Annotated in this window: 57 protein-coding genes and 5 tRNA genes (2 of these 62 cut by a window edge); 32 read left to right on the top strand and 30 right to left on the bottom strand. The window is 52.5% G+C overall.

Translation table 11 applies throughout. The annotated features are described in order from the left end of the window. The 4 genes from sucA to sucD all read left to right on the top strand — a co-directional run. A protein-coding gene (gene sucA / locus OGW16_RS12330; protein WP_043015623.1) for a 2-oxoglutarate dehydrogenase E1 component crosses the window boundary here: on the top strand, positions 1-305 show its 3' end. Its footprint begins 2,497 nt before the window's first position; the window shows 305 of its 2,802 coding nt (coding positions 2,498-2,802); its start codon lies off the left edge, out of view; its stop codon occupies positions 303-305. 14 nt (positions 306-319) lie between these two features. Beyond that, positions 320-1,543, top strand: a complete 1,224-nt coding sequence (odhB, locus tag OGW16_RS12325) for a 2-oxoglutarate dehydrogenase complex dihydrolipoyllysine-residue succinyltransferase (RefSeq protein WP_043015624.1) — start codon at positions 320-322, stop codon at positions 1,541-1,543. Positions 1,544-1,633: 90 nt separating this feature from the next. Further along, a complete protein-coding gene (gene sucC, locus OGW16_RS12320; protein ID WP_003022927.1) occupies positions 1,634-2,800 on the top strand; it encodes an ADP-forming succinate--CoA ligase subunit beta in 1,167 nt (388 codons plus the stop codon). Continuing rightward, on the top strand, positions 2,800-3,669 hold the full coding sequence (gene sucD, locus OGW16_RS12315; protein ID WP_003022929.1) for a succinate--CoA ligase subunit alpha: 870 nt from the start codon (positions 2,800-2,802) through the stop codon (positions 3,667-3,669). Before sucC ends, sucD begins: the two co-directional genes overlap by 1 nt. Positions 3,670-3,767: 98 nt before the next feature. On the opposite strand, the gene OGW16_RS12310 is transcribed toward sucD, so the two are convergent. Genes OGW16_RS12310 through otnK form a run of 8 tightly spaced genes read right to left on the bottom strand, consistent with a single transcriptional unit; the run spans position 3,768 to position 10,521 of the window. Next, positions 3,768-4,421, bottom strand: a complete 654-nt coding sequence (locus tag OGW16_RS12310) for an aspartate/glutamate racemase family protein (RefSeq protein WP_087053007.1) — start codon at positions 4,419-4,421, stop codon at positions 3,768-3,770. Further along, entirely contained in the window at positions 4,418-4,837 is a 420-nt protein-coding gene (locus OGW16_RS12305; RefSeq protein WP_080625540.1) for a GlcG/HbpS family heme-binding protein, read from the bottom strand. Before OGW16_RS12305 ends, OGW16_RS12310 begins: the two co-directional genes overlap by 4 nt. Before the next feature lie 5 nt (positions 4,838-4,842). Then, a complete protein-coding gene (locus tag OGW16_RS12300) occupies positions 4,843-6,189 on the bottom strand; it encodes a bile acid:sodium symporter family protein (protein ID WP_043015627.1) in 1,347 nt (448 codons plus the stop codon). A gap of 21 nt (positions 6,190-6,210) precedes the next feature. After that, a complete protein-coding gene (locus OGW16_RS12295; RefSeq protein WP_075144972.1) occupies positions 6,211-7,023 on the bottom strand; it encodes a beta-keto acid cleavage family enzyme in 813 nt (270 codons plus the stop codon). A 27-nt stretch (positions 7,024-7,050) separates the two neighbouring features. Beyond that, positions 7,051-7,827 carry a hydroxypyruvate isomerase family protein gene (locus OGW16_RS12290; protein ID WP_043015629.1) on the bottom strand — a complete coding sequence of 259 codons (777 nt, stop codon included), beginning with the start codon at positions 7,825-7,827 and terminating at the stop codon, positions 7,051-7,053. Continuing rightward, positions 7,808-8,617: a DeoR/GlpR family DNA-binding transcription regulator gene (locus OGW16_RS12285; protein WP_170928037.1), complete on the bottom strand. Its 810-nt coding sequence runs from the start codon at positions 8,615-8,617 to the stop codon at positions 7,808-7,810. The genes OGW16_RS12290 and OGW16_RS12285 overlap by 20 nt, the downstream gene beginning before the upstream one ends. 6 nt (positions 8,618-8,623) lie before the next feature. Next, entirely contained in the window at positions 8,624-9,268 is a 645-nt protein-coding gene (gene otnC, locus OGW16_RS12280; RefSeq protein ID WP_047412567.1) for a 3-oxo-tetronate 4-phosphate decarboxylase, read from the bottom strand. Further along, on the bottom strand, positions 9,265-10,521 hold the full coding sequence (gene otnK / locus OGW16_RS12275; protein ID WP_172862836.1) for a 3-oxo-tetronate kinase: 1,257 nt from the start codon (positions 10,519-10,521) through the stop codon (positions 9,265-9,267). The genes otnC and otnK overlap by 4 nt, the downstream gene beginning before the upstream one ends. Positions 10,522-10,892: 371 nt before the next feature. Here otnK and OGW16_RS12270 point away from each other — a divergent pair, with 371 nt between their 5' ends. Next, a complete protein-coding gene (locus tag OGW16_RS12270; RefSeq protein ID WP_286518488.1) occupies positions 10,893-11,786 on the top strand; it encodes a PocR ligand-binding domain-containing protein in 894 nt (297 codons plus the stop codon). On the opposite strand, the gene cobA is transcribed toward OGW16_RS12270, so the two are convergent. Then, a complete protein-coding gene (gene cobA, locus OGW16_RS12265; RefSeq protein ID WP_075144969.1) occupies positions 11,765-12,553 on the bottom strand; it encodes a uroporphyrinogen-III C-methyltransferase in 789 nt (262 codons plus the stop codon). The genes OGW16_RS12270 and cobA overlap by 22 nt on opposite strands. 405 nt (positions 12,554-12,958) lie before the next feature. Between cobA and OGW16_RS12260 the strand changes: the two genes are divergently transcribed. Then, positions 12,959-13,861: a LysR family transcriptional regulator gene (locus OGW16_RS12260; RefSeq protein ID WP_043015635.1), complete on the top strand. Its 903-nt coding sequence runs from the start codon at positions 12,959-12,961 to the stop codon at positions 13,859-13,861. A 73-nt stretch (positions 13,862-13,934) separates the two neighbouring features. On the opposite strand, the gene cobO is transcribed toward OGW16_RS12260, so the two are convergent. From cobO to glmS, 10 genes are all read right to left on the bottom strand, one after another. Continuing rightward, on the bottom strand, positions 13,935-14,537 hold the full coding sequence (gene cobO, locus OGW16_RS12255; RefSeq protein ID WP_043015636.1) for a cob(I)yrinic acid a,c-diamide adenosyltransferase: 603 nt from the start codon (positions 14,535-14,537) through the stop codon (positions 13,935-13,937). A 9-nt stretch (positions 14,538-14,546) separates the two neighbouring features. Beyond that, positions 14,547-16,199 (bottom strand): class I fumarate hydratase, encoded by a 1,653-nt coding sequence (locus OGW16_RS12250; RefSeq protein ID WP_100194111.1) that lies wholly within the window; start codon positions 16,197-16,199, stop codon positions 14,547-14,549. Positions 16,200-16,292: 93 nt separating this feature from the next. Next, entirely contained in the window at positions 16,293-17,294 is a 1,002-nt protein-coding gene (gene glsA / locus OGW16_RS12245; protein ID WP_075144968.1) for a glutaminase A, read from the bottom strand. A gap of 125 nt (positions 17,295-17,419) precedes the next feature. Next, the gene (locus OGW16_RS12240) at positions 17,420-18,724 is read right to left on the bottom strand and encodes a dicarboxylate/amino acid:cation symporter (RefSeq protein ID WP_016152302.1); all 1,305 of its coding nucleotides are present in this window, start codon (positions 18,722-18,724) and stop codon (positions 17,420-17,422) included. Positions 18,725-18,892: 168 nt separating this feature from the next. Further along, on the bottom strand, positions 18,893-19,210 hold the full coding sequence (locus OGW16_RS12235; RefSeq protein ID WP_043015639.1) for a DUF4387 domain-containing protein: 318 nt from the start codon (positions 19,208-19,210) through the stop codon (positions 18,893-18,895). After that, positions 19,207-20,577, bottom strand: coding sequence for an acyclic terpene utilization AtuA family protein (locus OGW16_RS12230; RefSeq protein ID WP_043015640.1), 1,371 nt, complete (start codon positions 20,575-20,577; stop codon positions 19,207-19,209). The genes OGW16_RS12235 and OGW16_RS12230 overlap by 4 nt, the downstream gene beginning before the upstream one ends. Before the next feature lie 3 nt (positions 20,578-20,580). After that, entirely contained in the window at positions 20,581-21,822 is a 1,242-nt protein-coding gene (locus OGW16_RS12225) for a methylaspartate ammonia-lyase (protein ID WP_043015641.1), read from the bottom strand. Continuing rightward, positions 21,822-23,267 (bottom strand): methylaspartate mutase subunit E, encoded by a 1,446-nt coding sequence (locus OGW16_RS12220; RefSeq protein WP_003022957.1) that lies wholly within the window; start codon positions 23,265-23,267, stop codon positions 21,822-21,824. The genes OGW16_RS12225 and OGW16_RS12220 overlap by 1 nt, the downstream gene beginning before the upstream one ends. Before the next feature lie 18 nt (positions 23,268-23,285). Continuing rightward, a complete protein-coding gene (gene glmL / locus OGW16_RS12215; protein ID WP_286518487.1) occupies positions 23,286-24,674 on the bottom strand; it encodes a methylaspartate mutase accessory protein GlmL in 1,389 nt (462 codons plus the stop codon). After that, positions 24,674-25,123, bottom strand: coding sequence for a methylaspartate mutase subunit S (glmS, locus tag OGW16_RS12210; RefSeq protein ID WP_003022963.1), 450 nt, complete (start codon positions 25,121-25,123; stop codon positions 24,674-24,676). The genes glmL and glmS overlap by 1 nt, the downstream gene beginning before the upstream one ends. 1,218 nt (positions 25,124-26,341) lie before the next feature. Here glmS and cydA point away from each other — a divergent pair. The 18 genes from cydA (at position 26,342) to pnuC (ending at position 38,302) form a co-directional block, all read left to right on the top strand. Beyond that, on the top strand, positions 26,342-27,910 hold the full coding sequence (cydA, locus tag OGW16_RS12205; protein WP_003022965.1) for a cytochrome ubiquinol oxidase subunit I: 1,569 nt from the start codon (positions 26,342-26,344) through the stop codon (positions 27,908-27,910). 15 nt (positions 27,911-27,925) lie between these two features. Next, positions 27,926-29,065, top strand: coding sequence for a cytochrome d ubiquinol oxidase subunit II (gene cydB, locus OGW16_RS12200; protein WP_043015643.1), 1,140 nt, complete (start codon positions 27,926-27,928; stop codon positions 29,063-29,065). A gap of 14 nt (positions 29,066-29,079) precedes the next feature. After that, entirely contained in the window at positions 29,080-29,193 is a 114-nt protein-coding gene (cydX, locus tag OGW16_RS12195; protein WP_003022970.1) for a cytochrome bd-I oxidase subunit CydX, read from the top strand. Next, complete coding sequence (gene ybgE / locus OGW16_RS12190; protein WP_043015644.1) at positions 29,193-29,486, top strand: cyd operon protein YbgE; 294 nt, start codon at positions 29,193-29,195, stop codon at positions 29,484-29,486. Before cydX ends, ybgE begins: the two co-directional genes overlap by 1 nt. A gap of 275 nt (positions 29,487-29,761) precedes the next feature. Beyond that, entirely contained in the window at positions 29,762-30,166 is a 405-nt protein-coding gene (gene ybgC, locus OGW16_RS12185) for a tol-pal system-associated acyl-CoA thioesterase (RefSeq protein WP_003831439.1), read from the top strand. Then, on the top strand, positions 30,163-30,855 hold the full coding sequence (tolQ, locus tag OGW16_RS12180; RefSeq protein WP_003022976.1) for a Tol-Pal system protein TolQ: 693 nt from the start codon (positions 30,163-30,165) through the stop codon (positions 30,853-30,855). The genes ybgC and tolQ overlap by 4 nt, the downstream gene beginning before the upstream one ends. 3 nt (positions 30,856-30,858) lie before the next feature. Next, positions 30,859-31,287, top strand: a complete 429-nt coding sequence (tolR, locus tag OGW16_RS12175) for a colicin uptake protein TolR (protein ID WP_003022978.1) — start codon at positions 30,859-30,861, stop codon at positions 31,285-31,287. Between the two features lie 64 nt (positions 31,288-31,351). Continuing rightward, on the top strand, positions 31,352-32,608 hold the full coding sequence (gene tolA, locus OGW16_RS12170; RefSeq protein ID WP_043015645.1) for a cell envelope integrity protein TolA: 1,257 nt from the start codon (positions 31,352-31,354) through the stop codon (positions 32,606-32,608). A 128-nt stretch (positions 32,609-32,736) separates the two neighbouring features. Further along, positions 32,737-34,029, top strand: coding sequence for a Tol-Pal system beta propeller repeat protein TolB (tolB, locus tag OGW16_RS12165; RefSeq protein ID WP_003022981.1), 1,293 nt, complete (start codon positions 32,737-32,739; stop codon positions 34,027-34,029). A 34-nt stretch (positions 34,030-34,063) separates the two neighbouring features. Next, on the top strand, positions 34,064-34,582 hold the full coding sequence (gene pal / locus OGW16_RS12160; protein ID WP_003022983.1) for a peptidoglycan-associated lipoprotein Pal: 519 nt from the start codon (positions 34,064-34,066) through the stop codon (positions 34,580-34,582). A gap of 9 nt (positions 34,583-34,591) precedes the next feature. Then, entirely contained in the window at positions 34,592-35,380 is a 789-nt protein-coding gene (cpoB, locus tag OGW16_RS12155; RefSeq protein WP_043015646.1) for a cell division protein CpoB, read from the top strand. Between the two features lie 165 nt (positions 35,381-35,545). Next, positions 35,546-35,621 (top strand) — tRNA-Lys (locus OGW16_RS12150). Positions 35,622-35,647: 26 nt separating this feature from the next. Beyond that, positions 35,648-35,723 (top strand) — tRNA-Val (locus OGW16_RS12145). Positions 35,724-35,726: 3 nt separating this feature from the next. Continuing rightward, a tRNA-Lys gene (locus OGW16_RS12140) sits at positions 35,727-35,802 on the top strand. Positions 35,803-35,949: 147 nt separating this feature from the next. After that, a tRNA-Lys gene (locus tag OGW16_RS12135) sits at positions 35,950-36,025 on the top strand. 132 nt (positions 36,026-36,157) lie between these two features. Beyond that, a tRNA-Lys gene (locus OGW16_RS12130) sits at positions 36,158-36,233 on the top strand. Between the two features lie 276 nt (positions 36,234-36,509). After that, on the top strand, positions 36,510-37,553 hold the full coding sequence (nadA, locus tag OGW16_RS12125) for a quinolinate synthase NadA (protein ID WP_043015647.1): 1,044 nt from the start codon (positions 36,510-36,512) through the stop codon (positions 37,551-37,553). 29 nt (positions 37,554-37,582) lie between these two features. Next, positions 37,583-38,302 (top strand): nicotinamide riboside transporter PnuC, encoded by a 720-nt coding sequence (gene pnuC, locus OGW16_RS12120; RefSeq protein WP_003831446.1) that lies wholly within the window; start codon positions 37,583-37,585, stop codon positions 38,300-38,302. Here the strand turns inward: pnuC and zitB are convergent. Both zitB and OGW16_RS12110 read right to left on the bottom strand, forming a co-directional pair. After that, positions 38,299-39,240, bottom strand: coding sequence for a CDF family zinc transporter ZitB (gene zitB, locus OGW16_RS12115; RefSeq protein ID WP_043015648.1), 942 nt, complete (start codon positions 39,238-39,240; stop codon positions 38,299-38,301). The genes pnuC and zitB overlap by 4 nt on opposite strands. Before the next feature lie 113 nt (positions 39,241-39,353). Further along, a complete protein-coding gene (locus OGW16_RS12110; protein ID WP_043015649.1) occupies positions 39,354-39,728 on the bottom strand; it encodes a YbgS-like family protein in 375 nt (124 codons plus the stop codon). Between the two features lie 317 nt (positions 39,729-40,045). On the opposite strand from OGW16_RS12110, the gene aroG reads away from it, so the two are divergent. Further along, positions 40,046-41,098, top strand: a complete 1,053-nt coding sequence (aroG, locus tag OGW16_RS12105; protein WP_047412543.1) for a 3-deoxy-7-phosphoheptulonate synthase AroG — start codon at positions 40,046-40,048, stop codon at positions 41,096-41,098. Between the two features lie 69 nt (positions 41,099-41,167). On the opposite strand, the gene gpmA is transcribed toward aroG, so the two are convergent. The 7 genes from gpmA to modE form a co-directional block, all read right to left on the bottom strand. Continuing rightward, the gene (gene gpmA / locus OGW16_RS12100) at positions 41,168-41,920 is read right to left on the bottom strand and encodes a 2,3-diphosphoglycerate-dependent phosphoglycerate mutase (RefSeq protein WP_003022999.1); all 753 of its coding nucleotides are present in this window, start codon (positions 41,918-41,920) and stop codon (positions 41,168-41,170) included. Positions 41,921-42,152: 232 nt separating this feature from the next. Then, positions 42,153-43,193: a galactose-1-epimerase gene (gene galM, locus OGW16_RS12095; protein WP_080625534.1), complete on the bottom strand. Its 1,041-nt coding sequence runs from the start codon at positions 43,191-43,193 to the stop codon at positions 42,153-42,155. Continuing rightward, positions 43,187-44,335, bottom strand: a complete 1,149-nt coding sequence (galK, locus tag OGW16_RS12090; protein WP_043015652.1) for a galactokinase — start codon at positions 44,333-44,335, stop codon at positions 43,187-43,189. Before galK ends, galM begins: the two co-directional genes overlap by 7 nt. A gap of 3 nt (positions 44,336-44,338) precedes the next feature. Beyond that, complete coding sequence (gene galT / locus OGW16_RS12085; protein ID WP_200007503.1) at positions 44,339-45,385, bottom strand: galactose-1-phosphate uridylyltransferase; 1,047 nt, start codon at positions 45,383-45,385, stop codon at positions 44,339-44,341. Positions 45,386-45,394: 9 nt separating this feature from the next. Beyond that, the gene (gene galE, locus OGW16_RS12080) at positions 45,395-46,411 is read right to left on the bottom strand and encodes a UDP-glucose 4-epimerase GalE (protein ID WP_047412537.1); all 1,017 of its coding nucleotides are present in this window, start codon (positions 46,409-46,411) and stop codon (positions 45,395-45,397) included. 217 nt (positions 46,412-46,628) lie between these two features. Further along, positions 46,629-48,101 (bottom strand): molybdate ABC transporter ATP-binding protein ModF, encoded by a 1,473-nt coding sequence (gene modF, locus OGW16_RS12075; RefSeq protein WP_286518486.1) that lies wholly within the window; start codon positions 48,099-48,101, stop codon positions 46,629-46,631. A 67-nt stretch (positions 48,102-48,168) separates the two neighbouring features. Continuing rightward, positions 48,169-48,957, bottom strand: coding sequence for a molybdenum-dependent transcriptional regulator (gene modE / locus OGW16_RS12070; protein WP_043015656.1), 789 nt, complete (start codon positions 48,955-48,957; stop codon positions 48,169-48,171). Between the two features lie 130 nt (positions 48,958-49,087). On the opposite strand from modE, the gene OGW16_RS12065 reads away from it, so the two are divergent. The 4 genes from OGW16_RS12065 to modC all read left to right on the top strand — a co-directional run bounded on the left by OGW16_RS12065 (position 49,088) and on the right by modC (position 51,960). Continuing rightward, positions 49,088-49,237 (top strand): AcrZ family multidrug efflux pump-associated protein, encoded by a 150-nt coding sequence (locus OGW16_RS12065; protein ID WP_003023026.1) that lies wholly within the window; start codon positions 49,088-49,090, stop codon positions 49,235-49,237. A gap of 199 nt (positions 49,238-49,436) precedes the next feature. After that, entirely contained in the window at positions 49,437-50,210 is a 774-nt protein-coding gene (gene modA / locus OGW16_RS12060) for a molybdate ABC transporter substrate-binding protein (RefSeq protein WP_032942749.1), read from the top strand. Continuing rightward, entirely contained in the window at positions 50,210-50,899 is a 690-nt protein-coding gene (gene modB / locus OGW16_RS12055) for a molybdate ABC transporter permease subunit (protein WP_032942750.1), read from the top strand. The genes modA and modB overlap by 1 nt, the downstream gene beginning before the upstream one ends. A 2-nt stretch (positions 50,900-50,901) precedes the next feature. Continuing rightward, positions 50,902-51,960: a molybdenum ABC transporter ATP-binding protein ModC gene (gene modC, locus OGW16_RS12050; RefSeq protein WP_047412530.1), complete on the top strand. Its 1,059-nt coding sequence runs from the start codon at positions 50,902-50,904 to the stop codon at positions 51,958-51,960. Here modC and OGW16_RS12045 read toward each other — a convergent pair whose 3' ends face one another. Continuing rightward, positions 51,961-52,779, bottom strand: coding sequence for a pyridoxal phosphatase (locus tag OGW16_RS12045; RefSeq protein ID WP_043015658.1), 819 nt, complete (start codon positions 52,777-52,779; stop codon positions 51,961-51,963). It abuts the gene before it with no gap. 165 nt (positions 52,780-52,944) lie between these two features. Here OGW16_RS12045 and pgl point away from each other — a divergent pair, with 165 nt between their 5' ends. Beyond that, on the top strand, positions 52,945-53,940 hold the full coding sequence (gene pgl, locus OGW16_RS12040) for a 6-phosphogluconolactonase (RefSeq protein ID WP_087051531.1): 996 nt from the start codon (positions 52,945-52,947) through the stop codon (positions 53,938-53,940). A gap of 82 nt (positions 53,941-54,022) precedes the next feature. On the opposite strand, the gene OGW16_RS12035 is transcribed toward pgl, so the two are convergent. Further along, entirely contained in the window at positions 54,023-55,306 is a 1,284-nt protein-coding gene (locus OGW16_RS12035; protein WP_043015660.1) for a putative acyl-CoA thioester hydrolase, read from the bottom strand. A gap of 224 nt (positions 55,307-55,530) precedes the next feature. On the opposite strand from OGW16_RS12035, the gene hutI reads away from it, so the two are divergent. After that, on the top strand, positions 55,531-56,754 hold the full coding sequence (gene hutI, locus OGW16_RS12030; protein ID WP_286518485.1) for an imidazolonepropionase: 1,224 nt from the start codon (positions 55,531-55,533) through the stop codon (positions 56,752-56,754). Next, a protein-coding gene (gene hutG, locus OGW16_RS12025; protein WP_286518484.1) for a formimidoylglutamase crosses the window boundary here: on the top strand, positions 56,751-57,135 show its beginning. The gene runs 557 nt beyond the window's last position; only the first 385 of its 942 coding nucleotides appear in the window; it begins with the start codon at positions 56,751-56,753; its stop codon lies off the right edge, out of view. Before hutI ends, hutG begins: the two co-directional genes overlap by 4 nt.

Genomic DNA, 57,135 nt, shown 5'->3' with positions numbered 1-57,135 from the left:
GCAAAAACGACCAAAAAGATGTCGCCATTGTGCGCATCGAACAGCTCTATCCGTTCCCGCATAAAGCGGTGCAGGAAGCGCTGAAACCGTTTGCTCATGTACATGATTTTGTCTGGTGCCAGGAAGAGCCGCTCAACCAGGGCGCATGGTACTGCAGCCAGCATCATTTCCGTGAAGTAATTCCATTTGGGTCAGCTCTGCGTTATGCAGGTCGCCCGGCCTCTGCCTCTCCGGCAGTAGGATATATGTCTGTTCACCAGAAGCAGCAGCAAGATCTGGTTAATGACGCGCTGAACGTCGATTAAATAAAGGATAAATAATGAGTAGCGTAGATATTCTTGTTCCCGACCTGCCTGAATCCGTAGCGGATGCAACGGTTGCAACCTGGCACAAAAAACCGGGCGATGCAGTACGTCGTGATGAAGTACTGGTAGAAATCGAAACTGACAAAGTGGTACTGGAAGTACCGGCATCAGCGGACGGTATTCTTGATGCGGTTCTGGAAGATGAAGGGACGACCGTCACTTCTCGCCAGATCCTCGGTCGCCTGCGTGAAGGCAACAGCACCGGTAAAGAGACCAGTGCCAAGTCTGAAGAAAAAGATTCTACCCCGGCGCAGCGCCAGCAGGCATCTCTTGCTGAGCAGAATAACGATGCCCTGAGCCCGGCGATCCGTCGCCTGCTGGGTGAGCATAACCTCGAAGCCAGCGCTATCAACGGCACCGGCGTTGGCGGTCGTATCACCCGTGAAGATGTTGAAAAACATCTGGCCAAAGCTCCGGCTGCGAAAGCAGAAGCAAAAGCACCGGCAGCAGCACCAGCCGCACAGCCTGCGCTGGGCGCTCGTGGTGAAAAACGTGTTCCGATGACCCGTCTGCGCAAACGCGTAGCCGAGCGTCTGCTGGAAGCGAAAAACTCCACCGCCATGCTGACCACGTTCAACGAAGTCAACATGAAGCCAATCATGGATCTGCGTAAGCAGTACGGCGACGCGTTCGAAAAACGCCACGGTATCCGTCTGGGCTTTATGTCTTTCTACGTGAAAGCGGTCGTTGAAGCGCTGAAACGCTATCCGGAAGTGAACGCGTCCATCGACGGCGATGACGTGGTTTACCACAACTACTTTGATGTCAGCATGGCGGTTTCCACGCCGCGTGGCCTGGTCACGCCGGTCCTGCGTGATGTGGATCTGCTGGGTATGGCTGATATCGAGAAAAATATCAAAGAACTGGCAGTTAAAGGTCGCGACGGCAAGCTGACGGTCGAAGATCTGACGGGCGGTAACTTCACCATCACTAACGGTGGCGTGTTCGGTTCCCTGATGTCTACGCCGATCATCAACCCACCGCAGAGCGCCATCCTGGGTATGCATGCCATCAAAGATCGTCCGATGGCCGTAGACGGCAAGGTTGAAATCCTGCCGATGATGTATCTGGCGCTGTCTTATGACCACCGTCTGATCGATGGTCGTGAGTCAGTGGGCTTCCTGGTAACCATTAAAGAGTTGCTGGAAGATCCAACGCGTCTGCTGCTGGACGTGTAGTTAATAAGAGTATCACCTGCCCCGTAGGTCTGGACGCTTATCAGGCCTACGGGTAAAAGATAACGATTACCTGAAGGATGGACAGAACACATGAACTTACATGAATATCAGGCAAAACAACTTTTTGCCCGCTATGGCTTACCGGCACCGGTGGGTTATGCCTGTACTACTCCGCGTGAAGCCGAAGAAGCTGCATCAAAAATTGGCGCAGGCCCGTGGGTAGTGAAATGTCAGGTTCACGCTGGTGGCCGTGGTAAAGCGGGCGGTGTGAAGGTGGTAAACAGCAAAGAAGACATTCGCGCTTTTGCTGAGCACTGGCTGGGTAAACGTCTGGTTACTTACCAGACAGACGCCCATGGTCAACCGGTAAATCAGATTCTGGTTGAAGCCGCGACCGACATTGGTAAAGAACTCTACCTCGGCGCAGTTGTTGACCGTAGCTCCCGTCGCGTGGTCTTCATGGCCTCCACCGAAGGCGGCGTGGAAATCGAAAAAGTGGCGGAAGAAACCCCGCACCTGATCCACAAAGTGGCGCTCGATCCGCTGGCAGGTCCGATGCCTTACCAGGGCCGTGAGCTGGCGTTCAAACTGGGCCTGGAAGGTAAGCAGGTTCAACAGTTCACCAAGATCTTCATGGGTCTGGCGACTATCTTCCTGGAGCGCGACCTGGCGCTGATCGAAATTAACCCGCTGGTGGTGACCAAACAGGGTGACCTGATCTGCCTCGACGGCAAACTGGGCGCTGACGGCAACGCGCTGTTCCGCCAGGCTGACCTGCGTGAAATGCGCGACCAGTCTCAGGAAGATCCCCGTGAAGCGCAGGCTGCACAGTGGGAACTGAACTACGTCGCACTGGACGGCAACATCGGTTGTATGGTTAACGGCGCGGGCCTGGCAATGGGCACCATGGACATCGTTAAGCTGCACGGCGGCGAACCGGCTAACTTCCTCGACGTGGGCGGCGGTGCGACCAAAGAGCGTGTAACTGAAGCGTTCAAAATTATTCTCTCTGACGACAATGTTAAAGCCGTACTGGTTAACATCTTCGGCGGTATCGTACGTTGCGACCTGATCGCTGACGGTATCATCGGCGCGGTAGCAGAAGTGGGCGTTAACGTTCCGGTCGTGGTCCGTCTGGAAGGTAACAACGCTGAACTCGGCGCGAAAAAACTGGCTGATAGCGGCCTGAATATTATTGCAGCGAAAAGTCTGACGGATGCAGCTCAGCAGGTTGTTGCCGCAGTGGAGGGGAAATAATGTCAGTTTTAATTAATAAAGATACCAAGGTTATCTGCCAGGGCTTCACCGGTAGCCAGGGGACATTCCACTCTGAACAAGCGATTGCTTACGGTACACAAATGGTCGGCGGTGTAACGCCTGGCAAAGGCGGCACCACGCACCTGGGGCTGCCGGTGTTTAACACCGTACGTGAAGCGGTAGAAGCGACCGGCGCCACCGCCACCGTTATCTACGTTCCGGCACCGTTCTGCAAAGACTCCATTCTGGAAGCGATTGATGCAGGCATCAAACTGATCATCACCATCACCGAAGGCATCCCGACGCTGGATATGCTGACCGTGAAAGTGAAGCTCGATGAAGCCGGCGTGCGCATGATCGGCCCGAACTGCCCAGGCGTTATCACCCCGGGCGAATGCAAAATCGGCATCATGCCGGGCCATATTCATAAGCCGGGTAAAGTGGGCATCGTTTCCCGTTCCGGTACGCTGACCTATGAAGCGGTTAAGCAGACCACCGACTACGGTTTCGGCCAGTCTACCTGTGTGGGCATCGGCGGCGACCCGATCCCTGGCTCTAACTTCATCGACATCCTGAAGCTGTTCCAGGAAGATCCGCAGACTGAAGCGATCGTCATGATCGGTGAGATCGGCGGCAGCGCGGAAGAAGAAGCGGCGGCTTATATCAAAGATCACGTGACCAAGCCGGTTGTGGGCTACATCGCTGGCGTTACCGCGCCGAAAGGCAAACGTATGGGACACGCGGGGGCAATCATCGCAGGTGGTAAAGGTACGGCGGATGAGAAATTTGCTGCGCTGGAAGCCGCAGGCGTGAAAACTGTTCGTAGCCTGGCCGATATTGGCGAAGCGCTGAAAACCGTTATTAAGTAAGAACTAAAAAAAACAGCCCTGACTCTCTGCATAGTCAAGGGCTGGTCCCGTTTCGACATGGTTGGCCATCTGATGATGGCCTTTTTTTTGCCCGTAACTCAGCTTTCCGCCAGCGCCTTCAGCCAGCGAATGCCGCTTTCCGGTGAGGTCATTACCGGTACCGGCGGGGCAGGGAGCTGCCGTAACACCCGCGCCATCGAGGCCTGCGCCAGCATCACGACATCCGCCTGGCTAAAGGCGCTCTGTAATCCTTCACTGACGATACGGTCATGGGTGTCCATATCTCCTGCTAACAGCGCATGGAAGGCGTCTTCCATTAATATCGGCGTGATAGTGCGCTGCTGACCGCTCTGTTGGACTTTGCGCTGCACGTAATCCAGCGTCGGCTTCAGCGTGGTGGCGACGGTAGCCAGCACGGCGATCCGCTCGCCTTTTTCAATCGCCTCTTCCACCATCGCGCAGTCAATGCGCGCGAGCTGGAGTGTGGTCATAAACTGGCATTGTTCCACCGCAGTACCAATTGAGGAACAGGCGGTAATAAAGATATCGCAGTCCGCCTTTTCAGCAATATGCACATAGTCGGCGATACGAGCGGCAATATCTGGCGTCACGCCCTGGGCCTTCATTACCTGCTTGATCATGGATTCTTCAACCAGGTGCATAACTTCCACGTCCGGCATAATGTCGGCGATCAGTTGTTGCATCATCGCAAGCGTGGCTGCACTGGTATGCAGCATGGCGACTTTTTTCATTGGGCAATCTCCTTGAGTAACGTTTCCGCGACGGCCAGCGCTGCATCATGATCTTCCTGTGCGGATAAACCGCCTACCGCGACGGCTCCGAGGCATTTCCCCTGGTGCAGAATCGGGATCCCGCCCGGCAGCGCTGTAAAACGCGGGTCGGCAAAATAGCTAATATCCAGTTGCTCTTTCTGCAGACGCTGTAAAAATGCCTGCGTTGTACAACCCAGGCGGCTACTGGTGCGCGCTTTACGCTGGGTTAACTCGATGGTTAACAGTTTGGCGTTATCCATCCGCGCAAAGCTAAGCAGTTCTCCATTGGTATCGCATACGGCCACGCTTAATGGGCGATCTGCGTAACATGTTTCGGCGAGCTCTAGCGCACAGGTTACGGCGCGCAGGGCGTGTCCCAGAGTGAGAGTTGTCATCGTGATTATCCTTTCGACAGATTTTCGCAAGCGGGTTGAACGGGATCTTTGGCTGCAGCTGCCTGCGCCTGTCTGGCGTCTTTTTTGCGCCAGTAGTTGGCGAGCAGCGAGCCGCTAACGTTGCCCAGCGGTGTCATCACCGCTGATGCGAGGCCAACGGTTGCCAGTTTGCCCATCGCCGCGGCAAGCCCGGACGCCATACCGCCGTTTTGCAGTCCGACTTCAAAGGCCACGGTACGGGCAGACTGCACGTCCATGCGGAAGATCCAGCGGCTCATCAGATAGCCAATCAGGAAACCACCGAGGTTGTGCATCAACATGGCGAAGCAGAGCAGGAAGCCGACCTGTACCAGGTTGTCGCGTCCGGCTGCGGCGGCGGTGGTGGTAAAGAAAATGATCCCCATCATTGAGATGGTTGGCATGACCTTCTTCACGCCCGCCACGCGGCCATACAGCCAGTTGTAGAACAATGCCCAGACGAGACCGCCTGCCACGAAGTTGAGGACTACCGCGTACATCTGCGCTTCGGCGCTGGCGTGACCAAACAGCGCGTCCCAGCCGCCGGCAATCATATACAGCAGCCAAAGTGCGCCGATCCCGGCAAGCACCTGCACAACACGGCGACCGCGTACGCCTGCATAGGTTTTCAGATAGTCATGCAGAATTGCCGCGCCGATGGGAATTAATACGATTTTCACCACGTCCATCACCATCGCGGTGAGCTGGATATCGATCATCGAACCCGCCAGCAGATTAACCCACAGCGGCGTCATCACCGTTGCCGCCAGCGTTGAGACGGCGGCGATTGACACCGCCAGCGCGAGGTTGGCGTTGGCGATGTAAACCATCACCGTCGACGAGAGACCGCTGGGGCAAGCGCCAATCAATAAAATGCCTACCGCGACTTCAGGCGGAAAATTGAATACCAGAGTGATGGTCAGGCCGAGCAGGGGCATGATCACGAAATGGCAGAAGGTACCGATAAACACGGCCCACGGCATTTTGGCGACATCAATAAAATCCTGGATCGTTAGCTTAGTGCCCATGCTGAACATGGTGGCCTGAATCACGAGGAACACGATCCATTTATGGGTGATATTGAAACCGCCCCAGACGATCAGATCCGTAGACCAGGTCATGGCGGCAACAAAACCGGCGATGATCCACAGCGTAAACTGATAGCTGCGTAAACCAGGCCAGTAGCCTGCACCGGCGGCGAATCCGGCGGTGAACATCACCAGCCCCGGCTGCCACAGGGCCGCGGACTGGATGAGTGCGCCGATAATCGCCAACGCCGCGCCCGCAACGCTGACGCCGAGTCCGGTTTTGTGAATAACAGTGGTCATAGTCATGTTGAAATGTCCTTGCTGTTGTTATTGCTGCCGGGGAGGAATAGATAACATGCGCCGCGCAATTTCCGGTGTGGCGACTTTTTTATCCATACTCTGAATGAGCGTAGCGAGTTTGGCGACCTGCTGATAATTATGCTGCGCTTTTTCTTCGGTGCTTAAATAATAACTATCTTCAAAGCCGATTCGCACTTCACTGGCCCCCATAGCGACGGCAGCAGCGATAATATCGAAATTCTTTCTGCCAAAATGGGTAATTCCCCATAAGGCGTCGCGTGGGATCATGCTACGCAAAGCAATTAATGCGTCAACGGTAGCAGGCGTACTGCCGCGGTGACCGAGAACGATATTAAAGAGCATGGGTTTTTGAAATTTTATTTTATCTTCAAGCATCAGGATGTTATTAATCATGCCGATTTCAAAAACTTCAAACTCTGGAATAATATGGCGTTCGGTTATTTGCCGGGAACAATATTCCACATCCGGAGCGGGATTAAAGTACACCGCATCACCAAGGTTGACGGAACCGACGTTCAGCGAAGCCATTTCCACGCCGGGGCAGTCCAGTGGCGCGCAGCGTTCGGCGATGGACATTGAAGAGACGCCGCCGGTAGAAGCCTGAATAATCAGGTCCGAATGGCGCATGACGCGGTCGATGGTTGCCTGAAAGTCGGTAGTATCTGGTGTCAGGCGTCCCTGTTTATCGCGAACGTGTAAATGCACGATGGACGCGCCATGTTCTACGCTGGCGAGTATTTCCTGCGCCAGTTCTTCGGGTATAACTCTGGGGCAATCCGCGGCAACAGGTGCCAGCGAAATAATAACAGTATCCGACATTTTTCCTCCGGTACAGAGATATTAAAATTATAGGTAAGGCGTCATCCAGTTTAATGAGTCGGGCCCTGATGTTGACGGTTGATATTCACAGCCAATCCAGTCCTGGTAATTCATTTTTCTTATAAAATCAAATAACCATGTTTCATTTAATTCCCCGGTTCCCGGTTCATGACGATAAGGAACAGAAGCGATTTGAAAATGTTTAATAAGGGTAAAATAGCGTTCGATATTTTTCGCCACGTTGCCATGAATTTTCTGACAGTGGTAAATATCAAACTGTAAGCCGATATTTTTCCTGGCAACTTCGTGAATAATTGACTCGGCCAGCGGAAAGCTGTCAATAAAATAACCGGGCATATCCTGCGAATTTAATGGTTCAATCAGTACATCGATTTCCGCGTCTGCCATCACATCGCAGGCGATGCGCAGCCGGTTCGTCAGGAGATCGCGCTGGGCGTGTAGCGTCAGGTCGTCGCAGCGCAAGCCGGCCATAACGTGAACCCGGCGACAGCCCAGCGCCGTGGCATAATCGCGCGCTACGTTCAGGCTATGGCGAAATTCTTTGTCTCGATCGGGCTGTGCGGCCAGCCCTCGTTCACCTTGCGCCCAGTTGCCAGCCGGGGCGTTCATCAGCACCACCGGCAGGGATGTTTCCCGCTGAGCGGCTCGCAAATGCTCCAGCGGGTGCTGCCAGAGAAACAGCCCTTCTACGCCGCGAAAACCGGCCGCCTGCGCCGCCGCAAATCGCGCCGCTATCGGTAAATCTGTAAACAACCAGTCTAGATTAGCCGCTAACTTCAGCATGGCGCGCACCCTCCCGGCCATCAACCAGATGCAGCTTAACGCCCTGACTGGCAATAGTTTGCTGAGCGTTTTCCGGTAACCGGTTATCAGAAATAATGTCGGTCAACTGCTGCAGACCGCAGATGTGAAACATGCCGTATTTACCAAACTTACTGCTGTCGCAGACCAACACCCGACGCCGGGAGACGGTGAGCACCGCTTCTTTGACCGAGGCTTTCCCTTCACTCGGTGTCGACATACCGCGTTCGGTATCCCATGACGAGGAGCTCAGAAACGCCACGTCAATATTAATGGTACGCAGAAAACTGGCGGCGCTTTTTCCAAGACATGAGCGGTTACGTTGATCCACCAGACCGCCGGTGTGATAGAGCGTAATGTGCGGCATATCCATCAAATAGTGGCTGATGGAAAAATCGTTGGTGACTACCGTCAGATTGAAACAGTGGCTGGCGGCGACCGCTTTCGCCACTTCAAACAACGACGTTCCGGCATCCAGATACAGCGTTTGTCCGGGCTCAATGAGCATTGCGGCAAGCTGGCCCATTTTGCGCTTCACGTCATGATTCAACTCGGCTTTTTCCCGCCATGGCAGTTCCGATTTCAACAGGTTGTTGAGCTTCACACCGCCGTTAATGGCGATAACTTTGCCTTCTTCTTCCAGCAATTGAATGTCGCGGCGCACGGTCATATGCGACACGCTCATCAAATCTGCCAGTTCATTAAATGAGGCGGCATTTTTTTCGTGCACGTAGCGGTAGATAAAATCACGTCGTTGCTCGGGGATCATCATCTCGCCTCACGCTTGTCGGGAATGTTCAAGTTCGGCCACCGCCTCTTCTGAGAGCGGAACATAGCCGAGCGGTTTTAACGTCAGCCAGATGCGGGCGCTGTCTTCCAGCTCCTCGGCGTTAAACACGGCCTCACGCAGCGAGCGACCGCTTACTACCGGCCCGTGATTGGCCAGCAGCGCTGCCGTATGGTCTGCTGCAATTTCACTCAGCGCGCTGGCAATACCTTCATGGCCTGGCTTGAAATAAGGCAGCAGCGGCAACTGCCCGACGCGCATCACGTAGTACGGCGTTAATGGCGGCAGACAGTTTTTCGGCGTGGTGCACGGCAGACAGGAGAGCGCGGTCAGCCATGGAGAATGCAGGTGCACGACCGCGCCGCAGGATGGGCGATGCCGATACCACGCCAGATGCATGGGCACCTCTTTTGAGGGTTTGTCACCGCTTAGATGAACGCCGTTGGCATCAAGCCGACTTAGCGTGGCCGGATTAAGCTCGCCCAGACAGGAGTTGGTCGGGGTCACCAGATAGCCGCCATCCGGCAGTTTGGCGCTGAGATTGCCGGAACCGCCGCTACTGTAGCCGCGCATAAACAGGGAACGGCCATAATGGACGAGTAGTTCGCGCAGTTGGTGTTCACTCACCGGATTCATAATGCGTACTCCTGGGCAGTAAAAAAGAAATCTTCGTCACCAAAGTTGCCTGACTTCAGCGCCAGCGCCAGACCGGAAGAAAAGACCCACGGCACGCCTGGCGCGATGGCTTTGCCAACGGAAAGACGCTTCACCTGCAAGGCTTCCACCACGGTGCCGGATGTTTCTCCGCCTGCGACAATAAAGGTGTTTACACCTGCAGCCTGTAGCCTGGCGCTCAGTAGGGCAAAAGCGTGTTCGATTGCCTGGCTGGCAGCCTGTTCGCCGTACTCCTGTTGAATGCGTGTGAGTACGTCTGGCGGTTGGGTGGCGTATATCATCGGCGCGAATGGGTCGTTGATATGCGTCATCGTCCAGGCACACAGTTCATCGGTGTAGCGTTCTGCACCAGACAGGCAGCGAGCGACATCGAGCACTCGAGATGCTGCCGCTGTCTTATAACGAGTAACCTGACGATTGCTCATCGCCGAGCAACTACCGGAGAACACCACCGTTTTGGCAGGCAGTGGAAAAGCGTCCGACGGCTGAGGTTGCTGACCTCTGGCGCAGGCGGCCAGCGCGCCGCCAAGCCCGGAGCCCCCGGCTAACAGAGGACTGGCATGGAGTGCTTGCGCCAGCGTGTTGAGATCTGCTTCATCCAGCGTATCGACGATAATGTGACGCATACCTTCAGCCTGAAGTTGGGCCAGAGCGTTAGTGACCGCTTCCACACCTTGATGCAGCGTCCTGAGGTTGATGCAGCCAACCGCGCCTGGCGTTTGCGCGCTCAGCAGGCGCGGCAGGCTGGCATCGGTCATGGGATTGAGCGGATGCTTTTCCATTCCGGACTCGTTAAGCAGTACGCCGTTTACAAAAAGATGGCCGTGCACCACCGTGCGCCCGTTTTGCGGCAGGGCGGGGCAGTGGACGATCACAGGAGTCTGCAGGTTGTTCATCAACGCATCGCTGACTGGTCCAATGTTGCCTGTTGGCGTGGAGTCAAACGTTGAACAATATTTAAAATAGATCTGGCGGACACCTGCCTTTTGTTTCAGCCAGCGGGCACAGGACAGAGACTGTGCGACGGCCTGCTCTGCGGGTAAAGAGCGGCTTTTTAGCGAGATGACGATAGCGTCAACCTCTTCATTCCAGCATTGAGCGGGATCAGGCATTCCGGGCAATAGCGCAACGCGCCACCCCTGCTGCGCCATAAAGCTTGCAATGTCCGTTGCGCCGGTGAAATCGTCGGCGATAACGCCTGTGGTGACGGCCATGGATCAACTCCGTTCAGATTGTTTGCTAATTGAACATATTATTCAGGAGGGCCTTTCACATTCACATGATGATTATCACAAATAAGCACATCATTGATTCACAGTAAAAATGAGTAATCTATTGAAAATAATAGAGATAGATGTTGAGTGTTGCGAAAAGAGTCTCACAAGAGAGTGTGAAGATTCGTTAATCTTTGAGAAAGTGAAGTCAGCGGTGTGCAACGGAGTATTATCGTGGTCGCATAATTCTCTTGCCAATTGATCATAATCATCTGCATAAATGAGATTATTTTTTGCGGTGAGCATCATTCTTTCTTGAGACTAAATTTTGCATATTAGCGGCTTAAATATTGTTAATGCCGGAGGATAACGTGCCGCTGAAAATCCAGGATGACTATTTACAACGTTTTTTCTCTATCGCAGAACTCTTCTCCCGTGCAACCGGGTTAGCTACGGTCGTCGTTGATATTAATGGTAAGGCGGTGTCTAAGTGTCATGATTTTAATTCGTTTTGCTCATTAATGCGTGCGGATGAACGCTATCGAGCGGGTTGCCAAAAATGCGACAAGTATTGTGCTTTTGAGGCATTAAAACAGCTTAAACCCAGAATACTCACCTGTCATGCGGGACTAAGCCTGTTCTCGATGCCATTAATTCGAGAGGGGCATCTTTACGGTTTTATTATCTGCGGGCAGGTGCGGGTAAAGTTTCAGGAATATAAAGCTATCGTTATTGATAATAAATTCTCATGGGTTGATAACCCCATGCTTAAAGCTAAGTGGGGCCAGTCTGCGGTAGTGGATAATAATGCGCTGGCGGCAGCAGCAAATTTGTTAAGTTTTATTGTTGATAATTTTGAGAAAGAACAGTTGATTACTGAGGAGATTTCAGTTCCGCCAACCCGTTACGCTCGTCATTATTTTACTGAACCTTCGCGTCACGAGAAAAAACTTATGGCGGCGCTGCGTTACATTGATGAAAATCTGTATGGTGAATTGTCTTTGGAGGCCGTCGCTGCTCATGTTTGCTTAAGCGCAAACTATTTCAGCCGGTTTTTCAAGAAACGCCAGGGCGTTAATTTTAAAACCTGGGTAAGTCAGAAAAGAATGCAAAAAGCGGGGGAGTTATTACACGATCCGGTTCATTCTATAGACAGTATTGCGCGGAAACTGCAATACGCACAAACCAGCTACTTTTGCCGCGTTTTTCGGGCGGCGCATCAAACGTCGCCCCAGTCTTTTCGTCACGCCAGACTTTCGCAGTAAAGGTTTTCTGGCAGTGTGATGGCTTCAGGTATAAAAGAGAGCCGATCGCTCAGGGTCACTACATCACCGATGACAATCAGCGCCGGTGGAAGGATGTTCGCTTCCTGAGCTTTACTCAGTAATGAACCGAGCGTACAGGTCAGGCGGCGTTGATTTTCTCGGGTCGCGGACATAATTAGCGCGGCGGGCGTGTCTGCTGATTTCCCACCCATCAACAGCTCTTCACAGATAAACGCCAGATTGGCGATACCCATGACGATGACCAACGTACCGTTAAGCTTCGCCAGTTGACGCCAGTCCTGCTGCTGATTGCCTTCCCGTGTATGACCCGTTACCACGTGAAAGCCGGAGGCAAAATCGCGATGTGTCACTGGGATCCCGGCATAGGTCAGGCCACCAATAGTAGAACTAATACCCGGTACGACTTCGAAAGGTATGCCAGTCTCAACCAGGTCCTCTACCTCTTCAGCCCCACGGCCAAAAACATAGGGATCACCACCTTTGAGGCGCACGATGTTGTGATGCGTGTGGGCATACTGGACCAGCAGGGCATTGATTTCATCCTGGGGAACACAATGGAAGCCTGGGTTTTTGCCGACATTCACGAGCAGGCAATCAGGTAATGCCCATTCCAAAATTTTAGGATTGACCAGCCGATCGTAAATAATGACGTCAGCCTGTTTAATGCACATCATCGCTTTGAGAGTCAGTAATGAAATATCACCGGGACCTGCTCCAACGAGCCAGACCTTTCCGAAAGTTTTCACAGTGTGTCCTTTATCACGTCTATCAAAAAGTGGCAGAAACTACATCAAGGAATGATTAAAAGCAGTCGTTTGCCCGTAAGTTATAACGTGAAATTATCCAGAATTATCGCATGGATAATATTGATTAATCTCGCAAAGTTTTTTCTGCAATAAACAAGATGACTTGAAAAATTATTAAGAACTTATTGGCACTATTTACTTAGGTTTAACCTTATTTAAATTGTGTTTATTGTTGTGCTTGAGTATTATTGGTTAATATTTATCCGCCATCAGTGTGAGTAAATCATGGATTGGATCAATGACATCAATGGATAAAATAAAATATAACTCTCGATGCTTATCTGGGTGTCTTGAATTATTTTTTATTTATTAAACTATTTTTGTACGCTGCATATGGAAGAGGTTATGAGAGGAAAAATACCCAAGACGGAGTTGCTGGTAACTTTTGAAGTGGTTGCGCGTCACGAAAGTTATACCCGGGCAGCCGAAGAGTTGGCTTTAACACAAAGTGCTGTTTTCCGCCAGGTGAATGCGCTGGAGGATTTTCTTAATACCGCGCTATTTAATCATGCGAAAAAACGTATTTTTTTAAATGCGGCCGGCAAACATTATTTAAATATCGTTAAGGAAACGTTAAATAAACTCGAGCGCGATACGACCACAATAATGACCTGGCAGCCGACCGTACAGGTTATTGAGCTGGCGGTGAATCCGACGTTCAGTACGCACTGGCTGATCCCAAACCTGCGCGAGTTTAACAAACTCAATCCAGATATTATCGTAAACATCCATTCGCTGGCGAATAAGGGTGATTTTCTCAATCGTGAGTATGACGCGGCAATTATGCGCGAAGACTTCTACTCGCCGTGGTCAGGGGTTGAGTATCTGTTTGAAGAGGAAATTCTGCCGGTATGCAGCCGCTGTCTGCTGGCCGAACCGGAACGGAAACTGGCTGTTGAAGAGTTGCTGAACGAATACCCGCTCTTGCACCAGAGCACACGAATCAAAGGCTGGCAGGAATGGTTTGCGCTGTCCGACGTCAGCAGCCCGCTGGTCAATAAAGGCCCGAGATTTGATCTGTTGTCGATGCTGATTGCGGCGGTCCGTTCTAATCTTGGGGTTGCGCTGCTTCCCCGTTTTGCCATTCAACACGATCTGGATAGTGGTGATATGGTCATTCCTTGCGATGTTCCGATGCGCACCGGGAACCGTTTCATCATGACGTGGCGTGAAGAGAAATCGGAGTCCGCGCATTTACAGATCTTCCGCGACTGGCTGTTGAATAAATCCGTGGTATCGGCTGCCTGATGGTGGCTTATCAGGCCTACAAGATTGGTAGGCCGGATAAGACGCCTTAGCATCGTCTCCGGCAAAAGAACAACTACCAGTCGATCCCAACCTGTGCCTGAATTCCACTGTCAAACGCGTGCTTGACCGGGCGAATTTCACTGACCGTATCGGCCAGCTCCAGCAACAGCGCATGGCATCCGCGCCCGGTAACGATGACGCTTTGCTCCGCAGGGCGATTTTCGATAGCGCTGATGACCTCCTGGGTATCCAGATAGTGGTAAGCCAGCATGTAGGTGAGCTCATCCAGCACCACTAGATCGTACTGCGCATCAGCCAGCATGCGCTTACTTTCCTGCCAGACTACCGTCGCCGCCTCAATATCCGCTTGCCGATTTTGGGTTTCCCAGGTAAATCCGGTGCCCATAATATGAAATTCGACGCCGAGAGGTTGCAGCGTGTTGTACTCGCCATTATCCCACTGTCCCTTAATAAACTGCGCGATGCCAACGGTTTTTCCGTGACCAACCGCGCGCGTTGCTGTGCCAAAGGCTGCGGTGGATTTGCCTTTACCGTTGCCAGTGAAGACAATCAGGATCCCTTTTTTCTCCGTTGCCGCCGCCACGCGGGTATCAACTTGTTCTTTCAGTTTCTGCTGACGCTGGCGGTGCCTGTCATTATTGGCTCGCGCTTCCATGATGACTCCTTAATGTCCTGCCGGACAGGTTGCGCAGCGATGCTGCTGTTCAAACTGGCTAAAGAAATTATTGCCTTTGTCATCCACCAATACGAAGGCAGGCATATTTTTAACTTCCATCATCCACACCGCTTCCATTCCCAGCTCGGGATACTCAAGGCACTGCAGGCTTTTCACGTACTGCTGCGCCAGCAGGGCTGCGGCACCGCCAATGCTGCCGAGGCTAAATCCACCGTGTTTGTGGCAGGCATCAGTGACCTGCTGGCTGCGGTTACCCTTGGTGAGCATAATGAGGCTGCCGCCTTGCGCCTGGAAAGCATCGACATACCCATCCATACGCCCGCCGGTGGTGGGACCCATTGAGCCACAGGCCTGATTTTCCGGGGTTTTGGCGGGACCTGCGTAATAAACGATATGCTTTTTCATGTATTCCGGCATCGGTTCGCCGTTATCCAGTCGCGCTTTGATGTTAGCGTGGGCGATATCGCGAGCGACAACAATCGGGCCGCTTAACGACAAACGCGTGCCTATTGGCAGGGTGGAGAGATCATGCAGGATCTCGCGCAGCGGACGATTCAGATCCAGTTGTACGGTCTGGGCACCGTTTTCTACTCGCTGTGAATCAGGAATGAATTTGCCCGGATTATGCTCGAGTTTCTCCAGCCAGATTCCGTGTTTGTTAATTTTGGCCTTGATGTTGCGGTCGGCTGAGCAGGAGAGGGCCATCGCGATAGGGCAGGATCCGCCGTGACGTGGCAGGCGAATAACCCGGATATCGTGGGCAAAGTATTTGCCGCCAAACTGCGCGCCGATGCCAAATTCACGGCTGGCATTGAGCAGCTCGGCTTCCAGTGCTGTATCGCGGAATGCCTGACCCAGTTCGTTGCCGCTGGTGGGCAGGTTATCGTAATATTTGGTTGAAGCCAGTTTGGCAACCTTGAGCGCCTGGTCGGCGGACAAGCCGCCAACGACGAAAGCGATGTGATACGGCGGGCAGGCGGCTGTGCCCAGTGATTTCATTTTTTCGATCAGAAACGCGGTGAGTTTTTCCGGCTGCAGAATGGATTTTGTTTCCTGGTACAGCGCCGCTTTGTTGGCAGAGCCACCGCCTTTGTTGACGAACAGGAAACGGTATTCGTTGCCCGGCGTGGCGCTAATGTCGATTTGTGCCGGCAGGTTAGTCTGGGTATTGACCTCGGTATACATGTCCAGCGGGGCATTTTGCGAATAACGCAGGTTGTTTTCGATGAAGGTGGTGTACACGCCTTTGCTTAATGCTTCTGCGTCATCGCCGCCAGTCCAGACATGTTGTCCTTTGCAGGCCACAATGGTTGCTGTCCCGGTATCCTGACAGTTGGGCAGGATACCTTTGGCCGAAACTTCAGCATTGCGGAGCAGTTGTAATGCGACGTACTTATCGTTACTGCTGGCCTGAGGGTCGTGCAGAATGCTGGCAATCTGTTTTAAATGTCCGGCGCGCAGGAAAAATGAAGCCTCATAAAACGCCTGCTGTGCTAATAAGGTTAACGCTTCTGGCGCAACCTTAATCACTTCCTCTCCGTCTAACTCCGAGACCGTTACGTGCTGGTTACTCAGTAATTCATATTCTGTATTATCTTTACTCTGAACAAAGAGTTCCTGCCAGACAAATGGTTTAGACATGTTTACTTCTCACCTCTTCATTTTTGCCGCATCACGGCGTAAATAAATGCGCTACTCGTAGGCCGGATAAGCGAAGCGTCATCCGGCATCAAGTTATTTTGCTAAAAAGACATTGGCCTGCGTCGCTTCAGCGACGTATTCGATTGTTTTCTGGGCGCGAACGCTGTTACCGGCTTCATCCAGCGGCGGAGAATAGACGGCAATCGCATATTCCCCCGGGACAATGGCCACCATTCCGCCGCCGACGCCGCTTTTCGCCGGGATGCCAACGGTGTACAGCCATTTACCGCTGCCGTCGTACAGTCCGGCAATCGCCATTTCTGCCAGCACCTGTGGAACATATTTTTCATTCAACAACTGCTTGCCGTTGAATGGAGATTTGCCTTTGTTCGCCAGTACAGCACCCATTTTGGCCAGTTGCTCAACGGTGATATCTACCGAGCACTGGCGGGTATAAATTTCGACGGCTTCGTCAGTGTTGCCATAGAAGCTGTTATAGGATTCCATCAGCTTCGCCAGCGCCTGATTGTGCTGGTTGGTTTCCATCTCGGATTGGAAAACCGGCTCGTTAACCGTGAGTTTGGCATCGGCCCAGACGTTCAGGTTGTCGAGGATTTTGTTCCAGCGATCGGTTTTGTCTTTGGCTTCAATCAGGCTTACGGCGCTCATCGCCCCGGCGTTAACCAGCGGGTTCTCTGGCGCGCCTTTGGTTAGCTCAACCGCTAAACCGGAGTTGAAAGGCATGCCGGTGGCATTGGCCCCGAGTTTATCCAGCACGACCTGAGGACCGTGCTGTTCCATGGCGAGCGCCATGGTGAAGACTTTACTCAGGGATTCCATTGGGAAGGGTTTGTTAACATCGCCAACCTGATAGATCTTGCCGTCCACCGTGGCAATGGTGATGGCAAAATTATTCGGGCTGTAGGTCGCCAGGGCAGGGATGTAGTCGGCGACTTTACCATCGTTGTTACTTTTATATTTTTGATGCGCCTGGTCGATAAGCTTTGCGTAATCCGGCGTGGTTTGCGCGAGAGTCGTTGCGCTAAACAAAACGCTGAAGGAAAAAATACTCACGCCGAGAAGAGTTTTAGTCATGGTGCTTTCCTGTTGGTGTGCTCATCTTGGTGCCGGATGGCGGCGTACCGTCTTATCCGGCCTACGGATAGTTAAACGTTATGTAGGCCGGATAAGCGCAAGCGCCATCCGGCATTAACGTAGTATCAGGACAAAGCGACTTCTGTTTCGGTAACCGGGCGTTCCTGCTCCGGGGTCTTCACTGGCGCTGTTCCACGGCAACCCTGGCCGAAGTGTTCACCTTCCCAACGGCCCACGATGGCAGCACCCATTGCGTTACTCATGACGTTGGTGGCGGAACGACCCATATCGAGGAACGGATCGACGCCCATCAGCAGGATCAGACCGGCTTCCGGGATATTGAACTGATTCAGGGTTGCGGCGATAACCACCATGGATGCACGCGGTACGCCCGCCATCCCTTTAGAGGTCAGCATCAGGATTAACAGCATGGTAATTTGCTCGCCCATGCTCAGTTCGATGTTGCACGCCTGGGCAATAAAGACGGTAGCAAAGGAGCAGTACGCCATGGATCCAACCAGGTTAAAGGAGTAACCGATAGGCAGAACGAAGCTGGCGATTTTTGAAGAAACACCGAATTTTTCCAGCTTGTCCAGCGTGCCCGGGAAGGCGGCTTCAGAACTGGAGGTCGTAAAGGCCAGCAGCGCCGGCTCGAGGATTGATTTCGTTAAACGTGCGATGCAAGGCCCGACTATCATAGTTGACAGGCCAATCAGGATCGCCCACAGCATACCCAGCGTCAGGTAGAACTCACCCATAAAGATCCCGGCGCTGACCATCACGCCCAGACCACGTTCGGCAATCAGACCTGAAATAGCGGCAAAAACGGTCAGTGGCGCAAACAGCATGACGTAGCCAGTCAGTTTCAGCATTACGTGCACCAGTGAATCCAGAACCTTCACAATCGGTTCGGCTTTTTCACCAATTGCGGCCAGGCTGCAACCGAGGAAAATTGAGAACACCACGATCTGCAGAATTTCGTTACGCGCCATTGCGTCGACAATACTGGTCGGCACTGCGTGCGAGATGAACACTTTCAGCGTAAACGGCTCTGATTTAACGGCGGCAACAGCTCCGACGTCATGCGGAACAAAGTTGATGCCAGCGCCTGGCTGGAAAATATTAACGATAACCAGACCCAGTGCAATTGACACCAGAGAGGCGCAAATAAACAGGAAGAAGGTTTTCGAAAATATACGTCCCAGCGTTTTGGCATCGCCCATTTTGGCAATACCAACAACCAGAGTTGAAATAACCAATGGCGCGATAATCATTTTCACCATGCGTAAAAATATAGTGGTGAAAATGGAAATATCTGCTGCATAGGATTTTGCTGTTTCAGCCGCGGCCATATTATTTATGGCCACCCCGGCAATCATGCCGAGTATCAGGCCTAATATGATCATCTTCGTTAAACTTATTTTCTTCATGTGTACTCCATCGGATAAAGGCTGGTAATTGGAATTGTGTAGGGTGGTGCGCGCCTGAGCCTGGACAGCAGCTCAGACGCACGCCTGTTGTGACCAACCGCATGAATAATTCGAAGCACTGTGATACCGCTGAATTCTGTGCTCCAATGGTTGTTATTGTGTTTTTTGTTACAAGTCGAACTCAATACTTAATAATGGGGCGTGTTGCTGCGCACCATAAACATCATTGTCACCAACGTTGCCGGAAATAATATCGCGCGGCATGACTATTTTTACGGCATTCGCCGGATCGAACCACACGATATTATGAATAAAGTCTGGTTCAACGTTATATAAACCGGCAATCAGCTGCGGCGTTAATTGCTCGCAGGCTTTTACCCGCTGATAGTCTTCCCTGGTTTTAAATAAAATATCTAAAACCAGTTCGTACGGTCCGGCGTTTTTGGAGCGAATAACCTGCGCCAGTGAACAAATTGAGTGTTTCATGCCTGAACTCCTTCTGGCGTCACCTGTTCAATGTGGAAATCAAAACGCAGCGCATCGCTCGCTTCAATCAGGTGATAGATCGAGAACTCATACACCGGTCCACTTTGAATATCAGATGGCGAGAACGGGAAGGCGAGGTTGCCCGCGGTCGCAATACGATTTTCATAGCCGTAATGCAGCAGGGTAGAGCGCACCAGCGAGCAAACGCTGTTGGCGATATCCTGTGTCGGCGCAACGACATCCAGTAAAATCCCCAGTTCATGACCGGCGGTTTTCATTGGTTCATGGTTGCCCATCACGCCGTTCTTACCATACAGGTGGAACGTCATGCGGATACTGTCGTCATTCAGTGAGAGGTTACGCGCAACGCTTGCCTGTACCTCTTCGAGAATGGTGTCAATCCCGGCAATCATAATCGGGTCGCGCGTTCCGGCGATGGTCAGGCAGCGGAAGCCAACCTGACGCGCGCCTTCCAGTTTCAACGCATACGGTGTTTCTTCATGACGTGAACCGCTGACATACACCTCACCCTCGTTAACCTGGGTAAAGGTGCACGCTTTCAGGTTCAGTACGCCGCCTGGTCCTGGCAGGAAGTACGGATCGGACTTCTCATACAGCGTGTGCGCCGCCGCGGACGTTTCTGTGAACTTACGCTTGGGATTGAACGCCTTCAGCGTAAAGCCGTTGTCGTCAATGATCCCCATCGCACAATCTGAGCCAGAGCCTGGGGTGGCAGCAATGGCAGCACACTCAAGGATCTTACCGCAATGAAGCGCCAGACCTTCATCAAAGCCCTGCATTATCGGCAGCGCGGCGAAGCAGGCGGGATCGTAGGCGCGTCCGCCCAGGACCACCTGCGCGCCAGCTTCTAGCGCACGCTGAAAAGGCTCGACGCCCATCTGCGCGACAATGTAGGTGCTCTCTTCAATTGCCTCGTGAGTTAATTCAGGCACAAAATCGAGCGCAGTAATCTTGCCGTTATCCAGTGCCTGATGGACGATTTCTTTGTCGACATCAGACGGGATCAGCGCCATTGAGAAGGACAGTTTTTCTTCCTGTGCGATCTCATGGATTATCTGGCGACACCACTCCAGATGCGGAGCTGCGCCAGAACCACCGGCGGTGCCGATCACGACAGGGATGTTGTTCTTAACGCCCGCCACAATCATATAGCGCAGATCGCGTTTCACGCCGGCCCGGTCGGTAAAGGGTTTACCTGCCCCCAGGTAGTGGGGGCCTGGATCGGAGGAACCTGCGTCAACAGCAATAAGATCCGGTGACTCTTCCATGGCTTTACGAAAACTTTCTTCCGGGAAGCCATAACCCAGGATAGCCGTAGGCGATAAGATCTTAAATGTGCGTGCCATCTCTTAATCCTTAGTTTGCAACAACGCGATGGTGCGATTCATCTCGTTAAACACGATGTTGAGACCTTCATCGAAACCCATACCCGGTTTAACCAGCATGCGCATTGGACGCGCGGCAAGTGCCACGTGTACGCAGGTGCGGGCACTGATCTCGGTTTCGTTACAGGTGCCGCCCTGATAGGCTTCCATGGCGTGTTTGTTGCAGTACAGCACTGCATCAACAATGTTATGAATGCCGCCAAGATCTGGAGTCTTGATCTGTACCATGTGGCAGCTGCCCGCATCGGTAAAGTCCACGATATCCTGATAGGTGTTACACCATTCGTCGGCGACAATTTTCACGCCGGAACCCAGACGAGTCAGCTCTTTGGTGATGGCGGTCAACATGCGGATCTGATCCGGCTTGTTACCGGCATCAACCGGACCTTCGATATACAGCGGCAGACCCTGGGCTTCGACTTCCAGGCTGGCGATGTATTCAGCGCAGCGCACCGGATCCATATCGAAGATCAGACCGATCGTGCCGTACACATCAATGTGCAGCGTCGGGTGATAACGTTCGCTGGTGCGCAGGCTTAAGATGCGGTCGGATAACCAACGTACATACTCACGCAGTTTTTCGCCTTTAAAGCCCAGCTTCTCTTCCACGTTGTTGATCAGCGCATGCGGCAGGACGTCCACACCTTTAAGGATCATCTTATCAACGGCGATATAACGGTCGTCGCCGCTCTGACCAAATAATGGAATGGCTTCCGGCACGCACGGCAGTTGCCATTCATCGCAAACCACTTCAGTTTTCAGACGACCGGTAGCCAGCGCCGCAGCGTCGAGCAGCGCCTGAGACAAACCATAGCGGACGGCGGTATGCAGCAGATGACCGTCAATACGCAGTTGGTCAAAGAAACGGGCGTTCGGCAGGAACGCATCAACGTCACGGCCTTCCAGCAGCGGTTTGATGTGATCGTTGAGGAACGGAATAAAGTTTTCAGCCAGGAACAGCGGGTCACGACCGCCTGCGCCTGAATATTGCACCGCTGCGCAATCGCCCACCGCTACCGCGCCATTTTCCAGAATCAGCTGCACGGAAACGCATTCACCCGCCTGACGAACAGAGGTAAATCCAGGCGTTACCGGATCGCCGGTATAGATAAACCCGTCATGACCGGCGCCATTTTTGATGGCCTGCTGATCGTCAAAATAAAATGAGGAGTAGCCAGCGGTGAAAAGGGCCTTTTTGATTTTCATTATGGTCTTCCTATTAATTTACTGTGGGATACGGCGTTGATGTCATCAATGACCATCTGGAAAGAAGGCTTGCGGCCTTCAAAATGTGCGCGCTCTGCGACATAGTCGTGGTGCAGGGCGAGAATATCTTTCGGCAGCGGAACGGCACCGGCTTCAAGAATACGGATTGCGCCTGTGTTGTCGCGAACAGGCAGGATCTTACCGGCGTTACAGGCGGCAGGAGCGAAAGGTACATCCAGCACGCCAGCTTCAAAGGCCAGCACCGTGCCGCGCGCAATGTCGCCATTGCCCAGCTCGAAGACTTTTTTCAGTACCGCGCGGACTTCGCTCTTAATCAGATCTACTTCCTGCTCCACGGCAGCGCACTGCGGGAATTTCTGGTCGCTGACCATGTTGAGCATCTGGCGTGACGCTTTCAGGCCCTGAGCGTTAGCTGCTGCCGTTGGGATACCGAACGCTTCGTGCGGGCTTTTGGTGATCACTTTTGTAGCGCCCGACATACCTGCAACCGCTGCGCCCCAGGCGATAACGGAGAAGGCTTTCGCTTCATCTTCCGGGAATCCGCCCATCCACTGGTGGAAAACGGTGCTCAGTTCGTAATCGTCGAAGCCGTGGTTATGGAAGTATTCGTGAGACAGTTCGCGCAGCGCCTGAATAGCGGCGATATCCTGCGTCAGGCTGCCGACCTGGCCGTAGCCGACGGTAATTGACTTCACGCCTTGTTCCAGCGCCAGAAGACCTTCGATAATGGCCACCGAATGGGACATAAACGGCGGGATCAGAGTGCCGGTCAGCGGGCCAAACGGTTCACGGTTGATGCGAATGCCGTTCTCTTCATACAGGCCCATCAGGCGGTCGCAGTACTGCCAGTCGCGGATGGATTTTTCCAGGGTGACGCGTTTAGCGTAAGGGATGTTGTAGGAGATACCGCCGCCTTCGTAGCTGGTAAAGCCACTGGCCATTGCGATTTCTGCCAGCAGGCGCGCATCCGGCGTACCGTGGCGAACCTGGATCGGTTTTTCCAGCGATTCAGTCATCCGGCGGCAGGCAGCAACCCCGTGATTGACGACCGGTAAACCATTCAGTTTGGAAGTACCTGCTTCGATAGATTTCTGGATCCCGACAGCGGCTTCTTCATAGCGGTTCAGACGGGTATAGGCATCGATTGTGCTCGGCAGGAGGTCGCACTCTTCCTGCAGTGTTTTGAGCAGCGCAATATGCTCATCCATTAATGCTACGCCTGCGCGCGGCTGGCTCAGGGTTTTTCCTTCCTGATCGGCCTTCAGCAAGGCAAGGGAAAAGCGCTTTTTATCTGGAATTGATTGCTGGTACTTCACGCCATCTTCGAAGTTCTCAACGTCTTTGCCGGTTTCCCAGGTTTGCAACACCTGATGCCTTTCGGTCATGAATTCGTCATGGGTCAATTTTTTATTTCGAAGTTCCATTCGTAGCTGCCTTAAGTTTTATAGGGTTAAACACTGAATGCTGGTGCGAGCAGCGGCTTGCGGGTACAGCCTGGCGACGTTTGCCAGTAGCGGGAGCAGGCCATTTGAATCGCGGTAATACTCAAACTGATTCGGTAACAGAATTCTTTTACCCTGGTCGTCCAGCTCCCGGTATTTGAGCCAGTTATGGATATCGAACTGGCTGGCGCGAGAGAGCCATCCCCCTGAACCGACGACTTTGCGTACGGTGGTGAGATCGCGACCCATCTGTAAATCCACGTTACCCACGCAGGTGCAAACCTGCTTTTTAGTGCCCGCGTGGCGCTCAGCGGCATAGCCCACGCACAAACCTGCCAGCAGGGTGTCGAAATATTTCTCCTCCTCGCTGAGTGGCAGGTAATCCGGTTGCCCAACCAGGTGACGCAGGTAGCGGTAAAACGATTCCTCGCGCTGCGGTTGTTGGGCGAAGATGACTTTCACCATTTCCTGCGTGCTTTCTCCCACCACGACGGCGGAAACGCGCATTCCCAGGTCGCCTTCAACGGTACGTTTAACGAACGGTTCAGGAACACCATGCAGGACGGTATCGGGGGAGAGGGTATTCGCGCTGGCCGAATAGACATCCGTGGTGGCTCCGCCCATATCAATCAGCATGAATTCCTTCCATGCGCTGTCGTAATCGCTAATGGCTTTAACTAACTCATATACCGTCCATGGCGTCGGCATTGGCTCTTCGCCTGTTTCGCCGACAATGACGTCCAGGCCTTTGCCTTTGACAATGCGTGACAAGAACACATCGCAAATCGCCTGGCGCGCGGCAAACGGATTCGGGTGATCGAGGTCTGGCAGAATGTTGTCTACCGTGGTCAGATCCTTATGTCCGAGAATCGTTTGTATTTCGTCCTGAATGTCCCGGTTTCCGGCGTAGATAATGGCGCAATCAAGCTTTGAGCCTGCCAGCGCGTGCGCATTCGCCAGGCCATAGCTTTCTTCGCCACCGTCTGTACCGCCGGTAAACAGCAGAATGTCTGGGGGGGAAGATTCCAGCTCCTGAATGTCATGACGGTTCAGCTTGTACGAATAATATTGCGCGATTTTCGCTCCTGCCGAATGGGCGGTAACTTTGGCCGATTCCAGCGTAATGGAAGGCACCAGCCCCATTGCTGCAACGGCGAGTCCACCTTTGGCCGAAGAAGAGTATTTCAACTGCACTTCACCACTTTTCAGTAACGGGCGAGCATCGGCAACGTTCAGCACCTGATTCAGGCTGGCAAAAAAACCGTCTGCCAGATGATGTGTGGTGGTTGGGGTCAGGACATGGTTTACCAGGGTTAATTCTTCGCCTTCATGGGCGAAGAGGGCAGCCTTGGTCCATGTCGAGCCGATATCGACAGAAACTGTTTGCATCAGATAGCCTCTTCCAGGCAACGCTGCTCAAGGCCATTGTGTTGGTGAATATCATTAGTGATAAGCGCGCAGACATCTTCCAGGTCATGGCTTGGTGCGAAGACGCGGTTAAATCCCATCTCTTTAAACTTCACTTCCACATCAGCGAAGTCATGTTTACCGACGACCAGGTTGCCGCCGACGTACAGCAGAATGTCGCCGAGGCCACGTTCTATGCAGCGCTCACGTAACCCGAGGCAGTCAATGTCGCCGTGACCGTAGATAGAGGACACCACGATGGCATCGGCGCCTGTTTCAATCGCGGCATCAATATATTCATCCTGGCTCACCATCACCCCGAGGTTGATTACGTGAAAATCATGAGCTGTAAAAACGCGATCCAGAACTTTATTACCTACTGCATGGCAGTCAGCACCGATGACGCCAATAACAAGTGTAGATTTCTTCATGGGTAATCCTCTGTAGGGCTGATGGTCAATAAGTGAAAATTGTTTTCTAATATTTAGAACATGGATTGTGGCAACCTCTTAATAGGGTTGGAGTTTCTGTGGAAGCGGAAAAGGAAGCAATTGATCTATTTTCAAAATATCCTGCGCAAAATGATTGTTATATTATTTTTTTATAAAATCACTTTACTATCAGTGTCTTATGATTTGTTTTTTGCGATGATTTTTAATTTGTTAGGAAATTGGGTAATAAATAACTTGCCATGTTTGTGATCGAAATCTTATTTTGTTGCGCGCCTCGTTTATGCACCATTTTTAATAATTTAAAAAATCACATTTACTAAATAACTTGTGAACGGGATAACGGTTTTTTATTTTTTAATCTTATATGTCATAATTATCTTTTGTTAAATTTAGGATAAAAATGATAATGAATTGTTTGTGGCATATTTAAACATTGCCATATAAGAGAAGAAGAGAGGTGAATGATAACTTTAAGTGATGATTTAAGCGGAACGGCTGCGCTCTGCGGGAGAACGCCAAACGCAATGCGTCTGTCAATGAGCGACGCTTTCGCTTCAATTTGAGATAGTTACATCTTGGTGTTAATTATAAGTAAAATTTAAATGAACAATTTGTATGAAATAACAAATCCATGACTTGCTAAACAAAAAACTGTGAGCTACCCAGCAATAGTGACTCTTTATCTGCGGACAATTTTGTCAGCCAGGCGAGTTAAAAGATCGTGTAGATTTAAATAAATAACCTATCATTTGTAGTAACGGCAATTACTCATTGAAAAACATGTTGTTAACATGATGTTCACTAGTCATCTTACTGCTAAACACTATTAACATTAAATTTGAAAATTGATTTAAATCAATGTTTAAAACTTGGTAAACGACATCAAAAGAGGTTAAATTGCTGCAGATCAAATTGGTCTGAAGGTGGTAAATTAGCTATAAATTGATCACTATCGAAAAATGCAAATTTACCTCGATAAAAACCTGTTTATTGTAAGGATTTTACGGCGTAATATAATTGCGGGATCAATTTGAGTGTTTTATTAACATGTTTGTAACCTTTCATCATTGTCCTTTCTTCAAATGAGAGGAAAGGGCAGCGGCGGGGGAAGCAGATAAATTTGTATTGGGGCATGCGTGTGACCCTTTCTAACGGGGTTCACTCTCGGAGTCTTCATGCGATGAGCAAGGAGTCATGATGTTAGATATAGTCGAACTGTCGCGCTTACAGTTTGCCTTGACCGCGATGTACCACTTCCTGTTTGTGCCACTGACGCTCGGTATGGCGTTCTTGCTGGCCATCATGGAAACGGTCTACGTCCTTTCCGGCAAACAGATTTATAAAGATATGACCAAGTTCTGGGGCAAGTTGTTTGGTATCAACTTCGCTCTGGGTGTGGCAACCGGTCTGACCATGGAGTTCCAGTTCGGGACTAACTGGTCCTACTACTCCCACTATGTAGGGGATATTTTCGGTGCGCCGCTGGCGATCGAAGGTTTGATGGCCTTCTTCCTCGAATCCACCTTTGTAGGTCTGTTCTTCTTCGGCTGGGACCGTTTGGGTAAAGTCCAGCATATGTGCGTCACCTGGCTGGTAGCTCTGGGTTCTAACCTGTCCGCGCTGTGGATTCTGGTTGCGAACGGCTGGATGCAAAACCCAATCGCCGCGGATTTCAATTTCGAAACCATGCGTATGGAGATGCTGAGCTTCTCTGAACTGGTGCTCAACCCGGTTGCACAGGTGAAATTTGTTCACACTGTGGCATCTGGTTATGTCTGTGGCGCGATGTTCGTTCTGGGGATCAGCTCCTACTATATGCTGCGCGGTCGTGACTTCGCGTTCGCTAAACGTTCTTTTGCCATCGCCGCCAGCTTTGGTATGGCTGCAATTCTGTCTGTTATCGTTCTGGGTGATGAATCCGGTTACGAAATGGGCGACGTGCAGAAAACCAAACTCGCTGCGATTGAAGCAGAATGGGAAACTCAGCCTGCACCGGCTTCCTTTACGCTGTTCGGTATTCCGGACCAGGATGCGCAGGAAAACCATTTTGCGATTCAAATTCCTTATGCGCTGGGCATCATTGCCACCCGCTCTGTTGATACACCGGTCATTGGTCTGAAAGATCTGATGGTGCAGCACGAAGAGCGCATCCGTAACGGGATGAAAGCGTATCAACTGCTGGAAGAGCTGCGTGCTGGTACGACCGATCAGGCCGTTCGCGATCAGTTCAACAGCATGAAGAAAGACCTGGGTTATGGTCTGCTGCTGAAACGCTATACGGATAACGTCACCGACGCGACCGAAGCGCAAATTCAGCAGGCAACGAAAGATTCTATTCCTCGCGTTGCGCCGCTGTACTTCGCATTCCGTATCATGGTGGCATGCGGCATTCTGATGCTGGCAATCATCGCTGTGTCCTTCTGGACCGTACTTCGTAACCGTATCGGTGAGAAAAAATGGCTGCTGCGCACTGCGCTGTATGCGATTCCTCTGCCGTGGATTGCGATCGAATCCGGTTGGTTTGTCGCAGAGTACGGTCGTCAACCGTGGGCGATTGGTGAAGTATTACCAACAGCCGTAGCGAACTCTTCGCTGACCGCTGGCGACCTCATCTTCTCGATGCTGTTGATTTGCGGCCTGTATACCCTGTTCCTGGTGGCTGAACTGTATCTGATGTTCAAGTTCGCACGCCTTGGGCCGAGTAGCCTGAAAACCGGTCGTTATCACTACGAGCAGTCCACTGTGACTTCTCAGCCGGCACGCTAAGACAGGAGTCGTCAAATGATCGATTATGAAGTATTGCGTTTTATCTGGTGGCTGCTGGTTGGCATTCTGCTGATTGGTTTCGCGGTCACTGATGGCTTCGACATGGGGGTGGGCATGCTCACCCGTTTCCTCGGTCGTAATGATACCGAGCGTCGAATTATGATTAACTCCATCGCCCCACACTGGGACGGTAACCAGGTTTGGCTCATCACCGCAGGCGGCGCACTGTTCGCAGCCTGGCCGATGGTGTATGCCGCTGCGTTCTCCGGCTTCTATGTGGCGATGATTCTGGTACTGGCGTCGTTGTTCTTCCGTCCGGTCGGTTTTGATTACCGCTCCAAGATTGAAGACATGCGCTGGCGCAACATGTGGGACTGGGGCATCTTCATTGGTAGCTTCGTTCCACCGCTGGTTATTGGCGTGGCATTCGGCAACCTGCTGCAAGGGGTTCCGTTCCACGTAGACGACTACATGCGTCTGTACTACACCGGTAACTTCTTCCAGTTGCTGAATCCGTTTGGTCTGCTGGCGGGTGTCGTGAGTGTTGGGATGATCATCACCCAGGGCGCGACCTATCTGCAGATGCGTACGGTAGGTGAGCTGCATCTGCGTGCACGTGCAACTTCGCAGGTTGCGGCGCTGGTGACTCTGGTCTGCTTCGCGCTGGCCGGTGTATGGGTGATTTACGGTATTGACGGTTATGTTGTGACCTCCGCACTGGATCACCATGCCGCCTCTAACCCGCTGACCAAAGAAGTGGCTCGCGAGGCTGGCGCATGGATGGTGAACTTTAATAACGCACCTATCCTGTGGCTGGTTCCTGCACTGGGCGTCGTTCTGCCGCTGTTGACTATCCTGACTTCTCGTATGGAGAAAGGGGCATGGGCGTTCGTCTTCTCCTCACTGACGTTAGCCTGCATCATCCTGACTGCCGGTATCGCAATGTTCCCGTTTGTGATGCCATCCAGCACCATGATGAACGCAAGCCTGACTATGTGGGATGCCACCTCCAGCCAGCTTACATTGAACCTGATGACCTGGGTCGCGGCGGTGTTTGTACCGATCATTCTGTTGTACACCGGCTGGTGCTACTGGAAGATGTTCGGTCGCATCACTAAAGAAGATATTGAAAGCAACACCCACTCTCTGTACTAAGTAAGGAGCTTAAAATGTGGTATTTCGCATGGATTTTGGGAACGCTTCTTGCCTGTGCATTTGGGATAATCACAGCGCTGGCGCTTGAGCACGTTGAATCAGGCAAAGCCGGACAAGAAGATAGCTGATGACCAACATTATCGCGATGGTATACAACGCGATGGACAAGCGCCCCCTGCGGGCGCTTTCCTTTGTGCTGGCAATCGTGTTGGCTGGCTGCATATTCTGGGATCCGTCACGTTTTGCGGCCAAAACCAGTGAGCTTGAAATCTGGCATGGTTTCCTGCTGATGTGGGCGGTCTGCGCAGGCATTATTCACGGCGTTGGCTTCCGTCCTCGTGCCGTACACTGGCAGGGTATCTTCTGCCCGCTGATCGCGGATATCGTCCTCATTGTTGGACTGTTTTTCTTCTTCTTTTGAATAAGAAACATCCTTAAATATTTATGGGCTTGCATAAGCCCATAATTTTTTACTCTCCGTTTACTTTCCCCCATTCCAAAGCACCATTCCCGCGCGTATAGTAGCGAAGTTTGAAAGCACTAACCTTTTGTTGCATTACCGGGATGTACAGTGAAGACAGCGCGATATACAACGACATTCTTGATGCATCGCGGCGGCAAGAACGCGAGTCACCAGGCGCTTACCAGGGTAAGCAACTGGTGTGAGTGGGCGAAGCCAACAAAGAGGCAGTAGGAATGAATAAGTATATGTTTCGATGGCCGGTTCGTGTCTACTATGAAGATACCGATGCCGGTGGGGTGGTTTACCACGCCAGCTACGTCGCTTTTTATGAAAGAGCTCGTACAGAGATGCTGCGTCATCATCACTTCAGTCAGCAGGTCCTGTTGGCCGAACGTGTAGCCTTTGTGGTGCGCAAGATGACCCTCGAGTATTTTGCGCCTGCCCGGCTCGACGATATGCTCGAAGTTCAAACCGAAATTACGTCAATGCGTGGCACCTCATTGGTTTTCACGCAACGCATTGTCAACGCAGAGAACACCGTGCTGAATGAAGCCGAAGTTCTGATCGTTTGCGTTGATCCACTCAAAATGAAGCCTCGTGCGCTTCCCAAGTCTATTGTCGCGGAGTTTAAGCAGTGACTGACATGAATATCCTTGATTTGTTCCTGAAGGCAAGCCTTCTGGTTAAACTTATCATGTTGATTTTGATTGGTTTCTCAATCGCATCCTGGGCCATTATTATCCAGCGGACCCGTATTCTTAATGCTGCTTCACGTGAAGCCGAAGCATTTGAAGACAAGTTCTGGTCTGGCATTGAATTGTCGCGTCTGTATCAGGAAAGCCAGGGGCGTCGTGATAATCTGGCGGGCTCAGAGCAAATTTTCTATAGCGGATTCAAAGAGTTTGCGCGTCTGCATCGGGCGAATAGCCATGCGCCGGAAGCGGTCGTTGAAGGAGCATCCCGTGCGATGCGTATCTCGATGAACCGTGAACTGGAAACGCTGGAAACGCATATTCCATTCCTCGGCACCGTCGGCTCCATCAGCCCGTATATCGGTCTGTTCGGTACCGTTTGGGGGATCATGCACGCATTTATCGCGCTGGGCGCGGTAAAACAGGCCACGCTGCAAATGGTCGCGCCGGGTATCGCGGAAGCGTTGATCGCCACGGCTATCGGTCTGTTTGCGGCAATCCCGGCGGTTATGGCTTACAACCGACTGAATCAGCGCGTGAACAAGCTGGAACTGAATTACGACAACTTTATGGAAGAGTTCACCGCGATTCTGCACCGCCAGGCGTTTACCGTTAGCGAGAGCAACAAGGGGTAAGCCATGGCCAGAACGCGTGGACGAGGTCGTCGCGAACTCAAGTCCGAAATCAATATTGTACCGCTGCTCGACGTACTGCTGGTGCTGTTGCTGATCTTTATGGCAACCGCGCCGATCATTACGCAGAGTGTGGAAGTCGACCTGCCGGATGCGACCGAATCGCAAGCCGTCAGCAGTAACGACGAACCGCCGGTCATTATTGAGGTTTCCGGTATTGGGCAATACAGCGTGGTCGTTGAGAAAGACAGGATGGATCAACTGCCGCCGGAGCAGGTTATCGCGGAAGCGAAAAGCCGCCTGCAGACCAATCCGAAAACGGTCTTTTTAATCGGTGGTGCGAAAGACGTGCCTTATGATGAAATAATTAAAGCGCTGAACTTGTTACACAGTGCAGGCGTAAAATCGGTTGGCTTGATGACGCAGCCAATCTGATGACCGCGTTTTGCTGGCTTGAAAGATAGCGCGTAACAGGCGAACAGTTTTTTGGGAACCGAGAGTGTCAAAGGCAACCGAACAAAACGACAAGCTCAAAAGGGCGATAATTATTTCAGCGGTGCTGCATGTCATTTTATTTGCAGTACTGATCTGGAGTTCGTTCGATGAGCACATTGATGCTTCAGCTGGCGGCGGTGGCGGTTCGTCCATCGACGCCGTTATGGTCGATCCTGGCGCCGTTGTGCAACAGTACGACAGGCAGCAGCAGCAGCAGGCAAGTGCGAAACGTGCAGAAGAACAGCGTGAAAAACAGGCGCAGCAGCAAGCTGAGGAACTTCGCGAGAAGCAAGCGGCTGAGCAAGAGCGACTGAAGCAGCTGGAAAAAGAACGTTTAGCCGCGCAGGAAAAAGTGCGCGAACAGGCGGAACAGCAAAAGCAGGCCGAAGCCGCCGCCGCGAAAGCGCAAGAGCAACAGAAACAGGCTGAAGAAGCTGCGGCGAAGGCTGCTGCAGATGCGAAGGCCAAAGCTGATGCTCAGGCGAAACAAGCGGCAGATGCTGCGAAGAAAGCCGCTGCGGACGCACAGAAAAAAGCTGAGGCTGAAGCCGCTAAAGCCGCCGCTGATGCGAAGAAAGCTGCAGAAGCACAAGCTGCTAAGGCAGCAGCAGACGCTGCGAAGAAAGCGCAGGCTGAGGCCGCTAAGCAAGCTGCAGCCGAGAAAGCTGCCGCTGAGAAAGCAGAAAAAGCCGCCGCCGCGAAAGCTGCCGCTGCTGAAAAAGCGGCGGCTGATAAGAAAGCCGCGGCTGAAAAAGCAGCTGCAGATAAAAAAGCTGCAGCCGAGAAAGCCGCTGCCGATAAGAAAGCTGCGGCTGATAAAGCGGCTGCTGCGAAAAAGGCTGCGGCCGAAAAAGCCGCAGCAGCCTCTGGCGTTGACGACTTGTTAGGTGACCTAAGCTCCGGTAAGAATGCACCGAAATCGGGTGGTGGAGCGAAAGGAAGCGGTCAACCGGCGAAAGATAGTGGTACAAGTGGTGCTAATGGCGGTGCATCTGGCGCTGATATCAGTGCTTACGCATCTCAAATTCGTAATGCGATCCAGAGTCGTCTGTATGGTGCCGATTTGTATGCAGGTAAATCTTGCGTATTACATATCAAGTTAGCACCCGATGGTCTGTTACTGGATGTGACCGAAGAGGGCGGAGATCCGGCATTGTGCCAGGCTGCGCTGACGGCTGCGAAAACAGCCAGAATTCCTAAACCGCCTAGCCAGGCTGTTTATGAAAAAGTAAAAGATGCCAAACTGGACTTTAAACTGTAATAACGCCCCCTGAGAATTCAGGGGAAACGGTCTAAGGTTGAGACAGAGTTCTGGTAGTTTTGTGTATTTGAGTTTGTTAACATTCTGCTAAATTATCGTGGGCTTTCCGTCCAGATAAGGGAGATATGATGAAGCAGGCATTACGAGTAGCATTTGGTTTTCTGATGCTGTGGGCAGCGGTGCTGCACGCAGAAGTACGTATCGAGATCACCCAGGGGGTGGACTCGGCACGCCCGATTGGTGTTGTCCCCTTCCAGTGGGCAGGGCCGGGTGCTGCACCTGAAGATATCGGTGGCATCGTAGGCGCTGACCTGCGTAACAGCGGTAAATTTAATCCGTTAGACCGCTCTCGTCTGCCTCAGCAGCCGGGTACCGCGCAGGAAGTTCAACCTGCCGCATGGTCTGCGCTGGGTATTGATGCCGTGGTCGTCGGTCAGGTTACACCGAATCCGGATGGTTCCTACAGCGTCGCTTATCAACTGGTAGATACCGGTGGCGCGCCGGGTACCGTACTGGCGCAGAATACTTATAAAGTGAACAAGCAGTGGCTGCGTTATGCGGGCCATACTGCCAGTGACGAAGTGTTTGAAAAACTGACCGGTATTAAAGGTGCATTCCGTACCCGTATCGCTTATGTTGTTCAGACTAACGGCGGTCAGTTCCCGTACGAATTACGTGTGTCTGACTACGATGGTTACAACCAGTTCGTGGTACACCGTTCTCCGCAGCCGCTGATGTCACCGGCGTGGTCTCCGGACGGTTCAAAACTGGCATACGTCACTTTCGAAAGCGGTCGTTCTGCACTGGTTATTCAGACGTTGTCTAATGGCGCGGTTCGTCAGGTAGCGTCGTTCCCACGTCACAACGGTGCACCTGCGTTTTCTCCGGATGGCAGCAAACTGGCGTTTGCCCTGTCTAAAACCGGTAGCCTGAACCTGTATGTTATGGACATTGGTTCCGGTCAGATCCGTCAGGTTACGGATGGTCGTAGTAACAACACGGAACCTACCTGGTTCCCGGACAGCCAAAACCTGGCCTTTACCTCTGACCAGGCCGGTCGTCCGCAGGTATATAAAGTTAACGTCAACGGCGGTGCTCCGCAGCGTATTACCTGGGAAGGTTCGCAAAACCAGGATGCAGATGTGAGCAGCGACGGTAAGTTTATGGTAATGGTAAGCTCTGCCAATGGTCAGCAGCACATTGCCAAACAAGATCTGGTAGCGGGTGGCGTACAAGTCCTGTCGTCAACGTTCCTGGATGAAACGCCAAGTCTGGCACCTAACGGCACTATGGTAATCTACAGCTCTTCTCAGGGGATGGGATCCGTGCTGAATTTGGTTTCTACAGATGGGCGTTTCAAAGCGCGTCTTCCGGCAACTGATGGTCAGGTTAAATTCCCTGCCTGGTCGCCGTATCTGTGATAATAAATAATTGATTAATAAAGGAATCATTGAAATGCAACTGAACAAAGTGCTGAAAGGGCTGATGATTGCTCTGCCTGTTATGGCTATTGCAGCGTGTTCTTCTAACAAGAACGCCAGCAATGACGGCAGCGAAGGCATGCTGGGTGCCGGCACTGGTATGGATGCAAACGGCAGCGGCAACATGTCTTCTGAAGAGCAAGCGCGTCTTCAGATGCAACAGCTGCAGCAGAACAACATCGTTTACTTCGATCTGGACAAGTACGATATCCGTTCTGACTTCGCTGCAATGCTGGATGCTCACGCTAACTTCCTGCGTAGCAACCCGTCTTACAAAGTCACCGTAGAAGGTCATGCGGACGAACGTGGTACGCCTGAGTACAACATCTCCCTGGGTGAGCGTCGTGCGAACGCCGTTAAGATGTACCTGCAGGGTAAAGGCGTTTCTGCTGACCAGATCTCCATCGTTTCTTACGGTAAAGAAAAACCTGCAGTACTGGGTCATGACGAAGCGGCTTACGCCAAAAACCGTCGCGCCGTACTGGTTTACTAAGAGAATTGCATGAGCAGTAACTTCAGACATCATCTGTTGAGTCTGTCGTTACTGGTTGGCATAGCGGCCCCCTGGGCCGCTTTTGCACAGGCGCCAATCAGTAGTGTCGGCTCTGGCTCGGTCGAAGACCGTGTCACTCAACTCGAGCGTATTTCTAACGCTCACAGTCAGCTTTTAACCCAACTCCAGCAACAACTCTCCGATAATCAGTCCGATATTGATTCCCTGCGTGGTCAAATTCAGGAAAATCAGTATCAACTGAATCAGGTTGTTGAGCGCCAGAAGCAAATATTGCTGCAGATGAATAATCTTGGCAGCGGTAGTGCGCCTGCGGCACAGTCTACGAGTGGCGATCAGAGTGGGGCGGTAACTCCTACACCTGATGCGGGAGCTGCGGCAACGTCAGGGGCTCCCGTGCAAACTGGCGATGCGAATACCGATTACAATGCAGCAATTGCCCTGGTACAGGATAAATCCCGCCAGGATGACGCGATTGAAGCATTTCAGAACTTCATCAAAAAGTACCCGGACTCTACTTACCTGCCAAATGCGAATTACTGGCTGGGTCAGTTGAATTACAACAAGGGTAAAAAGGATGATGCTGCGTTCTATTTTGCTTCGGTAGTTAAAAACTTCCCAAAATCACCTAAGGCTGCAGACGCGATGTATAAAGTCGGCGTTATCATGCAGGACAAAGGTGACACAGCAAAAGCTAAAGCGGTTTATCAGCAGGTTATCACTAAATATCCTGGCACTGATGGCGCGAAACAAGCGCAAAAACGCCTTGGCGCGATGTAATGACCACCATGCGACCAGAAATCGTGTTATTTCTGGTCGTGTCGTGTGATTCCTAAGCAGTTGAGTTATTTACATCGAAATTTTTGTTGCGCTAAAATCTGAAATCAGTAATATATGCCGCCGTTGCCAAGGGATATCAAACAGCCCGAAAGCGGCGAAAAAAGTGGGTCGTTAGCTCAGTTGGTAGAGCAGTTGACTTTTAATCAATTGGTCGCAGGTTCGAATCCTGCACGACCCACCACTTAATGCAGTATCCAGCGTAGTATCGGGTGATTAGCTCAGCTGGGAGAGCACCTCCCTTACAAGGAGGGGGTCGGCGGTTCGATCCCGTCATCACCCACCACTCGGGGCGTTAGCTCAGTTGGTAGAGCAGTTGACTTTTAATCAATTGGTCGCAGGTTCGAATCCTGCACGCCCCACCAACTTTAACATCGTACTCAGATGTTAAACGTGAAGGATAACGTTGCTTTAGCAACGGCCCGTTAGGGCGAGACGAAGTCGAGTCATCCTGCACGCCCCACCACTATTTTGGTGGTTCCGAGTAAAAATTTTTCAGGTTACATCCGAGCGGGTCGTTAGCTCAGTTGGTAGAGCAGTTGACTTTTAATCAATTGGTCGCAGGTTCGAATCCTGCACGACCCACCAATGTTTCTGGTGAAAGCAATAGTAAACCGTGAAGGATAACGTTGCGTAAGCAACGGCCCGTAGGGCGAGGCGAAGCCGAGTCATCCTGCACGACCCACCATCCTGAATAATTGAAGTAGTACACCCCATATGGGGGCGTTAGCTCAGTTGGTAGAGCAGTTGACTTTTAATCAATTGGTCGCAGGTTCGAATCCTGCACGCCCCACCAGTGTAAAAAGGCGCCCTAAAGGCGCCTTTTTGCTATCTGCGATTTATAAGATTCGAACCTGCTTGCCTGATGCGCTTCGCTCATCAGGCCTACGGGTGCCAAATGTAGGCCGGATAAGACGTCAGTCGCCATCCGGCATTCCTCATACGCAATTATTGTGACTTTTCTGCGCCAATCCGCTATCTTGTTTAGCATATAAAACAAATCAAACCGAATATGGCGTGCGTCACGCTTTTAATCGGTTATTTCGTTAAGCCAGTAAAACGAGAAAGCAAGATGAGCGTGATGTTTGATCCAGAAGCAGCAATTTATCCGTTTCCGCCGAAACCAGCGCCGCTGAGTGTGGATGAAAAGCAATTTTATCGTGAAAAAATCAAGCGCCTGCTGAAAGAGCGTGATGCCGTTATGGTCGCGCACTATTACACCGATCCTGAAATTCAGCAGTTGGCAGAAGAGACCGGTGGCTGTATCTCCGATTCTCTGGAGATGGCGCGGTTTGGTGCAAAACATTCTGCCTCTACGCTGCTGGTTGCCGGCGTGAGGTTTATGGGAGAAACCGCCAAAATTCTCAGCCCGGAAAAGACTATCCTGATGCCGACCTTACAGGCGGAATGTTCATTAGATCTGGGCTGTCCGATTGACGCGTTCAGCGCATTTTGCGACGCGCATCCGGATCGTACCGTGGTGGTTTACGCTAATACCTCAGCCGCCGTTAAAGCACGTGCGGACTGGGTTGTCACTTCCAGTATCGCAGTAGAACTTATTGAGCATCTTGATAGTTTAGGTCAAAAAATCATCTGGGCCCCGGACAGGCATCTGGGCAACTACGTGCAAAAACAGACCGGTGCAGACGTTCTTTGTTGGCAGGGAGCTTGTATCGTCCACGATGAGTTTAAAACCCAGGCTTTAACACGCATGAAAGGGCTTTACCCTGATGCCGCTGTGCTGGTGCACCCGGAGTCTCCTCAGTCTATCGTAGATATGGCTGATGCGGTTGGCTCAACCAGCCAGCTAATTAATGCAGCAAAATCGTTACCGCACAAGCAGCTGATTGTGGCGACTGACCGGGGCATTTTTTACAAAATGCAGCAAGCCGTTCCGGATAAAGAGCTACTTGAAGCTCCGACGGCCGGTGAGGGGGCAACTTGTCGCAGCTGCGCGCATTGTCCGTGGATGGCGATGAACGGCCTCAAGGCGATTGCTGAGGGCCTGGAGGAGGGTGGTGCGGCTCATGAGATACATGTTGATGCCGCACTGCGAGAAGGGGCGTTGTTGCCGTTAAACCGTATGTTGGAATTTGCGGCTACACTTCGAGCTTAATTATTTATTTTTTTGCTCTGGGGGTAAAGATGGACTTTTTTAGCACGCAGAACATTCTGGTACATATTCCGATTGGCGCGGGCGGTTACGATCTGTCATGGATCGAAGCCGTGGGGACTATCGCCGGGTTGCTGTGTATTGGCCTCGCAAGTCTTGAGAAAATCAGCAATTACTTCTTTGGTCTGATAAACGTCACGTTGTTTGCGATTATCTTCTTTCAGATCCAACTCTATGCCAGCCTGTTGCTGCAAGTTTTCTTCTTTGCCGCCAACATCTACGGCTGGTATGCCTGGTCCCGGCAAACCAACCAGCATGAAGCGGAACTGAAAATTCGCTGGCTGCCGTTACCAAAAGCGATCGGCTGGCTGGCGGCTTGCGTGGTGGCGATTGGCCTGATGTCGGTCTATATCGATCCGGTCTTTGCGTTCCTGACCCGTATCGCGGTGAACATCATGCAGGCATTGGGATTACAGGTTGTTGTGCCTGAACTGCAACCCGATGCATTCCCGTTCTGGGACTCCTGCATGATGGTGCTGTCGATTGCGGCGATGATCCTGATGACGCGTAAATACGTTGAAAACTGGCTGCTGTGGGTGATCATTAACGTCATCAGCGTGGTGATATTTGCCCTGCAAGGCGTATATGCCATGTCGCTGGAATATGTGATCCTGACGGTTATCGCCCTGAACGGTAGCAGGATGTGGATTAATAGCGCGCGTGAGCGGGGTTCCCACGCGCTGTCCCATTAATGGTGGTGATGTGAATGGCCGGACACGCCCTGATACAGGTGGCAGTCCGGCCCATTGCACGGCTGATACTCCATCTGGATCGTCGCATGCTCAATCTGGTAGTGATGGATAAGGAAATGTTGAATACGCTCCAGCAGCGCATCGTGATCGTGCGGCGGGATCACCTGCACATGCAGCGTCATCACCGGTTTTTCACCCACCATCCAGACATGGACATGGTGTACGTTGCGCACTTCAGGGATGTCCCGGCTGAGATGGCGCTGTAGTGCGGCGATATCCAGCGCCAGCGGGGCGCCTTCCAGTAATTCATTAACACTATCTTTTAATAATCGCCAGGCACTGCGCAGCACCAGCACGGAAACCAGGATCGACAGGATCGGATCCGCAGGCGTCCAGCCCGTCCAGATGATAATCAGTGCCGCGATAATTGCCCCAACAGAACCGAGTAAATCGCCCATCACATGCAGCGCTGCGGCGCGGACGTTCAGGTTTTTCTCTTCACTGCCGCGATGTAAAACCCAAAAAGCGAGCACGTTGGCCAGTAGGCCTGCGACAGCTATAACCATCATCATGCCGCCAGCCACAGGGCGAGGCGTCTGGAAGCGTTCAACCGCCTCCCAGACGATTAAAATGGTGATAACGACCAATGCGATGGCATTAACAAATGCAGCCAGCGTCGTGAGCCTCAGCCAACCGAAGGTGTGGCGGATTGTGGGTGGGCGGCGGGAAAACTGGACCGCCAGCAACGCGAAAAGGAGCGCTGCGGCATCCGTGAGCATATGCCCGGCGTCGGCCAGCAAGGCCAGCGAGCCGGAGAGTATTCCCCCCACCACTTCAACCAACATAAATCCGGCTGTAATGCAAAATGCGAACATCAGTCGGCGGGCATTATTGTCCTTCGGTTGCTCAGAGGAAGTATGAGTATGTGCGTGCGCCATTATGCCATCCCTTTGTTATTCTCATCTTTACTGTATGCCATCATACCGTTTTTGGGATGATAAAATTAAAAAGGAGAGCTATTGCTCTCCCGTTATTAGCTTTATTTTCAGCGTTACTGCGTGGTGCCGTCAGTTTTGGTATCAACATCATTATTGATGCCGTTTCCGGTCTCAACCTTCTTATTCACATCGGGGCAGCGGCCGTCTTTACACATGGTATTTTTGTGCACCTCGTCTTTGGTCATCCCCTCATGGTTCATTGACGAACCGTCCGGGTGAAGCATTGTGCCACCTGAATTCACGTTACTGTTGTCGACATTATTTGGCGCTACGTTTTCGCGGGCGTCAGGGGCGACTTGTCCGGCGTCAGCCGAGGAATTTGCCTGGCCGTTATTGGACTGAGCGTTGGTGTCCGCAGCCAGCGCCGCGCCGCTGGCGAGGCTGAGTGTAGCGGTAAGAAAGAGTGAAGCGAGCTTTGTCATATGCATAATATGCTCCTGTTAAGGTCGATATGTCGGATAACGTCTTCCAACAGTGCATGTGGCAGATACATCATCAATATGTGGTTAATAGTTTTGCTGTTGAAATTAAAACCAGCATAGAATCTTGAAAATTATGAAAATTAAAGCTGTTACAGTTATAAATTGTAGATTGGATCTCGTTTTTCGCTACTTTATTGCGTTTTTTTGGCCAATTCCAGGATTAATCCGTCCAAAGTGTAAAACCCCGTTTACACTTTATGACTGAAGATATAGATTGGAGGGATTGCATTCATTTATATAAGTATGGCAACGCTGGAATAATCATGAATTATCAGAACGACGATTTACGCATCAAAGAGATCAACGAGTTATTACCGCCAGTCGCACTGCTGGAAAAATTCCCCGCTACTGAAAATGCCGCAAATACGGTGGCTCATGCCCGTAAGGCGATTCATAAAATTCTGAAAGGAAGCGACGATCGCCTGCTGGTGGTGATTGGACCGTGTTCAATTCATGATCCGGCCGCTGCCAAAGAGTATGCCGCTCGCCTGCTGGCGCTGCGCGAAGAGTTAAAAGGCGAGCTTGAAATTGTCATGCGCGTCTATTTTGAAAAGCCACGTACTACCGTTGGCTGGAAAGGGCTTATCAACGATCCGCACATGGACAACAGCTTCCAGATCAACGATGGGCTGCGCATTGCGCGTAAACTGCTGCTGGATATCAACGACAGCGGATTGCCGGCTGCGGGTGAATTCCTCGATATGATCACCCCGCAATACCTCGCCGACCTGATGAGTTGGGGCGCGATTGGGGCACGAACTACTGAATCTCAGGTGCACCGCGAACTGGCATCTGGTCTGTCTTGCCCGGTTGGTTTTAAAAACGGTACCGATGGCACCATCAAAGTGGCGATTGATGCAATCAACGCCGCAGGAGCGCCACACTGCTTCCTGTCGGTGACCAAATGGGGTCATTCGGCGATCGTGAATACCAGTGGCAATGGCGATTGCCATATCATTCTGCGCGGCGGCAAAGAGCCGAACTACAGCGCTCAGCATGTTGCCGAGGTGAAAGAAGGTCTGATCAAGGCAGGACTCTCAGCGCAAGTGATGATCGACTTTAGCCATGCCAACTCCAGCAAGCAGTTCAAAAAGCAGATGGATGTTGCGAAAGATGTTTGTGGGCAAGTCGCCGGTGGCGAAAAAGCGATTATTGGCGTGATGATTGAAAGCCATCTGGTAGAAGGCAACCAGAACCCGGATAGCGGCGAACCGCTGACCTACGGTAAGAGCATCACCGACGCCTGCATTGGTTGGGAAGATACCGATGCGGTGCTGCGCCAACTGGCGGATGCGGTAAAAGCGCGCCGCGGTTAAGTTTTAATGCCTCTCTCATAGGCAAAAAAAAGCGCGGATAATCCGCGCTTTTTGTATTCTGCGAAGAAATTACTTCGCTTTACCCTGGTTCGCCACGGCGGCGGCTTTTGCTGCGATCTCGTCAGCGTTACCCAGATAGTAGTGTTTGATCGGCTTGAAGTTTTCGTCGAACTCATACACCAGCGGTACGCCGGTCGGGATGTTCAGTTCAAGGATCTCATCTTCACCCATGTTATCCAGATATTTCACCAGCGCACGCAGAGAGTTGCCGTGAGCGGCAATAATCACACGCTCACCGCTTTTCATGCGCGGCAGAATGGTTTCATTCCAGTAAGGGATAACACGATCGATGGTCAGCGCCAGGCTTTCGGTAACCGGTAACTCTTTGTCGGTCAGCTTCGCATAACGCGGATCGTGACCCGGATAACGCTCGTCGTCTTTGGTCAGTTCTGGCGGGGTAACCGCAAAGCCGCGACGCCATTGCTTAACCTGCTCATCACCGTATTTTTCTGCGGTTTCCGCTTTGTTCAGACCCTGCAGCGCGCCGTAATGACGTTCATTCAGTTTCCAGGATTTCTCAACCGGCAGCCACGCCTGATCCAGTTCGTCCAGTACGTTCCACAGGGTGTGGATGGCACGTTTCAGCACAGAGGTATAAGCAAAATCGAAGCTGTAGCCTTCCTCTTTCAGCAGTTTACCTGCCGCTTTTGCTTCGCCTACACCTTTCTCGGACAGATCAACGTCATACCAACCGGTAAAACGGTTCTCGTTGTTCCACTGACTTTCACCGTGACGTACCAGAACCAGCTTAGTTACAGCCATACACTCACTCCTATAAATCATATTGAATGATAATAATTCTCATTATATTGCCGTAATTCGTCAGCGGCAATGCTTACGCATAACCATAGCGAAAATAGCGCCACAGTGTAAGGTTCTTGTGAATTCAAGGTTGCGATTTTGTCTTTGAGTGGTGGGGATTTGAGCGGGTCTGTTGTGATAAACAGGCAACAGGCCCGATACGTTACGTCATCGGGCCTGTGACGGGGAAGGCTCAGACGGGAATAAACTGATATTCCGTTACGCTGGCATACTCGTCCCCCGGACGCAGGAAGCAGTCCGGCTGCGGCCACTCTGGATGGTTCGGGCTGTCAGGCAGAAACTCACTTTCCAGCGCCAGACCTTGCCAGTCTTCGTAGGCGTCTGGCCCACGAGATGGCGTACCGCCGAGGAAGTTGCCGGAGTAAAACTGCAATGCCGGGGCCGAGGTGTAGACCACCATTTGCAGTTTTTCATCCTGTGACCATAGCTGAGCGACCGGTGTACGTGCATTGCCCTGAGCCTGAAGCAGGAAGGCATGATCGTAACCTTTCACCTTGCGCTGATCGTCATCGGCCAGAAATTCACTGCTGATGATTTTAGGCGTGCGGAAATCGAAAGTGCTACCGGCGACGGATTTCAGCCCGTCATGCGGGATGCCCATTTCGTCCACCGGTAAGTACTCGTCCGCCAGAATTTGCAACTTATGCTGGCGCACATCCGTTTTATCGCCGTCGAGATTAAAGTAGACGTGATTTGTCAGATTTACCGGGCAGGGCTTATCGACCGTGGCGCGGTAGGTTATCGAAATACGATTATCGTCAGTCAGGCGATACTGCGCGGTAGCGCATAGATGGCCAGGGAAGCCCTGATCGCCATCATCAGACGTTAAGGCGAACAGTACCTGACGGTCATTCTGATTGACTATCTGCCAGCGGCGTTTGTCGAAACCATCCGGCCCGCCGTGCAGTTGGTTGTCGCCCTGACTTGGTATTAATTCGACGGTTTCGCCGGCAAAGGTATAACGACTGTTGGCGATACGGTTAGCGTAGCGACCAATCGAGGCCCCCAAAAATGCAGCCTGTTCCGGGTATTGTTCCGGGCTGGCGCACCCGAGTATGGCTTCGCGCACGCTACCATCGCTAAGCGGAATACGCGCAGAGAGCAGGGTTGCGCCCCAGTCCATGAGCGTGACCACCATCCCTGCGTCATTGCGCAGGGTGAGCAGGCGAAACGGCTGACCGTCCGGAGCCTGCACAGGGATTTCGTTTAACATTGTCCGGCTCCTTGAGAAGGTTTGCAGACGTAGAATGTTTCTTTGATACCGGTTTTTGCTTCGTACTGCTCGGCGACAGCCTGCTGAACGGCAGGTACCAAATCTTGCGGGATCAGCGCCACGATGCAGCCGCCGAAGCCGCCGCCAGTCATACGTACACCGCCTTTATCGCCGATGGTCGCTTTGACAATCTCTACCAGCGTATCAATTTGCGGCACGGTAATTTCAAAGTCATCGCGCATTGAGGCGTGAGATTCCGCCATCAGTTGGCCCATACGCAGCAGGTCGCCTTTTTCCAGCGCCTGCGCGGCTTCAACGGTACGCGCATTTTCTGTGATGACGTGGCGGACGCGTTTGGCGACAATCGGATCCAGTTCGTGGGCGACGGCGTTAAACGCTTCAAGGCTGACATCACGCAGCGCTGGTTGCTGGAAGAAACGCGCGCCGGTTTCACACTGTTCGCGACGAGTGTTGTATTCGCTGCCGACCAATGTGCGTTTAAAGTTGCTGTTGATGATTACCACCGCGACACCCTCAGGCATCGAAACGGCTTTAGTGCCCAGCGTACGACAGTCGATCAGCAACGCATGATCTTTCTTGCCAAGCGCAGAGATCAACTGATCCATAATGCCGCAGTTACAACCGACAAACTGGTTTTCAGCTTCCTGACCATTCAGGGCAATCTGCGCGCCGTCGAGCGGCAGATGATAGAGCTGCTGGAATACCGTACCAACAGCGACTTCCAGCGAGGCGGAAGAGCTTAAACCCGCACCCTGCGGGACGTTACCGCTAATCACCAGATCCGCGCCGCCAAAAGCATTATTGCGCTTTTGTAGATGTTTCACCACGCCACGCACGTAGTTTGACCACTGCTGGGTGTCATGGGCGATAATCGGCGCATCGAGAGAGAACTCATCAATCTGATTGTCGTAATCAGCGGCGACTACGCGGACTTTTCGATCGTCGCGCGCCGCACAGCTGATGACGGTCTGATAGTCGATGGCGCAGGGCAGAACGAAGCCGTCGTTATAATCGGTATGTTCGCCGATCAGGTTTACGCGACCCGGCGCCTGAATAATATGGGTGGCAGGGTAGCCAAACGTTTCTGCAAACAGAGATTGTGTTTTTTCTTTCAGACTCATTATTTAAACTCCGGATTCGCGAAAATGGATGTCGCTGACTGCACGCAGTCGCTCAGCCGCTTGTTCTGCCGTCAGGTCACGCTGGGTCTCCGCCAGCATTTCATAACCGACCATAAATTTACGCACGGTCGCAGAACGCAGCAGCGGCGGGTAAAAGTGTGCGTGCAACTGCCAGTGTTCGTTTTCTTCACCGTTAAACGGTGCGCCGTGCCAGCCCATAGAATAGGGGAATGAGCACTGGAACAGGTTGTCGTAACGACTGGTCAGTTTTTTCAACGCCAGCGCCAGGTCTGTACGCTGTTCATCGGTCAAATCAGTAATACGCAGCACGTGCGCTTTCGGCAGCAGCAGCGTTTCGAACGGCCACGCGGCCCAGTAAGGTACAACTGCCAGCCAGTGCTCGGTTTCAACGACCGTACGGCTGCCGTCCGCCAGTTCACGCTGGACGTAATCAACGAGCATCGGCGCGCCTTGTTCGGCGAAGTACGCTTTCTGCAGGCGATCTTCACGTTCGGCTTCGTTAGGCAAAAAGCTGTTGGCCCAAATTTGTCCGTGTGGGTGCGGGTTCGAGCACCCCATCGCTGCGCCTTTATTCTCAAAGACCTGCACCCAGGGATAGGTTTTGCCTAAGTCTTCAGTCTGCTCCTGCCACGTTTTTACGATTTCTGCCAGCGCAGGGACGCTGAGTTCCGGCAGCGTTTTGCTGTGATCGGGTGAGAAGCAAATCACGCGGCTGGTACCGCGCGCGCTCTGGCAGCGCATCAACGGATCGTGACTGTCCGGCGCGTCCGGGGTATCGGACATCAGCGCCGCAAAGTCATTGGTGAAGACATAGGTCCCGGTGTAATCCGGGTTTTTGTCACCGGTAACGCGCGTATTACCAGCGCACAGAAAGCAGTCCGGGTCATGCGCAGGCAGTACCTGCTTAGACGGGGTTTCCTGCGCCCCTTGCCAGGGGCGTTTGGCGCGATGCGGTGATACGAGGATCCACTGCCCGGTGAGTGGGTTAAAACGACGATGTGGATGATCGACAGGATTGAATTGCGTCATGATTGGTCCTTAATCCGAATATCCTTGTGGGTGGCGTGACTGCCAGTGCCAGGTGTCTTGTGCCATTTCATCCAGAGTGCGGGTCACGCGCCAGTTGAGCTCGCGATCGGCTTTGCTGGCATCAGCCCAGTAGGCCGGAAGATCGCCATCACGGCGCGGAGCGAAATGGTAATTAATGGGTTTACCGCAGGCTTTGCTGAAGGCGTTGACCACGTCCAGCACGCTGCTGCCGATGCCTGCCCCAAGGTTGTAAATATGTACACCCTGTCTGCCAGCCAGCTTTTCCATGGCGGCAACGTGGCCGTCGGCGAGATCCATCACGTGGATGTAGTCGCGAACGCCGGTGCCATCTTCAGTGGGGTAGTCGTTGCCAAATATGGCAAGGGATTCGCGGCGACCTACGGCAACCTGTGCGATGTATGGCATCAGGTTGTTTGGAATACCTTGCGGATCTTCCCCCATATCTCCCGACGGATGAGCGCCAACTGGGTTAAAGTAGCGAAGCAAGGCGATGCTCCAGTCGGGCTGTGCTTTTTGCAGGTCGGTGAGGATCTGTTCCACCATCAGCTTACTTTTGCCGTACGGACTTTGCGGCGTGCCGGTGGGGAAGCTTTCAACATAAGGAATTTGCGGTTGATCGCCATAGACGGTCGCGGAGGAGCTGAAAATGAAGTTTTTCACGTTGGCGGCGCGCATTGCATTCACCAGACGCAGAGTGCCGTTGACGTTGTTGTCATAATACTCCAGCGGCTTGGCAACGGATTCTCCCACGGCTTTTAAACCAGCAAAGTGGATGACCGTGTCAATGGCATGATCGTGCAGAATTTCGGTTATCAGCGCCTCGTTACGGATATCTCCTTCCACGAAAGTTGGATGCTTGCCGCCTAAACGCTCGATGACGGGCAGAACGCTACGCTTGCTGTTGCAGAGATTATCCAGGATCACTACTTCGTGACCGTTTTTCAGCAACTGCACGCAAGTGTGGCTTCCAATGTAACCGCTACCACCTGTAACCAATACTCTCATAATTCGCTCCGTTAAGCCTATGGTATGCAATAACCATAGCATAACAAAGATGCGAAAAGTGTGACATGGAATAAAATAGTGGAATCGTTTACACACTGGCATTTTCAGGTGTACGTAGTGGTTATTATATTTTAAATCATTACGTTAGATTGTTTTCTCAGCGTTTGTCTGAAAAAAAGGCCAGAAAAAGGGCGTATTCAACGCCCTGGTATGAAAATTAACGCAGAGAGGTTTGTCGATAGGTGTAGATATCGCCCTCGGGGACAAACTCCAGTCGATGGGTAATACAGGCTGGGGCATCTTCGGCATGATGAGAGACGAACAGCAGTTGAGTTTCACCTTCACCGATTAGCACATCCACAAACCGACGAATCAGTTGGCGATTGAGAGGATCTAATCCTTGCAAGGGCTCATCAAGAATCAACAACGTAGGGTGTTTAACTAATGCGCGAACAATCAATGCCAGCCGCTGCTGTCCCCAGGAAAGACTATGAAACGGCGCATCCGCGGTACGCTTATCGATGCCCAGGATTTCCAGCCACTGTTGTACCAGCTTGTGCTGCCTGTCGGAGACGGCCTGATAAATGCCGATTGAATCAAAATAACCAGAGAGAATAACGTTGCGTACCGTCGTACTTACCCGGTAATCCAGATGCAGGCTGCTGCTGACGTAGCCGATGTGTTTTTTGATATCCCAGATAGTTTCACCGCTGCCCCGACGGCGGCCAAACAGGGTCAGGTCGTTGCTGTAACCCTGGGGATGATCGCCGGTGATTAAACTGAGCAAGGTTGATTTTCCCGCACCGTTGGGGCCGACAATTTGCCAGTGTTCCCGCGGATTTACCCGCCAGCTCAGATGATGAAGGATAGGGCGATCGTTATACGAGACGGTGCCATCGTTAAGCACAATTCGCGGCTCGTTTTCTGACAATGTGCGCCGCACCGAAGGCTCATCCGGCTCGGGTAACTGAATGCCTTCCAGCCGCTCGCTATGGGCAAGCTGAGCGATTAATGCTTGTTGCAGAAGGTCGGTTTTTGCGCCGGTGTCCGTCAGCGTGCAATCGGCAAGTACGCCAGCAAACTGCACGAATTCGGGAATTTCATCAAAACGATTAAGCACCATCACCAGCGTTAAACCGGCCTGGTGCAGTTCAGCGAGCAGTTCTGCTAACTGCCGACGGGACGCCACGTCCAGCCCGTCAAAGGGTTCATCCAGGATCAGTAAATCTGGCGAGGACATTAACGCCTGGCAGAGCAGGGTTTTACGTGTTTCACCGGTCGAAAGGTATTTGAAACGTCTGTTAAGCAGAGCTGAAATGCCAAACTGCTGCGCCAGCACAGCGCAGCGGGCGGGATCGTTGACCTCATCCTGAATGATTTCAGCGGTGGTGCGCCCGGTGTCGTCTTCGCCGGGGCTAAGAAGGTCGGTGTTGTTTCGCTGCCATTCGTCGCTGACCAGCTTTTGGAGTTGCTCAAAAGAGAGTCGGGTAATACGCGCGAACTGACAGTGGCGCTCGCCTTTCAGGAGCGGCAACTCTCCCGCCAGCGCGCGGGCCAGCGCGGATTTCCCGCTACCGTTGGAACCAACAAACGCCCAGCTATCACCCGCGTTTAACGTCAACGCATCTATCTGGAGCATTTTTGTGTCGCTAAGACGAAACGTGCCTTGCGAAATTTGCAACGATGACATTTTGCATCCCATTATTTGCAGCGATTGATAACAGGGATACGTGTTCTTCAGGCTGATGTCAATTAACTCAGCACAGTGTGGCGATAATCACCCGGTCAGCATTAAACCATGCGGTGACGTTAGCGCCTTCTTGCAGCGTTGTGGCGTCCTGGGCCGGGACAGTGGCGCACAGCGTCTGGCCGTCTGGTAACGTCATCAGCACTTCACACTGTTCCGCTCCGCGTTCTATATGGCTGATCGTACCCTGCAACTGGTTATCGGCGGCTTGGGCAATGGCGTCGTCCTGAGTAATTCCTACCCATGGTGCTTTCAGCAGAATCAGCACTTCTTTGCCTTCCTCCAGGCCCAGACGCTCGCCGCTTTGCGCAGTGATCGCGACTTTCAGGCGCGTTTCGCCATCGGCCAACAGGACGTCGACATGCTGTTGAACCTGATCGTGGTCGCGTGCGGTTATTGTGCCAAACCACTGGTTACGGGCGCTGGTTTGCAGTGAAAAACGAGAGATAGCCGCCAGCAGGCTATTGAGCGGCAGCGCATCGTCATCGCTCAAAACATCAAAGGCTTTTTGTTGGATTTGCGCCAGTAAATCGTACAGCTGGATTAAGCGTTGGCCGTAGCGTGTTAACACCGCGCCGCCGCCGCCTTTGCCGCCTGTGGCGCGCTCAACCAGCGTCTGCTCGCTGAGCTGGTTCATTTCATTAATCGCATCCCAGGCGCTCTTGTAGCTAATACCTGCATCCTTCGCGCCCTGACTGATGGAGCCGGAAAGCGCAATGTGCTTAAGCAGAGAAATGCGACGGGGATCGGCAAACAGTTTTTGCTGAAGTTTCAGCGTAAGAAGGATTTCGGCCTGCATCACAAGCTCCTGGCAAAAAAGGGTATTGTGACGGAAAACCGCGCCTGAGCAAAGCCGACCGCACAAAAGGGGAGTGCTTTTCTGCGTTATGTGGTTAGAATACAGCTAAGGACTATATCTGGAGTTGACCATGTTAGAGTTATTGAAAAGTCTGGTATTCGCCGTAATCATGGTACCTGTGGTAATGGCCATCATTCTGGGTCTGATTTACGGACTGGGTGAAGTGTTCAACATTTTCTCCGGTATCGGTCAGAAAGACCAGTCCAGACAGAATCATTGATTCCCCAAACGCCCGCTCAGTCGGGCGTTTATATTTTTCGCCTGCCAACCCGTTTTCGCTGACTACAGTTTCTCAAGATCCTGCTTTCCCTGCCGATATTTTCTTTGTCTAACCTCTAATTGGTATCAATAACCTCTGGGAAAATCCTGATTTACTCGTTATATTTGCGCCTACATAACGAAACGCAAAGGAGTTACAGATGGCACGTACATGGTTACGCTTGTTTGCAGGGGCAACACTTTCTCTTACCGTTGCCGGGCATGCGCTGGCGGATGAAGGCAAAATTACGGTGTTTGCCGCGGCTTCACTGACCAACGCGATGCAGGACATTGCGACGCAATACAAAAAAGAGAAGAACGTTGATGTTGTCTCCTCTTTTGCCTCTTCATCCACACTGGCGCGTCAGATTGAAGCAGGCGCACCGGCCGATCTGTTTATTTCTGCCGATCAGAAATGGATGGATTACGCGGTAGACAAAAAGTCGATTGATACCGCAACGCGTGCAACGCTGTTAGGTAACAGCCTGGTGGTGGTCGCGCCGAAAGCCAGTGCACAGAAAGACTTCACTATTGACAGCAAAACCAACTGGACCAGCCTGTTGAACGGTGGACGTCTGGCCGTTGGCGATCCGGAACATGTTCCGGCGGGCATTTATGCCAAAGAAGCGCTGCAAAAACTGGGTGCATGGGATACCCTGGCCCCGAAACTGGCACCTGCTGAAGATGTGCGCGGTGCGCTGGCGCTGGTAGAGCGTAACGAAGCGCCGCTGGGTATCGTCTATGGTTCCGATGCCGTCGCCAGCAAAGGCGTAAAAGTCGTTGCGACTTTCCCGGAAGATTCGCACAAAAAAGTGGAATACCCTATCGCGATTGTTGATGGGCACAAAAACGCAACGGTTAGCGCGTTCTATGATTACCTGAAAGGACCGCAGGCTGCTGAAATCTTTAAACGTTATGGATTTACGACCAAGTAATGATACTGACCGATCCTGAATGGCAGGCCGTCATACTGAGCCTGAAAGTTTCTTCCCTGGCCGTCTTGTTTAGCCTGCCGTTTGGGATCTTCTTTGCCTGGCTGCTTGTGCGATGCAAGTTCCCGGGCAAAGCACTGCTCGACAGCGTTCTGCATTTGCCGCTGGTTCTGCCGCCGGTGGTGGTGGGCTATCTGCTGTTGATTGCTATGGGGCGGCGCGGATTCATTGGCGAATGGCTGTACGACTGGTTTGGCATCACCTTTGCCTTTAGCTGGCGCGGTGCGGTGCTGGCCGCAGCGGTGATGTCTTTCCCTCTGATGGTAAGGGCTATTCGTCTGGCGTTGGAAGGTGTTGACGTCAAGCTGGAGCAGGCGGCCCGCACGCTGGGAGCCGGACGCTGGCGCGTATTTATGACCATTACGCTACCGCTGATGCTACCCGGCATTATTGTCGGTACGGTGCTGGCGTTTGCGCGTTCCCTCGGGGAATTCGGCGCAACAATTACCTTTGTCTCCAATATTCCTGGCGAAACCCGCACTATCCCTTCGGCGATGTATACCTTGATCCAGACCCCCGGCGGCGAAAGCGCGGCGGCAAGGTTATGTATTATTTCTATTGTGTTAGCGCTGATTTCACTGCTGATCTCTGAATGGCTGGCGCGTATTAGCCGTGAACGGACGGGGCGATAACCATGCTGGAACTTAATTTCTCTCAGACGCTGGGAACGCATTGCCTGACGCTCAACGAAACGCTGCCAGCCAGCGGGATCACCGCTATTTTCGGTGTTTCCGGCGCGGGAAAAACCTCACTGATTAACGCCATCAGCGGTCTGACCCAGCCGCAGTCCGGGCGTATCGTGCTCAACGGTCGAGTCTTAAACGACGTCGAGAACGGTGTCTGTTTAACGCCTGAAAAACGCCGGGTGGGCTATGTTTTCCAGGATGCGCGCCTGTTCCCGCATTATAAAGTACGCGGTAACCTGCGTTACGGAATGGCGAAAAGCATGGCCGGACAGTTTGACAAGCTGGTGACGCTGTTGGGCATTGAGCCGCTGCTTGACCGTCTGCCCGGCGGTCTTTCTGGTGGCGAAAAGCAGCGCGTCGCGATTGGCCGGGCGTTGCTTACCGCTCCGGAACTGTTGCTGCTTGATGAGCCGTTAGCCTCGCTGGATATTCCGCGTAAGCGCGAACTGCTGCCTTATCTGCAACGCCTGGCGCGAGAAATCAATATTCCGATGCTGTACGTCAGCCACTCGCTCGATGAAATCTTGCACCTGGCGGATAAAGTGATGGTACTGGAAAACGGGCAGGTCAAAGCGTTTGGTTCGCTGGAAGATGTCTGGGGCAGCAGCGTGATGCATCCCTGGCTGCCTAAGGAACAGCAAAGCAGTATTCTGAAAGTCAGCGTGCTGGAACATCATCCACACTACGCGATGACCGCGTTGGCGCTTGGCGATCAGCATTTGTGGGTCAATAAGCTGGATCAACCGCTGCAAACCGCGCTGCGTATTCGTATTCAGGCATCTGATGTTTCACTGGTGCTCCAACCGCCGCAGCAGACCAGTATTCGTAACGTTCTCCGGGCGAAAGTCGCGCAGTGCTATGACGATAACGGCCAGGTGGAAGTTCAGCTTGAAGTGGGCGGCAGGACGCTGTGGGCGAGGATTAGCCCATGGGCCAGGGATGAACTGGGTATCAAACCTGGCCTGTGGCTGTACGCGCAAATTAAGAGCGTGTCGATTACCGCCTGATTACAGCAGGTGCGAGTAAATAAATTTCGCGATGCTGTCGGTGGTGTTGTCACCAATAACGATGTTGGCGCGGGCTTTTACCGCGTCATCCGCATTGCCCATCGCCACGCCAGTGCCTGCGGCTTCCAGCATGCTGATATCGTTGAAGTTATCACCAAAGGCAATCACGTTTTCCATTGATCCGCCCTGTGCTTCAATCCATTGGGTAAGGCGTCGTCCTTTGCTGTTGCCTTTACGGGCAATGTCGACCTGATCGTGCCAGGACCATTCACACTCCAGCCCCAACTGTTGCTCGACGTACTGACCAAACTGCTGCAGTTTCGGAATATCTTCGTCGGTCAGCGCAAATTTCCAGACGGCGTTAACGTCATGTGCGGCCTGTGCCAGCGAAGGCACCTGGGTGAAGGTTGGGCGCTGTTCCGGCGGCAGAGTTTGCGCCCAGTTAGCGGTACGTACTACATGCCCGGTCGGGCGCTCATACAGCATGGCCTCATCGACATACATCAGCCCGTGGATCTGATGTTCATCCAGCATTTCGATCAGCTGTAATGCCTGGTCTACCGGAAGAGGATCGGAATCCAGTACCTTTTTTGCCTGATAATCATACAAGTAGGTACCGTTACAGCAAATTGCAGGTGTATCCAGCGCCAGTGCCTGATAAAAAGGATGAATAGCAACGTGATGGCGACCTGTGACAATGATAAGTTGGTAGCCTGCTTCTCTGGCGCGCGAGAGCGCTTCCAGAGAGGATGGCAGCAAGGTTTTTTTCGGGGTCAACAGGGTACCGTCTAAATCCAGGGCAATCACGCGTGCGGTCATAGTTTTTTCCAGATTAAGGTTGAGAATTTCGTCTGCTGGAATGGTACACCGAGACGGGAGCCGGACAAAATTCTGAGCCTTAATTAAGCATTCACCGTTAAAAGCGTCTACCTTAGGCGTGTGTCAGGCAATTGCAGCCACCTGCCAAAAAGCAAAGGAGTATTCATGAAGCAAACCGTTTATACCGCCAGCCCTGAAAGTCAGCAAATCCACGTCTGGAGCCTGAATCACGATGGTTCTCTGACGCTGACGCAGGTGGTTGATGTGCCGGGTCAGGTACAGCCGATGGTCGTCAGCCCGGATAAGCGCTACCTGTATGTAGGCGTGCGCCCGGAGTTTCGCGTGTTGGCTTACCGTATTGCGCCTGATGACGGTGCGCTGACCTTCACGGCGGAGTCTGCGCTGCCGGGCAGCCCGACGCATATTTCTACCGATCATCAGGGACGTTTCGTGTTCGTTGGCTCTTATAACGCTGGCAGCGTGAGCGTCACGCGTCTGGAAGATGGTCTGCCGGTGGAACTGGTTGACGTGGTTGAAGGTCTGGATGGCTGTCACTCGGCCAACATCTCTCCGGATAACCGTATTCTGTGGGTTCCTGCGTTGAAGCAGGATCGTATCTGCCTGTTTGAGGTAAGCGATGATGGTCATCTGGTCGCGCAGGAACCGGCTGAAGTAAACACCGTTGAAGGTGCGGGCCCACGTCATATGGCGTTCCATCCGAATAAACAATATGCCTACTGTGTGAATGAACTGAACAGCTCCGTTGACGTCTGGGAGCTGAAAGATCCGTACGGTAAGATCGAGTGCGTGCAGACGCTGGATATGATGCCTGCTGATTTCGCTGATACCCGTTGGGCCGCAGATATTCACATCACGCCGGATGGGCGTCATCTGTATGCCTGCGATCGCACTGCCAGCCTGATTACGGTCTTTAGCGTGTCTGAAGATGGCAGCGTGCTGACCAAAGAGGGTTTCCAGCCTACCGAAACTCAGCCGCGCGGTTTTAATGTCGACCACAGTGGTAAATACCTGATTGCCGCCGGGCAAAAATCGCACCATATCGCGGTGTACGAGATTGCAGGCGAGCAAGGGCTGCTGACAGAGAAAGGACGTTATGCAGTAGGTCAGGGCCCAATGTGGGTCGTGGTTAACGCGTATTAATTCTGCGTCGAATGCCGGATGAGCATCCGGCATACTGCCCGGCAGAGCATGATTCTGCCGGGTTTACATAAGAGAATGACGTTTACTTCTTAGGTTCAGCAACCACTTTACTACCGATACCGCGGTTGTTGTATTCCCACATGCGGTTGAAGTTGGTGTCGTTCAGGTTACGCTGAATTTCACCTTTATCATCTTCTGCACCCGTATTTCCGGCAAACGGGTGTTTTGCGATAACGCTGTCAGCCCATGGTTTTGCCATGTTAAAGCCTTCGTTAATTACGCTGTCACGAATCACGACCTGACCGTTAGTGTTGGAATCGACATCCAGCGAGCGGCCCAGTTGCGCCACCCCATCACCACTTGCCGTGAAGCGGCTATTGATAGCCAGGAAACCGTAGTAGATGTTTGACAGGGTAGCCGGTGCGAACACATAGGCTTCCTGCTGGGTACGGGAATTCACTACACGGAATTCGGTGTTATCGAACACCACTGCACCGCGACCGGACACAATATCCACATCGCCTTCAATGTAGCTGTTGGTAACCAGCGTACGCGGCTGACGATCGTTTTCCAGACGGTTTTGCACGCCGCTGTTGGTCACGAAGAAGGTATTCTGGCGGCCCAGGATGTTAACCTTGTTAATCTGCACTTTATCGCCATCGGTACGCAGCGCAACGGCCGGGTGGTTGCCCGCATCAACGCTGTCACCGAGGTTGTTCTCGATGGTCAGGTTTTGCAATTGCAGACCGTTATTTTGCGACCAGACGACGGCGGAACACATCACGCCAATATTTGCGCCACGTTTGTTCTGGCAATTATCAAACATATACCACGCAGGTTTACCCGGCATGTATTTACCGCCCGGGTTCACCGTACGACGCCAGTCTGCGGTGCTCATGTCACCGTCAATGGCCTGGCCGATTTTTACATCCAGCGGTTTTTCGCCCATACCGTACAGCGTCAGGCTACCCGTTGCTGCCGGAATGTATACCGTACCCTGATACTCGCCCGGCATAATCGCGATGTACTGACGTTTGTTAGTACGTTTGATGATTGCCGCATCAACCGCAGCCTGAATGCTGGTATGGGTGACGCCCTGAGTGCCTGCCGGGCCAACGACGAAGTCAGGCTGCGCAGGCAAAGAAATAGCAGAAGGGCTCCACGGCGCGGTGTTTGGCGTCAGTGCGGAAAAATAGTGCGCAGCAACGAAGTTTTTCGCTTCATTGGCCGACAGGATCGGGCGCGAAGAGGTGCCTGGCGCGGTCTGATCGGAAGGAATTTGATCGGGCGGCGTAGAGCTACAGGCGGTCAGCGTCACGCCAAAAGCCATAGCCAGCGCCAGACGGGAAACTGATGATATGTTCACAGGTTGCTCCGGGCTTTGAAAAGTTATCCATTGAAGCCTGCTTTTTTATACTAAGTTGAGCGAAACGGGAAGGTTAAAAGGTAAAAAGTTGTTTTTATCACCACAAAGCCCGGCGCGGAGAGTCCTTATATCACAAATACATAACAATTACGGTCCTTCAGGTTGACAACATCCCTATAATCAAAAATAAATGTCTATACAACCTATGACAAGTGGTGAGTCGAATGCAGCAATTCTTCCCTGATGATGTTATCTGGCGCAATGTTCGTCTGGCGACTATGGATCCTGAACGAGGCACCCCGTATGGGCTGGTGGATGGCCATGCGCTGATCGTCCGCCAGGGTAAGATTCGCGATATCGTCCCGGAGTCATCGTTATATCTGACTCATGATAATACCTTTGATATGCAGGGCAGATTGATTACGCCTGGCCTGATTGACTGCCATACGCATCTGGTTTTTGGCGGAAACCGCGCAGGTGAATGGGAGCAACGGCTAAACGGTGTCTCCTACCAGCAGATAAGCGCCGAGGGCGGGGGGATTAATGCCACCGTGTCGGCGACCCGCAGCGCCACGGATGAACAACTCTTACACGTAGCCCATCAGCGGATGGAACAGTTGATCGAAGAAGGCGTTACGCTGCTGGAAATAAAATCGGGTTACGGCCTGGATTTACAGACAGAAGAGAAAATATTGCGCGTGGCGGCGGCGCTGGCGGCAGAGAATATCGTTGAAATCAGCCCGACGCTGTTGGCTGCGCATGCGACTCCAGCGGAATACCGTGATGACCCTGACGGCTATATTACGCTGGTTTGCGAGACCATTTTGCCGCAGTTGTGGGAACAAGGGCTTTTCGAGACCGTCGACCTGTTCTGTGAAAGCGTTGGTTTTTCGTTGGCGCAGAGTGAGCGGGTGTTTCAGGCTGCGCAGGCGCTGGGCATCCCGATTAAAGGTCATGTCGAACAACTGTCATTGCTTGGTGGTGCGCAATTGGTAAGCCGCTACCACGGGCTATCCGCCGATCATATTGAATACCTCGATGAAGCGGGCGTGGCGGCGATGAGCCAAAGCGGTACGGTCGGCGTGCTGCTGCCCGGCGCGTTCTATTTCCTCAAAGAGCAGCAGCGCCCACCGGTAGCGTTGCTGCGACAATATCAGGTACCGATGGCGGTAGCGACAGATTTTAACCCCGGAACCAGTCCGTTTATCAGCTTGCACTGGGCGATGAATATGGCCTGTGTTCAGTTTGGCCTAACGCCGGAAGAAGCATGGGCGGGCGTAACCCGTCATGCGGCCCGGGCACTGGGGCGTCATGCCACTCACGGTCAATTGAAGGCCGGGTTTGTGGCCGATTTTGTGGTGTGGGACGCAACTCTCCCGGTCGAGATCTTGTATGAACCCGGACGCAACCCGCTCTACCAACGCGTATTCAAAGGACAAATAGCATGACTAACTGGCAACCTGCTTCACCTGCGCTGTGGCAGGGACGTGATGACCGCGCCGAATCGCCGAATGCGCTGCGCCTGTTTCAGACTATCATCCTGAGCCCGACGTTTAGCCCGGAAATGTATCGCGAGCAGATAGCGTTGCTCGGGTTTGCCTGCGACGAAGGCGTGAAACGTAATCAGGGGCGCACGGGAGCCGCCGGTGCGCCCGATGTGCTGCGCAAGGCGCTGGCAAATTTAGCCAGCCACGATGGGCATCATCGGCTGGTGGATCTGGGAAATATTGTGGCGCAGGCTCCCGATCTTGAGGGCGCGCAGCAGGCGTTACGCAATGCGGTACAGCGCTGTCAGCAGGAGAACATGCGTACCTTCGTTCTGGGTGGAG

The organism is Citrobacter sp. Ce104 (assembly GCF_030334595.1).
GTDB lineage: Bacteria > Pseudomonadota > Gammaproteobacteria > Enterobacterales > Enterobacteriaceae > Citrobacter > Citrobacter europaeus.
Note: the sequence above shows the minus strand (reverse complement) of the source record. Positions and strands in the feature narration are given on the sequence as shown.

Coding starts and splice junctions, on each gene's coding strand:
- odhB (WP_043015624.1), top strand. CDS start 320: ATGAGTAGCGTAGATATTCTTGTTCCCGACCTGCCTGAATCCGTAGCG.
- sucC (WP_003022927.1), top strand. CDS start 1,634: ATGAACTTACATGAATATCAGGCAAAACAACTTTTTGCCCGCTATGGC.
- sucD (WP_003022929.1), top strand. CDS start 2,800: ATGTCAGTTTTAATTAATAAAGATACCAAGGTTATCTGCCAGGGCTTC.
- OGW16_RS12310 (WP_087053007.1), bottom strand. CDS start 4,421: ATGAAAAAAGTCGCCATGCTGCATACCAGTGCAGCCACGCTTGCGATG.
- OGW16_RS12305 (WP_080625540.1), bottom strand. CDS start 4,837: ATGACAACTCTCACTCTGGGACACGCCCTGCGCGCCGTAACCTGTGCG.
- OGW16_RS12300 (WP_043015627.1), bottom strand. CDS start 6,189: ATGACTATGACCACTGTTATTCACAAAACCGGACTCGGCGTCAGCGTT.
- OGW16_RS12295 (WP_075144972.1), bottom strand. CDS start 7,023: ATGTCGGATACTGTTATTATTTCGCTGGCACCTGTTGCCGCGGATTGC.
- OGW16_RS12290 (WP_043015629.1), bottom strand. CDS start 7,827: ATGCTGAAGTTAGCGGCTAATCTAGACTGGTTGTTTACAGATTTACCG.
- OGW16_RS12285 (WP_170928037.1), bottom strand. CDS start 8,617: ATGATGATCCCCGAGCAACGACGTGATTTTATCTACCGCTACGTGCAC.
- otnC (WP_047412567.1), bottom strand. CDS start 9,268: ATGAATCCGGTGAGTGAACACCAACTGCGCGAACTACTCGTCCATTAT.
- otnK (WP_172862836.1), bottom strand. CDS start 10,521: ATGGCCGTCACCACAGGCGTTATCGCCGACGATTTCACCGGCGCAACG.
- OGW16_RS12260 (WP_043015635.1), top strand. CDS start 12,959: ATGAGAGGAAAAATACCCAAGACGGAGTTGCTGGTAACTTTTGAAGTG.
- cobO (WP_043015636.1), bottom strand. CDS start 14,537: ATGGAAGCGCGAGCCAATAATGACAGGCACCGCCAGCGTCAGCAGAAA.
- OGW16_RS12250 (WP_100194111.1), bottom strand. CDS start 16,199: ATGTCTAAACCATTTGTCTGGCAGGAACTCTTTGTTCAGAGTAAAGAT.
- glsA (WP_075144968.1), bottom strand. CDS start 17,294: ATGACTAAAACTCTTCTCGGCGTGAGTATTTTTTCCTTCAGCGTTTTG.
- OGW16_RS12240 (WP_016152302.1), bottom strand. CDS start 18,724: ATGAAGAAAATAAGTTTAACGAAGATGATCATATTAGGCCTGATACTC.
- OGW16_RS12235 (WP_043015639.1), bottom strand. CDS start 19,210: ATGAAACACTCAATTTGTTCACTGGCGCAGGTTATTCGCTCCAAAAAC.
- OGW16_RS12230 (WP_043015640.1), bottom strand. CDS start 20,577: ATGGCACGCACATTTAAGATCTTATCGCCTACGGCTATCCTGGGTTAT.
- OGW16_RS12225 (WP_043015641.1), bottom strand. CDS start 21,822: ATGAAAATCAAAAAGGCCCTTTTCACCGCTGGCTACTCCTCATTTTAT.
- OGW16_RS12220 (WP_003022957.1), bottom strand. CDS start 23,267: ATGGAACTTCGAAATAAAAAATTGACCCATGACGAATTCATGACCGAA.
- glmL (WP_286518487.1), bottom strand. CDS start 24,674: ATGCAAACAGTTTCTGTCGATATCGGCTCGACATGGACCAAGGCTGCC.
- glmS (WP_003022963.1), bottom strand. CDS start 25,123: ATGAAGAAATCTACACTTGTTATTGGCGTCATCGGTGCTGACTGCCAT.
- cydA (WP_003022965.1), top strand. CDS start 26,342: ATGTTAGATATAGTCGAACTGTCGCGCTTACAGTTTGCCTTGACCGCG.
- cydB (WP_043015643.1), top strand. CDS start 27,926: ATGATCGATTATGAAGTATTGCGTTTTATCTGGTGGCTGCTGGTTGGC.
- cydX (WP_003022970.1), top strand. CDS start 29,080: ATGTGGTATTTCGCATGGATTTTGGGAACGCTTCTTGCCTGTGCATTT.
- ybgE (WP_043015644.1), top strand. CDS start 29,193: ATGACCAACATTATCGCGATGGTATACAACGCGATGGACAAGCGCCCC.
- ybgC (WP_003831439.1), top strand. CDS start 29,762: ATGAATAAGTATATGTTTCGATGGCCGGTTCGTGTCTACTATGAAGAT.
- tolR (WP_003022978.1), top strand. CDS start 30,859: ATGGCCAGAACGCGTGGACGAGGTCGTCGCGAACTCAAGTCCGAAATC.
- tolB (WP_003022981.1), top strand. CDS start 32,737: ATGAAGCAGGCATTACGAGTAGCATTTGGTTTTCTGATGCTGTGGGCA.
- pal (WP_003022983.1), top strand. CDS start 34,064: ATGCAACTGAACAAAGTGCTGAAAGGGCTGATGATTGCTCTGCCTGTT.
- cpoB (WP_043015646.1), top strand. CDS start 34,592: ATGAGCAGTAACTTCAGACATCATCTGTTGAGTCTGTCGTTACTGGTT.
- nadA (WP_043015647.1), top strand. CDS start 36,510: ATGAGCGTGATGTTTGATCCAGAAGCAGCAATTTATCCGTTTCCGCCG.
- pnuC (WP_003831446.1), top strand. CDS start 37,583: ATGGACTTTTTTAGCACGCAGAACATTCTGGTACATATTCCGATTGGC.
- zitB (WP_043015648.1), bottom strand. CDS start 39,240: ATGGCGCACGCACATACTCATACTTCCTCTGAGCAACCGAAGGACAAT.
- OGW16_RS12110 (WP_043015649.1), bottom strand. CDS start 39,728: ATGCATATGACAAAGCTCGCTTCACTCTTTCTTACCGCTACACTCAGC.
- aroG (WP_047412543.1), top strand. CDS start 40,046: ATGAATTATCAGAACGACGATTTACGCATCAAAGAGATCAACGAGTTA.
- gpmA (WP_003022999.1), bottom strand. CDS start 41,920: ATGGCTGTAACTAAGCTGGTTCTGGTACGTCACGGTGAAAGTCAGTGG.
- galM (WP_080625534.1), bottom strand. CDS start 43,193: ATGTTAAACGAAATCCCTGTGCAGGCTCCGGACGGTCAGCCGTTTCGC.
- galK (WP_043015652.1), bottom strand. CDS start 44,335: ATGAGTCTGAAAGAAAAAACACAATCTCTGTTTGCAGAAACGTTTGGC.
- galT (WP_200007503.1), bottom strand. CDS start 45,385: ATGACGCAATTCAATCCTGTCGATCATCCACATCGTCGTTTTAACCCA.
- galE (WP_047412537.1), bottom strand. CDS start 46,411: ATGAGAGTATTGGTTACAGGTGGTAGCGGTTACATTGGAAGCCACACT.
- modF (WP_286518486.1), bottom strand. CDS start 48,101: ATGTCATCGTTGCAAATTTCGCAAGGCACGTTTCGTCTTAGCGACACA.
- modE (WP_043015656.1), bottom strand. CDS start 48,957: ATGCAGGCCGAAATCCTTCTTACGCTGAAACTTCAGCAAAAACTGTTT.
- OGW16_RS12065 (WP_003023026.1), top strand. CDS start 49,088: ATGTTAGAGTTATTGAAAAGTCTGGTATTCGCCGTAATCATGGTACCT.
- modA (WP_032942749.1), top strand. CDS start 49,437: ATGGCACGTACATGGTTACGCTTGTTTGCAGGGGCAACACTTTCTCTT.
- modB (WP_032942750.1), top strand. CDS start 50,210: ATGATACTGACCGATCCTGAATGGCAGGCCGTCATACTGAGCCTGAAA.
- modC (WP_047412530.1), top strand. CDS start 50,902: ATGCTGGAACTTAATTTCTCTCAGACGCTGGGAACGCATTGCCTGACG.
- OGW16_RS12045 (WP_043015658.1), bottom strand. CDS start 52,779: ATGACCGCACGCGTGATTGCCCTGGATTTAGACGGTACCCTGTTGACC.
- pgl (WP_087051531.1), top strand. CDS start 52,945: ATGAAGCAAACCGTTTATACCGCCAGCCCTGAAAGTCAGCAAATCCAC.
- hutI (WP_286518485.1), top strand. CDS start 55,531: ATGCAGCAATTCTTCCCTGATGATGTTATCTGGCGCAATGTTCGTCTG.